This window comes from Enterobacter sp. PL_is379 (genome assembly GCF_055817355.1).
The window spans coordinates 1-55,280 of the sequence record NZ_JBVPGT010000020.1; the positions used below are offsets into that span (position 1 = coordinate 1).

Below are 55,280 nucleotides of genomic sequence, written 5' to 3' on the forward strand. Positions count from 1 at the left end.
ACGAGTCTGAGGCATTGGGCCGTCAGTCGCAGCAACAACCAGGATCGCGCCGTCCATCTGCGCAGCACCGGTGATCATGTTTTTAACATAGTCGGCGTGGCCTGGGCAGTCTACGTGTGCGTAGTGGCGAGTCGGGGTGTCATATTCAACGTGGGAAGTGTTGATGGTGATACCACGTGCTTTTTCTTCTGGTGCGTTATCGATCTGGTCGAATGCACGAGCAGAACCACCGTAGGTTTTAGCCAGAACGGTAGTGATTGCAGCAGTCAGGGTAGTTTTACCATGGTCAACGTGGCCGATAGTACCAACGTTGACGTGCGGTTTTGTACGTTCAAATTTTTCTTTAGACACGGCTATATTCCTTACTATAGTGCTCTCCCCTGTGGAGAGAGCACGGGACTTAGGTTTTAATCCTGTGGATTACTTACCACGGGCTTCAATAACGGCCTGAGCAACGTTGTTAGGCGCATCATCATACTTCAGGAATTCCATGGTGTATGATGCACGACCTTTGGTCAGAGAACGCAGCTGAGTTGCATATCCGAACATTTCAGACAGCGGAACTTCAGCGTGGATCTTAACGCCAGTTACTTCGGATTCCTGACCACGCAGCATACCGCGACGACGGCTCAAGTCACCGATAACGTCACCGGTGTTCTCTTCAGGAGTTTCTACTTCAACCTTCATGATTGGCTCAAGCAGAACTGGTTTTGCTTTCTTAAAGCCTTCTTTAAAGGCAATAGACGCAGCCAGTTTAAACGCCAGTTCAGAGGAGTCAACGTCGTGGTAAGAACCGAAGTGCAGACGAACACCCATGTCAACAACCGGATAGCCAGCCAGAGGGCCCGCTTTCAGCTGTTCCTGGATGCCTTTATCAACGGCTGGGATGTATTCGCCAGGAATTACACCACCTTTGATGTCGTTGATGAACTCGTAACCTTTCGGGTTAGAGCCCGGCTCCAGTGGGTACATGTCGATCACAACGTGACCGTACTGACCGCGACCACCAGACTGCTTAGCGTGTTTACCTTCAATGTCGGTAACTTTCGCGCGAATCGCTTCGCGGTAAGCAACCTGAGGTTTACCCACGTTCGCTTCAACGTTGAATTCACGCTTCATACGGTCAACGATGATGTCCAGGTGCAGTTCACCCATACCAGCGATGATGGTCTGGTTAGATTCTTCATCAGTCCATACGCGGAATGATGGGTCTTCTTTCGCCAGACGGCCCAGAGCCAGACCCATTTTTTCCTGGTCAGCTTTGGTTTTTGGTTCAACTGCGATGGAGATTACCGGCTCTGGGAATTCCATACGCTCCAGAATGATCGGGTGATCCGGGTCACACAGGGTGTCACCAGTGGTCACGTCTTTCAGACCGATAGCTGCAGCGATGTCGCCCGCACGAACTTCTTTGATCTCTTCACGTTTGTTAGCGTGCATCTGTACGATACGGCCAAAACGCTCACGCGCCGCTTTCACGGAGTTCAGGATGGTGTCACCGGAGTTAACCACACCAGAGTAAACGCGGAAGAAGGTCAGGTTACCCACGAATGGGTCGGTAGCAATTTTGAACGCCAGTGCAGAGAATGGCTCTTCGTCGCTTGCGTGACGCTCAGCCGGGGTATCTTTACCGTCGTCCAGGATGCCGTTGATCGCAGGAACGTCAACCGGGGATGGCAGGTAGTCAACTACCGCATCCAGCATCGCCTGAACACCTTTGTTCTTGAACGCAGAACCACAGGTTACCAGGATGATTTCGTTGTTCAGAACGCGCTGACGCAGAGCTTTTTTGATCTCTTCTTCAGTCAGTTCTTCACCACCCAGGTATTTCTCCATCAGCTCTTCAGAAGCTTCAGCAGCGGATTCGATCAGGTTCTGGTGCCATTCGTCAGCCAGGTCCTGCATTGCAGCTGGGATATCTTCGTATTCGAAGGTAACGCCCTGGTCTGCATCGTTCCAGTTGATGGCTTTCATTTTCACCAGGTCGATAACGCCGGTGAAGCCTTCTTCAGCACCAATTGCCAGCTGCAGCGGAACAGGGTTCGCGCCCAGACGGGTTTTGATCTGACCAACAACTTTCAGGAAGTTAGCACCCATACGGTCCATTTTGTTAACGAACGCGATGCGTGGAACTTTATATTTGTTCGCCTGACGCCATACGGTTTCAGACTGTGGCTGAACACCACCAACTGCGCAATAAACCATTACCGCGCCGTCAAGAACACGCATGGAACGTTCTACTTCGATGGTGAAGTCAACGTGCCCTGGGGTGTCGATGATGTTTACGCGATGCGGTTCGTACTGCTTAGCCATACCTGACCAGAATGCAGTAGTCGCTGCGGAGGTGATGGTGATACCACGCTCCTGCTCCTGTTCCATCCAGTCCATGGTGGCTGCGCCGTCATGAACTTCACCGATTTTGTGGTTTACACCGGTGTAGAACAGAATACGTTCGGTAGTAGTGGTTTTACCGGCGTCGATGTGCGCACTGATACCGATGTTACGGTAGCGTGCGATGGGTGTTGTACGAGCCATTTGATTCCTCGTTTATATCTTTAGGCGTTCAGTTAAGTTACCCAGAGCGGGCGGCTTCTCTGAAGCGCCCGCCTGGTGACTAAGACTCCGAAGGGATTACCAACGGTAGTGTGCGAACGCCTTGTTGGCTTCTGCCATACGGTGAACGTCTTCACGTTTCTTAACTGCAGTACCTTTGTTGTCTGCAGCATCAGAAAGTTCGTTCGCCAGACGCAGAGCCATGGATTTATCACCGCGTTTACGAGCAGCTTCAACGATCCAACGCATTGCCAGGGCATTACGACGAACCGGACGAACTTCAACTGGAACCTGATAAGTAGAACCACCAACGCGGCGGGACTTAACTTCTACAGTTGGGCGAACGTTGTCGAGAGCGACTTCGAAAGCTTCCAGTTCATTTTTACCAGAACGCTGAGCCAGGGTCTCAAGCGCGCTGTATACGATTGCTTCTGCAGTAGATTTTTTACCATCTACCATCAGGATATTTACAAATTTTGCCAGCAGTTCTGATCCGAATTTCGGATCTGGAAGAATTTTACGCTGACCAATGACGCGACGACGTGGCATGGGAATACTCCGTTGTTAATTCAGGATTGTCCAAAACTCAAAGAGTTTAGTGTGACATTAAGATAAATCAGTTTGGCCTTACTTAACGGAGAACCATTAAGCCTTAGGACGCTTCACGCCGTACTTGGAGCGAGCCTGCTTACGGTCTTTAACACCTGAGCAGTCCAGCGCACCACGAACGGTGTGGTAACGAACACCCGGAAGGTCTTTAACACGACCGCCACGGATCAGGATCACGGAGTGCTCCTGCAGGTTGTGACCTTCACCACCGATGTAGGAAGTCACTTCGAAACCGTTAGTCAAACGCACACGGCATACTTTACGCAGTGCGGAGTTTGGTTTTTTAGGAGTGGTGGTATATACACGAGTACATACGCCACGTTTCTGCGGGCAGGCTTCCAGCGCAGGCACGTTGCTTTTCGCAACTTTGCGTGCACGTGGTTTGCGTACCAGCTGGTTAACTGTTGCCATTAAATAGCTCCTGGTTTTAGCTTTTGCTTCGTAAACACGTAATAAATCGACCTCATACAATATGAGGACGCGAAATTTTAGGGCTACGTCGAAAAGGTGTCAAGAAATATACAGCGATCTCAGATCACCAGTTCATTTGACTGGCGTGCGTCACAGTAAGATTGACGAAATCAGTATAGCCAACCACGTCAATTTTGGCTGAAATTTGACCAGAAAGACCCCGCGCATCCAGATCGTCTTTCAGCGCAGAGACTGTTATGGGGGCGTTCGTGAGAATTTCAACGAAACGACTGCCTTCCAGTGCGGCAAGCACGCCATCCTGAATCAGCAGCAGATCGTCACCTTCGCGCAGCATACTCAGTAACGCGTCGATATCACATTGCCACGGTGAATGGCTCAGAGTATGGAGCATGGCGGCCTCAGAAAGTCAGAACGGTGTCGTAGTGGGAAAGGTGTTCGCGCAATGCAGCAGAAGACAGGACGGTCACATCCAGCACGAAAGGCGTCTTCTCATCCAAACCGCGAGCGGCCAGCGAGTCGGCGCAGACATAAAGGTTTTCAATGTCGTACAGCGGCAACACTTTGAAGGTAGCGATGTAATCCCGCGCCAGAATGGCCTGTGGCTGCTGACCCGCCAGAAGCTGAAACACCCCGTCCCCCAAAAAGAAGACGCCGATATCTTCGGTCAGCGCGGACGTCGCAAGTAACGCATCCAGCCCTTCGCGGCCGGAAGCGCTGCCGTGCGGCGCAGACGTAAAAACAAATGCCACGCGCTTCATCAGAATTGCACCACTCTGTCGCAGGTTAATGCCGCCTGTGCCAGTGCACCCAGACCACTTAACGAAAAACCGGGCTGCAGGTTAGAACCCGATAAACCAAGACGCGCGGCTTCGGTTGCATCTGTCACGCCGCGGCGCAGTGCCGCCGCGACGCAGATATGCAGTTCTACGCCCTGCTTTTCGTTTAGTGCCTGCCAGCCGCGCACCACGTCAAACTCATCGCTCGCCGGTGACGTAAACTGGTTCGCGTTATACACCCCTTCCCGATAGAAGAAGACGCTCGCCAGCTCATGTCCGGCTGCCAGCAGCGCATGCGCAAACTGCAGCGCGCTGCTGGCCTGCTGAGTCCCGTACGCCGGGCCTGTCACCATTAACGCAAAACGCATTACTTGTCTTGTCCCAGGAAATCACCGCTTTTGAACTGGCGAATATAGAGATAGACCGTGTGCTTGGAGATGTTCAGACGATCGGCCACCTGGTTGATGGCGTCTTTAATATCAAAAATCCCTTTTTCATAGAGATTGAGCACAATCTGACGATTCTTGGCGTTGTTCGAGACGTTGCGGTCGGCATTCACCTCTTCAATAGTGAACTCCAGCGTCTGCGTCACAAGATCTTCGACGGAAGAGGCAAAGTTAACAGAAGAGCCAACATCCGGCGTTTCGGGTGGAACAAAGGTGCTCATGATCTGCGAGAATGGCACATCAAGGTTCATGTTGATGCACAGCAGCCCAATCACGCGATGCTCGCGGTTTCGAATCGCGATGGTTTCTGACTTCATCAGCACGCCGCTTTTGGCGCGGGTGAAATAGCATTTGGAGACGCTGCTGTCCGCGCCGGTCATGTCATGCAACATACGCAATGCAAGGTCGGTAATTGGCGAACCAATTTTACGGCCAGTATGCTCACCATTCGCAATGCGGATGGCGGAACACTTCAGATCTTGCAGGGAGTGCAATACGATTTCGCAGTGGGAGCCAATGAGCATCGCTAACCCGTCCACTACCGCTTCATAGGATTTCAGAATATCGAAGTCGGTCTGATCGAAAGGACGTTGATCCAGTAAATCAAGTTCACTGGTTTCGTTGGTTAAAAGCGACCTGGACATGAAAAAAACACTCCTTTTCAGGAGCCTGTCGTTAGGTTTTCAGGGCAGGCTCATTATCTACACGGACAACTAAATTAATACAGCGTGCCTAACGCTTTCCAGTGTTAATTATATCTGCCCCACAATAAAAAACCGCCGCCTTAAAGGCGGCGGTTTTTTTTCAGCATTACTTCTTAGCAGCAGCGGCTTTATCGTCAGCCGGCGCGTCTGCCTTGGCATCCGCTTTCGGTGCCGGTTTGATGTCCAGCAGCTCTACGTCAAAGACCAGCGTAGAGTTGGCAGGGATACCTGGCACGCCGGTTTTGCCATAGGCCAGATCCGGTGGGATAACCATCTTGATCTTGCCGCCTTTCTTGATGTTTTTCAGGCCTTCAGTCCAGCCCGGGATCACACCATCAAGACGGAAGGAGAGCGGCTCACCGCGGGTGTAAGAGTTATCGAACTCTTTACCGTCGATCAGCGTACCTTTGTAGTTCACAACAACGGTGTCGCTGTCTTTAGGCGCATCGCCGGTGCCTTCTTTCTCAACTTTGTACACCAGGCCAGTCGAAGAGGTTTTCACACCCTTCTCTTTAGCAAAGGTGTCGCGGTAGGCTTTGCCTTTCGCTTCGTTGTCTTTAGCGTCCGCGTCCATCTTAGTCTGCGCGGCACCCTTCACGCGCGCTTCAAACGCCTGCAGAGTCTGTTCAATTTCCTGGTCAGACAGTTTGCTCTTATCTGCAAATGCGTCCTGAACGCCCGCGATCAGCTGAGCTTTATCCAGTTTGATGCCCAGTTTCTCTTGTTCTTTCAGAGAGTTTTCCATGTAACGGCCCAGAGATGCGCCCAGTGCGTAGGCAGATTTCTGGTCGTCATTTTTGAACGCCGCTTTGCTGTCTGCAGTGGCAGCAGGCTTCGCAGCAGTATCAGCAGCGAATGACAGCGGCGCGTTCAGCGCAACAGCCATCGTCGTCGCCAGCAGCGTTACTTTAAACAGTGATTTCATCCATATCTCCAGGGCCTGGGGACTCTCACCCCAGCGTTAAACGTAAATGAGTTACGTACTATAAAACGTTGCGGAAGAAATCTACAGACAGACACTTCCAATTCTCGCCACTTTTCAGACTATTTTTGTTTAAATAAGTTTCCTGCCAAGGGGATGCGGACTGTACTTAAGGATAAACTCGGTTAAACTGCGCCGCCGCAGGACCAATATGGCGAATCTGAAATAAACGAGGTGAATGATGAAGGATACAGCATTAGAAGCGAGAATGGCTGAGCTGGAAAGCCGCCTGGCTTTTCAGGACATCACCATCGAAGAGCTAAACCAGACCGTGACCGCACATGAGCTCGAAATGGCAAAACTGCGGGATCATATGCGCCTGCTGACGGAAAAGCTGAAGGCTACGCAGCCGTCGAACATTGCCTCTCAGTCGGAAGAGACGCCACCTCCTCATTATTGAGGCGTAAAAAAAGCGGGATTATCCCGCTTTTTTATTTTCCGCATGACGGAATTAGTGGCAACCGCAGCCGCCGTTACCGCAACCACCTTTACCGTGATCGTGGTCGTGACCATGGTCGTGGCCGTGACCACCGCAGCAGCCGTCGTGGCCGTGATCGTGGTCATGGTCGTGACCGTGCGCACCGTGAACGTGGCCATGAGCCAGCTCTTCTTCGGTCGCTTCACGGATCGCAACAACTTCTACGTTGAACTTCAGGTTCTGGCCAGCCAGCATGTGGTTACCGTCAACCACGACGTGGTCATCTTCCACTTCGGTGATTTCAACAGGAACCGGGCCCTGGTCGGTTTCAGCCAGGAAGCGCATGCCAACCTGCAGTTCGTCAACGCCCATGAACACGTCTTTAGGAACGCGCTGAACCAGGTTGTCATCATACTGACCGTAAGCGTCGTTCGCGCCTACAGCAACGTCAAATTTGTCGCCAACTTCATGACCTTCCAGCGCGTTTTCCAGGCCGGAAATCAGGGAACCGTGACCATGCAGGTAGTCAAGCGGCGCACTCACCGGAGACTCATCAACCAACACACCGTCTTCTGTACGTACCTGATAGGCCAGGCTGACCACCAGGTCTTTTGCTACTTTCATGATATCTCCTGAGCGTGGGAAAATTGCTGGCGCAGATTGTAGCGGAAATCTGCACCTGTGTACCCTTTAGCTTAAAAAAACTCAGGGCATATCGCTAGTCCGGATGAAAAATCCCGATAACTTGCTCTTCTTTGCGAACGTGATCGCGGGCCTCTTTGTCGGCCTCACGCATCTGGTGACCGCACTTAACACACTCAACAACATCAATATTATTTTCCCGCCACATCGCCAGGGTATCTTGCGCCTGGCAGGTCGGGCATTTTGCACCCGCGATAAAGCGTTTACGTACAGCCATCTTTCGTTACCCTTTATTCAAATTCATCCCAGCCATCGAGCTGGCGTCGTTCCTGCTGCATCTCGCGCTGAAAGATCTCCTCCAGCTCGCGACGTGCTTCCCGCACGCGGGAGATCTGCGCCGTATCGGTATGGACCGGCATTAGCTCGCGCAGCATCCGCATATCCAGCCGGCGGAAGTGCATTTGGGCGCGCTGCGCCTGATGCGGATGCATGCCGAGCGAGACCAGCGCCTTACGGCCCAGCTCCAGCGCGCTGGAGAATGTCTCACGGGAGAAGTGTTTCACACCCGCCTGCAACAATTCGTGAGCTTCAACACGTCCCCGCGCACGCGCCAGAATATGCAGATGCGGGAAATGCTGCTGGCACAGCTCCACCAGCTTCATCGTGTCTTCCGGATCGTTACAGGTAATCACGATGGACTCTGCCGCTTCCGCCCCCGCCGAGCGAAGCAGCTCGAGCTGGGTCGCGTCGCCGTAGTAAACCTTATAGCCATATTTACGCATCAGGTTAACCGCGCTGATATCCCGCTCCAGTACCGTAATGCGCATTTTGTTCGCCATCAGCAAACGCCCGATAACCTGTCCAAAACGACCAAAGCCCACCACAATCACCTGCGGCTTGTCGTCTTCCACCCACGGTGCTTCGTCTTCATCGTCAGTGGGATTCAGGCGGCGCGACAGCAGTTTATCCACCAGCTTCATCAGCAGCGGCGTGGTCATCATCGACAGCGTGACCGTTACCAGCAAAAGCGCCATCTGATCGTCTTTAAACAACTTCTGGGAGGAGGCGGTAGAGAACAGCACAAACGCGAACTCGCCCCCCTGGCTTAACACGCTGGCAAACTGCATGCGTTCCGAACTGCGCAAGCCATAAATGCGCGCCATGACGTACAGCACCAGCGTTTTCACCGCCACCAGGATGGCGACGCTCACCACAACCCACAGCAGATGGGTATAGAGCACGCCAAGGTTGAGCGCCATCCCCACCGAAATAAAGAACAGGCCTAACAGCAGCCCTTTGAAGGGATCGATGGCAATTTCCAGCTCGTGCCGATACTCGCTCTCCGCCAGCAGCACCCCGGCGATAAAGGTCCCGAGCGCCATCGACAGCCCCAGCGCGTCCATAAACAACGCCGACCCCAGCACCAGCAGCAGCGTCGCGGCGGTAAATACCTCGCGAACGCCCGACGCGGCAATAAAGCGGAATACGGGACGTAACAGGAAACGACCGCCAATCAGCATGCCCGCGAAGGCCAGCACCTTCATGGCGATTTTCGCCCAGTCGAAGTGATCGTCTCCGGACCCCGCCAGCAGCGGCACCAGCGCCAGAGCCGGGATGACTGCCAAATCCTGGAACAGCAGCACCGAAAAGCCGAGCTGGCCGGCTTCGTTGCGATTCATCCCTTTATCGCGCATCAGCTGCAGCGCCATCGCCGTCGACGACATCGCAAGGCCTATCCCGCCAATCACCGCCGCCTGCCATGAAAAGTTGGTCAGCATTAACAGGCCACCCAGGATCGCGGCGCTGAACATCACCTGCGCGGCGCCCACGCCAAAGATAGAGCGTCGGAGTTGCCACAATTTCGAAGGATTCAGTTCCAGCCCGATGATGAACATCAGGAACACCACGCCCAGTTCGGAGAAATGGAGAATCTCATCTACATCGCTGATAAATCCCAGTCCCCAAGGGCCAATCGCGATCCCCGCCAGCAGATACCCCAACACCGCACCGATACCAATGCGTGCCGCAAGCGGCACCGCGACGACGGCCGCAAATAAAAACAGCACCCCGGCGAGGAGCAAATTCGATCCTTCCATTAACGACCTCCTGCCGGAATCGGTGACGCCAGCCATTCACCATAGGCTCTGGCGTGGCTGGCCAGTTCTTTCGGATCCTGACGTCGGGCCCAGTAGACAATAATCGGGCTCATCCAGTGCATACGGCACATCGCCGCCGTCAGCTCGAAAGGCCGCAGAATATCGCTCATCGGATAGCGGTTCAGCCCGTCGTGGCGGTAAGCACTTTCCGGCTCTCCGGTGGTGATCACACTACGCCAGTACTTTCCCGCCAGCTGGTTGCCCCCCACCCCGCTGGAGAAGCCCCGGCTCAGCACGCGGTCCAGCCACTCTTTGAGCAGCGCCGGACAGCTGTAGGTGTAAAGCGGATGCTGGAACACAATGACGTCATGCTGACGCAGCAGTTCCTGCTCGTAAGGGATATCAATAAAGAAATCAGGATAGTGCGCGTAGAGATCGTGCACCGTCACGTTGCTGAGCTGTGTGGCCGGCTTAAGCAGCACCCGGTTTGCCACCGAGTCCTGAGATTCCGGATGGGCATACAGCAGCAGCACTTTTGCTGTCTGAGACATCATTCCCCTCCCGGTCTTGTTTCTGTTTTTGTGTATCGTCGTTGTTTTGGGCTACCATGGCGGCCCGGTGCGGAAAATGGCCCACACCTTACATTATCATAATGACAAATTAACATAGTCGGAACATACGGCGCTTCTATGATTGTTTTCTCCTCGTTACAAATTCGTCGCGGCGTGCGCGTCCTGCTGGATAACGCCACTGCTACCATCAACCCGGGCCAAAAAGTGGGCCTGGTCGGCAAAAACGGCTGTGGTAAATCCACCCTGCTGGCACTGCTGAAAAACGAGATTAGCGCGGATGGCGGTAACTTTACCTTCCCGGGGAACTGGCAGCTCGCCTGGGTAAACCAGGAGACGCCGGCGCTGAGCGAACCGGCACTCGACTATGTTATCGACGGCGACCGGGAATACCGTAAGCTCGAGGCGGAACTTAACGCCGCTAACGAGCGCAACGACGGCCACGCCATTGCCACCGTTCACGGCAAGCTGGACGCCATTGACGCGTGGACCATTCGCTCCCGCGCCTCCAGCCTGCTGCACGGCCTGGGCTTCAGCAATGAACAGCTGGAACGCCCGGTCAGCGACTTCTCCGGCGGCTGGCGTATGCGCCTCAACCTGGCGCAGGCGCTGATCTGCCGCTCTGACCTGCTGCTGCTCGATGAACCGACTAACCACCTCGATCTCGATGCGGTTATTTGGCTGGAGAAGTGGCTCAAGAGCTATCAGGGCACTCTGATTCTGATCTCCCACGACCGAGACTTCCTCGACCCGGTAGTGGATAAAATCATTCATATCGAACAGCAAACGATGTTCGAGTACACCGGCAACTACAGCTCGTTCGAGCGCCAGCGCGCGACGCGTCTTGCCCAGCAGCAGTCCATGTACGAAAGCCAGCAGCAGCGCGTGGCGCACCTGCAGAGCTTCGTGGATCGCTTTAAGGCCAAAGCCTCAAAAGCCAAGCAGGCCCAGAGCCGCATCAAGATGCTGGAACGCATGGAGATGATTGCCCCGGCGCACGTGGATAACCCGTTCCACTTCAGCTTCCGCGAGCCGGAAAGTCTGCCGAACCCGCTGCTGAAGATGGAGAAGGTCAGCGCGGGCTATGCCGACCGCATTATTCTCGACTCCATCAAGCTCAACCTGGTGCCGGGTTCGCGCATTGGCCTGCTGGGGCGTAACGGCGCCGGTAAATCAACGCTGATCAAGCTGCTGGCGGGCGAGCTTAACCCGGTCAGCGGTGAAATCGGCCTGGCGAAGGGCATCAAGCTTGGCTACTTCGCCCAGCATCAGCTGGAATTTTTACGCGCGGATGAATCGCCGATTCAGCACCTCGCGCGTCTGGCGCCGCAGGAGATGGAGCAGAAGCTGCGCGACTATCTCGGCGGCTTCGGCTTCCAGGGCGATAAGGTGACGGAAAACACCGAGCGCTTCTCCGGCGGAGAAAAGGCCCGTCTGGTGCTGGCGCTGATCGTCTGGCAGCGCCCGAACCTGCTGCTGCTCGATGAACCAACCAACCACCTGGATCTCGACATGCGCCAGGCGCTGACCGAAGCGCTGATTGAGTTCGAAGGCGCGCTGGTGGTGGTTTCGCACGACCGTCACCTGATCCGCTCCACCACGGACGATCTCTACTTAGTGCATGGCGGCAAAGTCGAACCGTTCGACGGCGATCTGGAAGACTACCAGCAGTGGCTGACGGACGTGCAGAAGCAGGAGAACCAGCCGGAGGAATCGGCAAAAGACAACGCCAACAGCGCGCAGGCGCGTAAAGACCAGAAGCGTCGTGAAGCGGAGCTGCGCACCCAGACGCAGCCGCTGCGTAAAGAGATTGCCCGTCTCGAAAAAGAGATGGAAAAACTCAACGCCACGCTTGCCGCTGTTGAAGAGAAGCTCGGCGACAGCGGGCTGTATGACCAGAGCCGCAAGGCTGAGCTGACGGACTGCCTGCAAACCCAGGCGAAAACCAAATCCAGCCTCGAAGAGTGCGAGATGGCGTGGCTGGACGCTCAGGAACAGCTGGAAGCGATGCTGCAGGCTGACTAATCCACCGGGAGGGTTATGAGTTTCGATAACACGAGCGAGATTACATTCCGCAAGCTCAGCATCTTCATGACGTTTATGGAGAAGGGGAATATCGCGCGTACCGCCGAAACTCTGGGCCTGAGCGGCGTCAGCGTGCACCGTGCGCTGCACACCCTGGAAGAGAACGTGCGCTGCCCGCTCTTCACCCACAAGGGGCGCAACCTGATTGCCCTGCCTTCCGCCTGGACGCTGCTGGAGTACTGCCAGGAGGTGATGCAGGTGATGGAGCGCGGGCTGGAAGAGTCGCGCAAAATTGCCGGGATCGGTCAGGGGCGGCTGCGAGTCGGGACGCTCTACTCGCTCACCCTGGAAACCGTGCCGCGTCTGATCATGGGCATGAAGCTGCGCCGTCCGGATCTGGAGATGGATCTGACGATGGGCTCCAACGACACCCTGCTGCACATGCTGGATGAAGGCTCGCTGGACGCGATTCTTATCTCCATCTCCGAAAGCGACATTGACCGTAACAGCCTCGAAGTGCTGCCCCTGTTTCATGACGACATCTTCCTTGCCGCACCGGCTTCCGCCACGCTGAATACCCGCGGACCCGCGGATCTGCGTGATTACAAAGACCAGAAATTTGTCGCTCTGGCAGAAGGGTTCGCCACCTATGCAGGGTTTCAGGAAGCCTTTCATATCGCCGGTTTCGAGCCGGAGATAGTTACTCGGGTGAATGACATTTTCTCGATGCTCAGCCTGGTGCAGGCAGGTGTTGGATTTACGCTAATGCCGGGCAGGATGAAGAAAGTGTATGAGAATTCCGTGCAGCTGTTGAAGCTGGCGGAGCCGTACCAGATGCAGCAGCTGATCGCGATCGTCTTTGCCCGCAACCGCGAGCAGGACCCGAGCCTGCGGGCATTAGCCGCCGAAGGGCGGATGTATGCGCGCAGCCTGCAGGAAAGTACGTGATACAAAACAAGGCAATCGAACCCGTAGGCCCGGTAAGGCGCAGCCGCTACCGGGCAAAATTCTCACCGCTGAAGCCGCTTCGCCAGATGCACCGCCACGTCCACCCCGCTGCGCTCCAGTGAAATCGTCTCTCCTTCCCACTGCGCCTGACGCGTCAGGCAGGTCAGTACGCCGCCAGGCGGCATTTCAATCGCCAGCCGGGCTTCGCGTTCATTCGCTGAAATCATCGCCTCCTGCCAGCGCACCGTACGCGCCATGTTCATCGCCAGATCGTCGGCGATCTTTTCCGGCTGCCACAGCACGCGCCCGGTGCTGCCGCTCAGATAGGCGCAGCGTGGGCGTGAAAGCGTAACCGATTCAAACGCCGCCGCCAGCTTTTGTGCCGGTTCCGCCAGCAGTTCGCAGTGGGACGGCACGCTGACCGCCAGCCGTTTGGCCTTGCTCGCCCCTTTCGCCAGCGCGCGTGCCGCCGCCTGCGCCATCCCGTCATCGCTTCCGGCAATCACGATCTGCGTTTCAGCGTTCAGGTTGGCAATGTAGGTTCCGGTGCCCTGGATAAGGTCCTCCACCTGCGGCAGGGTTAAGCCCATGATGGCCGTCAGGCCGTAGCCGTGCGGGTACGCCTGTTCCATCAAATCACCGCGTAGCGCCACCAGCTTCAGCGCGTCCGAAAAGTCCAGTGCGCCTGCGATAACCGCCGCCGGATAAGCGCCGATGGACAGCCCGCTGACGATATCCGCCGTCACGCCGCGCCGTTCCAGCTCGCGCGCCCAGGCCACGCCTGAAATCAGCAGGCAAAGCTGAACCGCGCGGGTGTGGGTTAATGCGTCTGCGCTATCCAGCGTATCCACTTCGGCGCCAAGCACCTCATGCGCTTGAGCCAGTTCCGTTCCCGGCAGGTTTTGCAGCATGCCTTCGTGCTGCGTGCCCTGTCCCGGAAAGGTAAACAGTATTTTCATCACTCCTCCCTGCGCCACGGATCCGCCACCAGGCGCGGTCCACGGCAGGTTTTCAGCAGCGTGTTGCCGTCGCGCAGCCACTCCGCCAGCGCAAAGCCACCCTCGGGGGTATCCACCTGCGTATCCGCACGGCACAGTGCGCGGCTAAGCTGAGACTGCCAGCCAGCAAACGCATCAGGGGAAACGGCGTGCGGGGCGCGGATCAGCAGATCAAGATCGCTGTCGGCATGAATAACCGGAATACCGGTCGCCAGCGCGTAGCCGGTGCTGCCGGTAATGCCCCACGTCCACGGCCACGCCTGCTGAGAAAGCTGCAGCGCCACCTGAACGGGTGGCTGGGTAACAAACGGCGAGCGCAGCAGATCGGCCGCAACGCTCAGGTCTTCCGGTGAAACCACGCGTAACACGTTTTCCGGCTTCACCCACCCGGCCGCCCGCTGGTCTCGGCGCAATCCGCGCACGCCAACGGGGATCCGGCCTTCACTGTCAACATCACGCCGCACCACCACCGGCAGGCCGGTATGCCAGGCCGCCTCCACCCAGGATTCGGTGATGCCTTCCAGCGCGTCGCGCGCGGTAAGCCAGATGAGGTCGTGCGGGCGTAATGTTGTGGTCATGATTACATTCCTGAAGTCAGCGAGATAAACAGCGGCAGCGACAGGATACACAGTACGGAGCTTAACAGCAGCACGGCTTCAGCATCCGGCGACTGCACGCCAAAGCGGTTACCGAACACCACGCCGAAGAAGCCCGCAGAAAGTGCAATCATCAGGATAGCGGTGATCGCCACGGAGCCATGCAGGCCGAAGATCAGCACAATACCCCAGGCAATCGCTGGCTGAATCAGCAGCTTGGCGATGGTTGACGTAATCACCATGGTGTTGATCTGCAGCTTACGGGCAGAGAGGATCACCCCGGTCAGGAACAGCGCGGCAGCGGTGGCGGACAGCCCCAGCGGTTTAATCGCTGCAAGAACCAGTTCCGGCATTTTGATCCCAATGGCGGAAAGAATCACGCCCAGCAGCGGGCCCATCACGATCGGTTTTTTAATGGAGCGCCACATCAGCACTGGCAGCATGGAGAGCGTCGAGCCCGAGTTATTCCCCTCGGCGCGTGCTTTCTCACGCTCCAGAATCAGCAGGCAGAACGGGGTCATCAGCACCGAACCGCAGGCAATAGAGACCGCAACGGAAAGCGACGTGGACGAACCTTCACCCAGCACGCTGCCCAGAATCGGCAGGCCAAGCGCTGCATAGTTCGGTAAAGCTACCGTCAGGGTCAGCACGGCCGCGTCCTGCGGGGATTTCTTAAAGACTTTCGTGGCGAGGAAGTAGATGGCCGCATAGGTGATCCACATCGCCAGAGTGAGAACCAGAATCAGCGGCGACTGCGCCACGATGCCGGTCCACGGCGTTTGCACGGTGGCGCTAAACAGCGCGGCAGGCAGTGCAAAATCCATGACGAATATATTGAGCAGGGAAACGTTTTTGTTATCGACCATCTTTGCCTTACCGGCCCAGAATCCCAGCAGCATGATGACGAAAATCGGTGCAAGAGCATGAACAATTACGTAAGTCATAAATCACCTGTAGTAAAAAAAGTTTTAGCACTGGTGCGATGTTTATTATTTTTCAGGATGCAGGCTCCCGCGCGGGCGCAGCGGGCGCGCCCACGGGGTTTGCATCTCTGGCAGGTCTTTTTTTTTACTTACCAGCTGGCTCGCATACGTTCGCGTACGAGCGCCGAGCTGCTGCGGTTGTCAGCACCCAGACGGTTTTTCAACGTGGTGTCCTGACGAGCGTCACTGATGGCCTGTTGCAGGGTGGTTTTCACCAGCGTCAGATCGTTATCGGAGGGGGCATCCGGGTTGCTGATATCCAGCAGGTTAGAGAGCAGCCCCAGCGTGGCGTAGTTGCCGATGTCGTACGCCATGGGCGGAATGGTCGCCGCCAGTTTTTCCAGCGCCTCGACGGTTCGCAGCGTGATGCGCGCCGCGGACTCTTTGCCCATCGCATGGATCAGCACGCCCTTGTCATTAAAGGCGATCAGACGGTTGGCCTGGTAGCCGTGCGCCAGGAACGCGCCGGACATTGCCTTGCCGACGATCAGCCCAATCACCGGGTGACCGGCCAGGCGCGCGTTAGCATAGGCTGCCGCCGCACCGGCCAGCGCCTGATGAATACCAAACGCCTCTTCGCGTCGGCCATAGGCCTGGCTTGGGACGTCGATCACCGCCACAATCGGGCGCTTCACGGCTTTATCGGCATCCGCCGCGACGGTTTCGCTGACCACTTTCGCAAGCCACCAGCCTTCCAGCAGACCGACTTCCCCTTTCGCCGCGCGCGGGAAGTGGTTGTGGGCATCCGGCACCACGGCGACAAAGCGCACCGCCTCGCCGTTAAGCTCACCGTCTGCCGCCTGGACGGACGGGCACAGCCCCGCGAGACGTTTGGCATTCGGGGCGAGGGTTTCCAGCCAGAGCTCGCCACGGCTTTTTGAATTACTCATCATTTCACCTCCCGGGCAAAAAGCGCGTTAATCTGTTCGGCATCGGCCTGTTTGCGGGTGTCGAAATTCGTTAAACGGTTCAGGTAATCGTCGTAGTTGTCGGTGCGGTGTTTCGCGGGAACGCCTTTAGCAATCGCGTCGTTCATCGCCTGTTTCACCGCGTTGATACCGTCGCCGACGAGCGCATCCACCAGCCCGCTTTGATAGCGCACTTCGCCGCCGGTCATGCTCCAGATAAACGGACGATCGCGGGAGTCGTACTCCTCAATGCCCGCCTCCTGCTCGATAACCTGCGGGCCGTTAAGACCAAGACGCGCTTCGCGGGTCACAATCAGGTAGCTGCACAGCGCTGCCGCGATGGACATCCCGCCGAAGCAGCCCACGGTCCCGGCCACAATTCCCACCACCGGGGTGTAGCGGCGCAGGTCAACAATCGCGGCGTGGATATCGGCAATCGCCGCCAGGCCGAGATTCGCTTCCTGCAGGCGCACGCCGCCGGTTTCGAGGCACAGCACCGCCTGAGTCGGAATGCCGTTGCGGTTATCTTCCGCCGCCAGCTCCAGCGCCGCCGCCATTTTGGCACCGGACACTTCGCCCATGCTGCCGCCCTGGAACGCGCCTTCAATCGCCACGACGACGGCAGGCTTGCCGTTGATGGTGCCTTTCGCTACCACCATGCCGTCGTCCGCCTGCGGCACAATGCCCTGTGGCCCAAGCCACGGAGAGATAATGCCTTCAAACGGATCCAGCAGTTCGCGGTAGCTGCCCTCGTCGAGCAGAGCCTGCGCGCGCTGGCGCGCTTTCAGTTCGATAAAGCTGCTGTCATCACGCATGGCTCACCCCCTCAAAAACCTGTTCGATGCGAATGCGGGCCACGCCCGGCGTCGCGCCGAAGTCGTGGATGGTCAACTTCCCTGCGGGCAGGCTGCTGACGGTTTGCAGACGGTTGAACAGCGCCTCCCAGCGACCCCGACTGTTGTCGACTGAGGTGGTGATATCAATGCTTAGCATCTGGCCCGGTTCGGCGGTGAAGAGCACCTCCATATCCCCGGAGCCAACTACCCCTGCCAGCGCCCTGCCGCTCAACGCGCGGCTGGCTGGCACGGTCAATGTGATTTTTTCCATAACATCCTCTTAATGCTTTGAATTTGGCGTTTCGATGCGGTCGAGAAACAGCGTGGCGGCAAGCAGGTCGGCAGCGCCGCCCGGTGAGGCGTTGAGCGCCAGCATCTGACGGTCTAACCTGGCCAGCGCCTGCTGGCCCGCAGGCGTTGCGCTGCCGCCGGCGTTCAGCACCGCACGGGCGCCGTCCTGCATGGCGTCAAGCCCTTCCATTCCGGCACGTGACAGCACGCAGGTGTCGGTGAGTGAGGTCATGATGGCCATCAGCGCGTCGAGCCTGGCGTGCGTTTCGCTGCTGCCGTTGAGGCGGCTCAGACGAAGCTGCGGCAGCGCACGCTGCATAACGTGCGGAAACGCCTGCTGCGCCTCTTCACGCGCGCCCGGCACGCGGTAACGGTGCGTGGCGCGCAGGCCTTTACTGAACACCTTCGGCGCCGCGTCGTCCGGCAGTCTCGCCAGCTGTGCGGCGGTGCGGGCGACGTCTTGCGCCCTGGCATCACCGCCGAGCATCGCCACCGCGCTGACCAGCAATCCCAGCGCCCAAATCGCGCCGCGATGGGTGTTTACGCCTCCGGTTGCGGACATCATTTGCTGCTCGCCTTCGCGACCGAGTCGCCCGACGGTTTGCCGAAGTGCGATATCTGCCGGACGCTGCCAGCTTTGCTGCGCCAGCGCCTGAAACGTGGAGGTCAGGCTGTGCGCGGAGCGCTCCATCAGCGCAAGGGATAAATCGTGGTGCGCGCCGTTCCCCCGACTGTCCACCAGACCGGGTTTCGGGCTTAAACGTGCTTCGTCAATCAGACACTGCGTGGCGGTTCGCGCCAGCCATTCGGCACCGCCTTCAACCTGAATCTGGGGGAGAAGTTTCATTACCAGCTCCGGAATTTCGCAGGTGGGTTATACAAACCGCCGGACCATTCCACCAGGTCAGACACGCTGCCCGCAGCCAGCAGAGAGCGGGCGGCGTCAGTGCGGCGAATCCCCATATCTTCCGGATACACAACCTTGCCGCTCTGGCGCAGTTCCGCCACGCGTTTGGCGTCCACGCCCAGGCCGATGTCGGTGATCCCCGCGACGGCGGCAACCATGGCCCGACGCTCTTCCAGATCTTTCGCCCGGTAGAGGTAGGCAATCCCCTCTTCCGTCAGCACGTGCGTCACGTCATCGCCGTAAATCATCACCGGTGCCAGCGGCATGCCGGAGGCTTTCGCCACGTCTACGGCATCGAGTTTTTCCACGAAGGTTGGCTTCACGCCTGCCTGGAAGGTTTCGACCATCTGCACGACCAGCTTTTTACCGCGCTGCATCGGGTCCGGCTCGGTGATCATGTTCAGCCAGGCCGGCGTGGCGTGGCGGCGACCGTGCGGGTCATGGCCCATGTTTGGCGCACCGCCGAAGCCGGAAAGACGACCGCGGGTCACGGTTGAGGAGTTGGCGTAGCCGTCTACCTGCAGCGTAGAGCCGATAAACATATCCACCGCGTACTGACCTGCCAGCTGACAGAAGGCACGGTTGGAACGCATAGAGCCGTCGGCACCGGTAAAGAAGACGTCCGGACGAGCACGGATGTACTCTTCCATCCCCAGCTCGCCGCCGAAGCAGTGCACGCTCTCCACCCAACCGCTTTCGATGGCGGGGATCAGCGTCGGATGGGGGTTCAGCGTCCAGTGTTTACAGATTTTGCCCTTAAGGCCGAGCTGTTCGCCGTAGGTAGGCAGCAGCAGCTCGATCGCTGCGGTGTTAAAGCCGATACCGTGGTTCAGGGACTGCACCTGGTGCTCCGCGTAGATGCCTTTGATGGCCATCATCGCCATCAGGATATGTTCCTGTTTAATGAGGCGTGGGTCGCGGGTGAACAGCGGTTCGATAAAGAACGGCTTGTCGGCAACCACGACGTAATCGATCCAGGAGCCCGGGATATCCACGCGCGGCAGCTCGCATTCGTCGTCCACCAGCTCGTTCACCTGCGCGATGACGATGCCGTCGTGGAACGCAGCGGCTTCCACCAGCGCCGGGGTATCTTCGGTGCTCGCCCCGGTGTAGAGGTTGCCTTTGCGGTCGGCTTTAAAGCCGGCAATCAGCGCCACGTTGGGCGACAGGTCGACGTAGAGACGTGAGTAAAGTTCGATGTAGGTGTGAATTGCGCCGATTTCGAGCTGACCGTCTTCCAGCAGCTGGGAGATTCGCAGGCTCTGCGTCCCGGAGAAGGAGAAATCCAGCTTGCGGGCGATGCCTTTCTCGAAGATATCCAGATGCTCGCTGCGGCCGACGCTCGGCATGATCATATGCAGGTCGTGGACAATTTGCGGATTCACTTCGGCCAGCGAGCGGGAAAGGAAATCCGCCTGCTTCTGGTTGTTACCTTCCAGAACGACCTTGTCGCCAGGCGCGATCAGTTTTTCCAGCATGGCGACAAGATCGCCGGTTGGCAGTACCTTGCCCTGCACCGGTACGGACGCCAGGCGACGCGCTTTTTCGCTGCGTCGCGTGTTCCATTGCCGGGTGGGTGTTTGCCCAGATAACATTATTAACCTCCTGATTCAGCTAATCATTTTGATTTGCTTAACGTTGAGTAAAGTGTGCGCTCTGGTGAGAAAGGCATCAATTAAGCGTAGAGTGGAATCATTAGCCTGAGAGTAATAATCAAGGTAAAGATTTGTGATCGGGATCAGTTCATGTTTCGGAAAACCAGGCTAAACGGGGTACAATTCGGAAAGTACCGTAAATTTCTGACAAGAATCAGCATCGCCCTTATGACCCAAATCATTCCATCAGACTTCGACATTGCGGCCGAAGACAGCACTGAGTTCGTGCCTATGCGCGGCGTGGCCAATCGCCATTTGCAGACCATGCTGCCGCGACTGATCCGCCGCAAGGTTCAGTTCACCCCACACTGGCAGCGGCTTGACCTGCCAGACGGTGATTTTCTGGATCTCGCCTGGAGCGAAGCGCCGGAGCAGGCCCGCCATAAGCCGCGTCTGGTGGTCTTTCACGGTCTGGAAGGCAGCCTGCACAGCCCGTATGCACACGGGTTAATTGAGGCGGCAAAAGCGCGCGGCTGGCTCGGCGTGGTGATGCATTTTCGCGGCTGCAGCGGCGAACCGAATCGTCAGAAACGCATTTATCACTCGGGTGAAACCGAAGACGGAACGTGGTTTTTACACTGGCTACGGGACAACTTTGGCACCGTGCCGACCGCCGCGGTGGGCTACTCGCTGGGCGGCAATATGCTGGCCTGCCTGCTGGCCAAAGAGGGTGAAAGCGTCCCGCTGGATGCCGCCGTCATTGTCTCCGCACCGTTTATGCTGGAGCAGTGCAGCTACCACATGGATAAAGGCTTTTCCCGCGTCTATCAGCGCTACCTGCTCAACCTGCTGAAGGCCAACGCGGCGCGTAAGCTGAAAGCCTACCCGGATACCCTGCCGGTCAGCCTGCGTCAGCTGAAAAAGGTGCGTCGTATTCGCGAGTTCGACGACCTGATCACCGCGAAAATCCACGGCTTCGCCGATGCGATTGACTATTATCGTCAGTGCAGCGCCATGCCGCTGCTCAGCAAGATCACGCAGCCGACGCTGATCATTCATGCCAAAGATGACCCGTTTATGGATCATCACTCGATCCCCGCTCAGGAATTCCTGCCCGACAACGTTCACTATCAGTTGACCGAGCACGGCGGCCACGTCGGGTTTATCGGCGGTACGCTGCGCCGCCCGAAAATGTGGCTTGAGACGCGTATTCCTGACTGGCTAACCCCTTATCTGGACGGTGCAAAATGATTATTCCCTGGCAGGATCTGGCTCCCGAAACGCTCGATAATCTGATTGAAAGCTTTGTATTACGCGAAGGCACCGATTATGGTGAACAGGAACGCTCGCTTGAGCAAAAGGTCAACGATGTAAAGCGCCAGCTGAAAAGCGGCGACGTGGTGCTGGTGTGGTCAGAACTGCATGAGACGGTCAATATCATGCCCCGCAACGCGTTTCACGGCTGATCTTCCACCCTTTTAAGTCAGGGAGTTGCTATGTCTGCCAGACATCCGGTTATTGCCGTTACGGGGTCGAGTGGTGCGGGAACCACCACCACCAGCCTCGCCTTTCGCAAGATTTTCGCCCAGCTGAATCTTCGTGCGGCTGAGGTCGAAGGCGACAGCTTTCACCGCTACACGCGTCCGGAGATGGACATGGCCATCCGTAAAGCGCGCGATCTGGGTAAACACATCAGCTATTTCGGCCCGGAAGCCAATGACTTCGGCCTGCTGGAACAAACCTTTATAGAGTACGGTCAGAGCGGCAAAGGGCAGTCCCGCAAGTATCTGCATACCTATGATGAAGCTGTTCCCTGGAATCAGGTGCCGGGGACGTTCACCCCGTGGCAACCGCTGCCGGAACCCACCGACGTGCTGTTTTACGAAGGATTGCACGGTGGCGTGGTCACCCCTCAACACGACGTGGCGCGCCACGTGGACCTGCTGGTCGGCGTGGTCCCTATCGTTAACCTGGAGTGGATCCAGAAGCTGACGCGCGACATGAGCGAGCGCGGCCATTCGCGAGAGGCGGTGATGGACTCGGTGGTGCGCTCCATGGAAGATTACATCAACTTCCTGACGCCGCAGTTCTCCCGTACCCATATCAACTTCCAGCGCGTGCCGACGGTGGACACCTCCAACCCGTTTGCCGCCAAAAGTATCCCGTCCCTTGATGAGAGCTTTGTGGTGATCCATTTCCGCAATCTCGAAGGCATTGATTACCCCTGGCTACTGGCCATGCTGCAGGGCTCGTTTATTTCGCACATGAATACGTTAGTCGTGCCGGGCGGAAAAATGGGGCTGGCGATGGAGCTCATCATGACGCCGCTGGTGGAGCGACTGATGGAAGGGAAGCAGATTGCGTGAACATGTTCCCTCTCCCTGTGGGAGAGGGTTAGGGTGAGGGCATCAACACGCACGATGCCCCAATAATTAAGCCTCGACCACTTCATACGAATGCGTGATTTTTACCGCTTTCTCCAGCATTAACGCCACAGAGCAGTACTTCTCCGCAGACAGGTCCACCGCACGCGAGACCGCTGCGTCCTTCAACTCTTTACCGGTGACCACAAAGTGCAGATTAATATGGGTGAACAGGCGTGGCGCCTCTTCGCGACGTTCTGACGTGAGTTTAACCTCACAATCCGTCACGTCATGACGACCTTTTTGCAGAATCGACACCACGTCAATAGCGCTGCATCCTCCTGCCGCCATCAGCACCATTTCCATTGGGCTGGGCGCTTTATCGCCGGAGTTACCGTCCATCAAAATCTGGTGCCCTGACGCGGATTCGCCCAGGAACGTTAAACCTTCAACCCACTTCACGCGCGCTTGCATATTCTTAAACTCCAACGTTGCATTTTTGGTGACAGATTACGCGTGCGTTACATTTCTCGCAATGGAAGGCGACCTGCATCATGCTGAAGCGAGACACCAGGAGACACGCGGCGAAAGCTATGCTAAAACACTCAGGATGCTACAGTAATACATTGACGTTACACATGTATGCAGAGGACATCAAACTTTACTGGCTGCGAAACGTTACGGTAGCCGACTTCCCAGGGTATGGGTAAGAATTCGATTGCAACCCCAGAGTCCGGATGCATCTGATGACTCTGGTGACAGCTTATAACAGAGGATAACAGCGCATGGTGCTTGGCAAACCGCAAACAGACCCGACTCTCGAATGGTTCTTGTCTCATTGCCACATTCATAAGTACCCATCGAAGAGCACGCTGATTCACCAGGGTGAAAAAGCGGAAACGTTGTATTACATCGTTAAAGGCTCGGTGGCAGTGCTGATCAAAGATGAAGAAGGGAAAGAGATGATCCTTTCTTATCTGAACCAGGGCGATTTCATCGGTGAACTGGGCCTGTTTGAAGAGGGCCAGGAACGTAGCGCCTGGGTTCGTGCAAAGACAGCATGTGAAGTGGCTGAAATTTCTTACAAGAAGTTCCGTCAGCTGATTCAGGTTAACCCTGACATCCTGATGCGTCTTTCTTCCCAGATGGCGCGCCGTCTGCAGGTCACCTCAGAGAAAGTGGGCAACCTCGCCTTCCTGGACGTTACCGGCCGTATCGCACAGACCCTGCTGAACCTCGCGAAACAGCCAGACGCCATGACCCACCCGGACGGCATGCAAATTAAAATTACCCGTCAGGAAATTGGTCAGATCGTCGGTTGCTCCCGTGAGACTGTGGGCCGTATCCTGAAAATGCTGGAAGATCAAAACCTGATCTCCGCCCACGGTAAAACCATCGTGGTCTACGGAACGCGTTAATTCCGCTTAAACGGCGTGCCATCGCAAGGTGTCACGCCGTTTTTGTCTCTATTCCCCATGTGGCGCAGGCTGATCTATCACCCGGAAGTTAACTACGCACTGCGACAAACGCTGGTGTTGTGTCTTCCTGTGGCCATAGGCCTGATCCTCGGGCATCTTCAGCAAGGCCTGCTGTTTTCCCTTGTACCCGCCTGCTGCAACATTGCTGGTCTGGACACGCCGCATAAGCGCTTTTTCAAACGCCTGATTATCGGCGGCTGCCTGTTTGCGGGCTGTAGCCTCGCCGTACAGCTTTTACTGGCTCGTGATATTCCGCTGCCGCTGATCCTGACCGTGCTGGCGATGACCCTCGGCGTCACGGCGGAAATCAGTTCGCTGCACGCCCGCCTGCTTCCCGCGTCGCTGATTGCGGCCATTTTCACGCTGAGCCTCGCCGGGAATATGCCGGTGTGGGAGCCGCTGCTGATCTACGCCCTGGGGACATTATGGTACGGCCTGTTTAACTGGTTCTGGTTCTGGCTGTGGCGGGAGCAGCCGCTGCGTGAATCCCTGAGCCTGCTCTATGTGCAGCTTGCGGATTACTGCGAAGCCAAATACACCCTGCTGACCCAGCATACCGATCCGGAAAAATCCTTACCGCCCCTGCTGACGCGCCAGCAGAAGGTGGTGGATCTGATAAGCCAGTGCTATCAGCAGCTTCATATGCTCGCCGCCAACAAGAACCACGAGTACAAACGGCTGCTGCGCACCTTCCAGGTCGGGCTGGATCTGCAGGAGCATATCTCCGTTAGCCTGCACCACCCGCAGGAGGTGCAAAAGCTGGTCGAGCGCAGCCACGCCGAAGCGGTGATCCGCTGGAACGCGCAGACGGTGTCCGCACGCCTGCGCGTGCTGGCCGATGATATTCTCTATCACCGCTACCCGACGCGCTTTAACATGGATAAGCAGCTGGGCGCGCTGGAGAAAATCGCTCGTCAGCATCCGGATAACCCCGTCGGCCAGTTTGCCGCCTGGCACTTCAGCCGTATCGCCCGCGTGTTGCGCACGCAGCGCCCGCTTTATCCCCGCGACCTGATGGCGGATAAGCAGAAACGGCTGCCGCTATTGCCCGCGCTCAAAAGCTATCTTTCTCTTAAATCGTCCGCCCTGCGCAACGCCGCACGAATTAGCGTGATGCTCAGTACCGCCAGCCTGATGGGCATGGCGCTGCATCTGCCGAAACCCTACTGGATCTTAATGACCGTGCTGTTTGTCACCCAGAACGGCTACGGCGCCACGCGGGTGCGTATTCTGCATCGGGCGGGCGGCACCATGGCCGGGCTGATCATCGCGGGCGTGACGCTGCACTTCCACGTGCCGGAAGGCTATACTCTGGCAGGCATGCTGGCGATCACGCTGGTGAGCTACCTGATTATCCGCAAAAACTACGGCTGGGCGATGGTGGGGTTTACGGTGACGGCGGTATACACCCTGCAGCTGCTCACGCTCAATGGCGAACAGTTTATTGTCGCCAGGCTGATTGATACCCTGATCGGCTGCCTGATTGCCTTTGGCGGCATGGTCTGGCTGTGGCCGCAGTGGCAAAGTGGACTGCTGCGCCAGAACGCCCACGACGCGCTGGAAGCCGACCAGCAGGCCATTCGCCTGATCCTGAGCGACGACCCGCAGCCCTCCCCGCTGGCGTATCAGCGCATGAAGGTCAACCAGGCGCACAACGCCCTGTTCAACTCGCTCAACCAGGCGATGCAGGAGCCGGGCTTTAACTCGCACTATCTGGCAGACATGAAGCTCTGGGTGACGCACAGCCAGTTTATCGTCGAGCACATTAACGCCATGACCACGCTTGCGCGCGAGCACACGATGCTCACGCCGGATCTGGCGCAGCGCTATTTGCAGTCGTGTGAAATTGCGTTGCAGCGGTGTCAGCAGCGTCTGGAGTATGACTCGCCGGGTGAGTCGGGAGATTCGAACATTCTGGAAGCGCCGGAAACGTTAACCCACGGGCCAATGAGCACCCTGGAACAGCATTTGCAGCGCGTACTGGGGCATCTGAACACCATGCACACCATTTCGTCGGTGGCATGGCGTCAGCGTCCGCATCACGGGATTTGGCTAACCCGCAGGTTGAAGCGGACGGCGTATTAACCTTTTACGATCTTCGCGACCGCGGCGGCAAAGCGGGTTAATCCTTCTTCGATGTCTTTGTCTTCCACCACCAGCGAAGGTGCGAAACGCATCACGTCCGGTCCGGCGTTCAGCACCATCACCCCTTCGCGAGCGGCGGCGTGCAGGAAGTCGCGCGCGCGGCCCTTATACTGCGGCTTCAGCTCGGCACCAATCAATAACCCCATCCCGCGGATCTCGCTGAACACATCGTACTGCTCGTCAATCTTTTGCAGGTGTTTTACGAACAGCTCGCGCTTCGCGCTGACGCCGTTCAACACCTCTGGCGTGTTGATGATGTCGAACGCGGCACCCGCCACGGCGCTCGCCAGCGGGTTACCGCCGTAGGTAGAGCCGTGAGAGCCAACGTGGAACGCGGAGGCGATCTCCTGCGTCGTCAGTACCGCACTCACCGGGAAACCGCCGCCGAGCGCTTTCGCGCTGGTCAGAATATCCGGCGTCACGCCGTAGTGCATATACGCGAACAGATCGCCGGTACGTCCCATTCCACACTGCACTTCATCAAAGACCAGCAGCGCCTGATGTTCGTCGCACAGTTCGCGCAGCCCTTTCAGGAATTCCGGGGTTGCCGCCGTCACGCCGCCTTCACCCTGGATCGGCTCAACGACTACCGCGCAGGTATGGTCGTCCATCACCGCTTTCACCGCGTGCAGATCGTTAAACGGCACGTGGACGATATCAGCCGGTTTCGGGCCAAACCCGTCGGAATACTTCGGCTGTCCGCCAACGGAAACGGTAAAGAAGGAGCGTCCGTGGAAGGCATTGTGGAAGGCGATGATTTTGGTTTTGTACGGGCTGTGGCGCGTTGTCGCGTAGTAGCGCGCCAGCTTAAAGGCGGTTTCGTTGGCTTCGGTGCCGGAGTTCATAAACAGCACGCGCTCGGCGAAGGTGGCATCGATGATCTTACGTCCCAGGCGCAGCGCCGGTTCGTTGGTGAACACGTTGCTGGTGTGCCACAGGGTTTCGCCCTGGGTTTTTAGCGCCTCAACCAGCGCGGGATGGCAATGACCCAGCGCCGTGACCGCAATACCGCCCGCGAAATCCACATACTCTTTACCCTGCTGATCCCAGACGCGGCTGCCCTTTCCCTTCACTGGGATAAACTCAGCCGGTGCATAAATCGGCAGGATCACTTCATCGAATGTCGCGCGGGTAATTGCTGGTTGTTCAGTTGCCATGTCATGACCATCCATTTTATGTCACAGTGATTGTGAAAATATAATCACAAAATATGCATAAAAAATCACAGCAAGGCAACAGTTATTCAGCGATGGAGGAAATTTGCCAGCAGCGCGTGCCCTTGTTCACTGAGGATGCTTTCCGGATGGAACTGCACGCCTTCGAGATCCCATTCGCGGTGGCGAATCCCCATGATCTCCTGCGTATCGCTCCAGGCGGTGACCTCAAAGCAGTCGGGCAACGTCGACGGGTCAATGACCAGGGAATGGTAGCGCGTCACGGTTAACGGATTATTGAGCCCCGTGAACACTCCGGTGCCCGTGTGGGTGACCGGCGAGGTTTTACCGTGCATCACTTTGGCGGCGCGCACGATGGTGGCGCCAAACGCCTGGGCAATCGCCTGATGGCCCAGACAGACGCCCAGGATCGGCAGCCTGCCGGCATAGTGCTGGATAACCTCCAGTGAAATACCCGACTCCGACGGGGTGCAGGGCCCCGGTGAAATAACGATTTTCTGAGGAGCCAGCGTCTCGATATCGGCGAGATCGATCTCGTCGTTGCGACGAACAACCACCTCTGCACCCAGTTCACAAAAATACTGGTAAAGGTTCCAGGTGAAGGAATCGTAGTTATCAATCAGCAGAATCATGGCGGCTCCCGAAAAAAATGCCGCCCTATTCTACTCAGATTCCCGCGCTTCGCTCACTACTTTGGCAAAGATAGCGTTTAGCGCGGTTAAATCACCCGTTGCGCCGCTGCGGTTAGCCGCCACCCACTGTTCGGGATCGATATCGCGCCAGTCCAGCGCGTAGCCCGCGTGGAGCGCCAGCTGCTCGAAGAAAACGCGCTGGGCAATACCGTTGCCGCGCATGAAGGGATGCAGCATGTTGATTTCGCAGTAATAGTGGCTAACCCGGTCAACAAACGCCGCTTTCTCAAGACCCACGAGATACTTTTCGCTTTCCAGCGCCGCCATCAGCTCATTACCCATTTTTTCGATGTATTCGAAATGGCAGAAGGGAATATCACCCTTGAATATATCATCGGTACGGAACTCGCCTGCCCGCTTCATCTCTCTGCGGTAGAGATGGCGGTGAATAAGGCACAGATGGGGTAACCCGGGCGCGGAAGGCCCAAGCTCAAGGGTCTCAATGTCGGGATCCGATGGACCATTACCTTTCTCAAGGAGACAACTGGCCTGAAAGTTGACGCTACGCTGCTGCTCCCAGAGACGGGATTTTTGCTTGTCGGTGAGTTTTTTCACTTAACGCCTCCCTGAATAGTCCGTTTGCCACAAGTATAAGCAGCAAAACGCGCTTTCGCAGGGAGGGCGACATAACGCGGGCATGAGAAGCCCGCGTTCAGAAGAATTACGGCAGAACTTTTGCGGAGAGGATCACGACAGGTTTTGACGGCACATTCTGATACGGACCGACGTCGTGAGTAGGCACCTGAGAAATCTTGTCGGCCACGTCCATCCCTTTCACGATTTTACCGAAGACCGCATAGCCGAAGTCACGCTGGCCGTGGTCGAGGAAGGCGTTATCCGCCACGTTGAGGAAGAACTGGCTGGTCGCGCTGTCTTTGTCTGCGGTACGCGCCATGGAGATGGTGCCGCGCTTGTTCAGCAGGCCGTTGTCCGCTTCGTTTTTAATAGGCGGGTTCGGCTGCTTCTGCTGCATCTGCTCGTTGAAGCCGCCGCCCTGCACCATAAAGCCAGGGATCACGCGGTGGAAGGTCGTGTTGTTATAGAAACCACTGTTCACGTAGTCGAGGAAGTTTTTCACAGAAACCGGAGCTTTCTGGCTATTCAGTTCCAGCTCAATGTTCCCGGCGGAGGTGGTCAGCAGAACGTGAGGGTCCCCTTTGGCTGCCAGCGCAGCAGGGGAAACGGCAGAAAGAGCAAACACAGCTGCGACAGCCGCCAGTGTTGATTTGAGCATGAGAATTCCTTAACAAAGCGCAGTATAAAAAGCGAATGGCTTGATTCTAAAGAGCAGTATGAACGGAGACCAGCCTTTTACCTAATTTTACGAAATTGAAACAGTTGTAACCACGCAAACGGTTGGCTTTAGGGTCTTTTTGTGTGATCAAGATCACACAAAAACATGCAATGAAGTTCTAATTTCTCTTAAAAGATATGAATAGATCACTTTAATGTCTAAAATCTGCCCGCTCTCAGCGCCCCCTGGGCGCTTTTCTTTTTCTGAACAGGCCAGACATGACTAACAGCAATCGCATCAAGCTCACATGGATCAGCTTCTTCTCCTACGCCCTGACCGGCGCGTTGGTGATCGTCACCGGGATGGTGATGGGAAATATCGCAGACTACTTCCAGCTGCCCGTTTCCAGCATGAGTAATACCTTCACCTTCCTCAACGCAGGGATCCTGATCTCTATTTTCCTGAATGCCTGGCTGATGGAAATCGTGCCGCTGAAAACCCAGCTGCGTTTTGGCTTTGTGCTGATGGTCGCCGCCGTGGCTGGCCTGATGCTAAGCCACAGCATCGCGCTGTTCTCAGCCGCGATGTTCGTGCTTGGTCTGGTCAGCGGGATCACCATGTCGATCGGTACGTTCCTGATTACCCATATGTATGAAGGCCGCCAGCGCGGCGCGCGCCTGCTGTTTACCGACTCCTTCTTCAGCATGGCCGGAATGATTTTCCCGATGGTCGCGGCCGTTCTGCTGGCGCGCAGCATCGAGTGGTACTGGGTCTATGCCTGCATTGGTCTGGTCTACGTGGCGATCTTTATTCTGACCTTCGGCTGCGAGTTCCCGGTGCTGGGCAAGAAAGCGCAAACCACCGCAGAACCCGTCGCGAAAGAGAAGTGGGGCATCGGCGTGCTATTCCTCTCCATCGCCGCCCTGTGCTATATCCTGGGCCAGCTGGGCTTTATCTCCTGGGTACCGGAATACGCCAAAGGTCTGGGCATGAGCCTGAACGATGCGGGTAAACTGGTGAGCGATTTCTGGATGTCTTACATGTTCGGCATGTGGGCGTTTAGCTTCATCCTGCGCTTCTTCGACCTGCAGCGCATTCTGACCGTACTGGCAGGTCTGGCGACCGTGCTGATGTACCTGTTTATCAACGGCTCCCCGGAACATATGCCGTGGTTCATTCTGACCCTGGGCTTCTTCTCCAGCGCGATCTACACCTCGATCATCACCCTGGGCTCCCTGCAGACCAAAGTGGCCTCGCCGAAGCTGGTTAACTTCGTTCTGACCTGTGGCACCATCGGCACCATGCTGACCTTCGTGGTGACGGGCCCGATCGTTGCCCACAGCGGCCCGCTGGCCGCGCTGCATACCGCGAACGGTCTGTACGCCGTGGTGTTCATCATGTGCTTCATCCTGGGCTTTGTGACCCGCCACCGCCAGCACAACGCGGCAGCGGCATCGCACTAAACCCTGCGCCCCTTTGCATTAGGCAGAGGGGCTGTTTCTGGCGAAACTTACCTCTTCTCCTCCGGTATCCATCTGGATCCAGGTCTGCGCCAGCTGCGTGGTGGTAATGATCCGTCCCTGACGAATCGACCAGCGCACCGGCACCTGGCAGCGCACCGCTTCAAACCCGCTCTCCGCAGGCAGAATAATCAGGTTTGCCGGGTTTCCCGTTTCAATGCCGTAATCGCTCAGGCCAAAGGTCCGGGCGCTGTTGTGGGTGATGAGATTCAGGCCGCTGTCGATTTGCGGATAGCCCATCATCTGACAGACGTGCAGCCCCATATGCAGCACCTGCAGCATGTTGCCGGTACCGAGCGGGTACCACGGGTCGAAGACGTCGTCGTGACCGAAGCAGACGTTAATGCCCGCCTCCTGCAGCTCTTTCACCCGGGTGATGCCGCGACGCTTCGGATAGTCATCAAAGCGCCCCTGCAGGTGGATGTTGACCAGCGGGTTCGCGACGAAGTTAATCCCCGACATTTTCAGCAGGCGGAAGAGCCGCGAGGTGTAAGCGCCGTTATAGGAGTGCATGGCGGTGGTGTGGCTGGCCGTCACGCGCGGGCCGATGCCGGCCTCATACGCCAGCGTGGCCACCGTCTCGACAAACCGCGACTGTTCGTCGTCAATTTCATCACAGTGGATATCCAGCGGTCGGTCATACTTCTTCGCCAGCTCAAACGCGATATGCAGCGACTGGACGCCATATTCCCGGGTAAATTCGAAGTGCGGGATCGCCCCCACCACGTCGGCCCCCAGTTTTAACGCCTCTTCCAGCAGCGCCGCGCCGTTCGGGTAAGAGAGAATACCTTCCTGCGGAAACGCGACGATTTGCAGCGTTACCCACGGCGCCACCTCCTGTTTCACCTCCAGCATCGCCTTTAGGGCGGTGAGCGTCGGGTCAGAGACATCCACATGGGTACGAACAAACTGGATGCCGTTAGCGATTTGCCACTTCAGCGTTTTCCAGGCGCGGGCTTTCACATCCTCATGGCTGAGCAGCGCCTTGCGCTCCGCCCAGCGTTCAATGCCTTCGAACAGCGTGCCGGACTGGTTCCAGTTCGGCTCCCCCGCCGTCTGGGTGGTATCAAGATGAATATGCGGCTCGATGAACGGCGGGAGAGCAAGCCCACCGCGCGCGTTCAGTACCTCATAACTTTCGGCGTGGGTATCGTCCATGGGGGTGATGTCACCAAATCGCCCGTTCTCGATGGCAAGTTGCCACAGCCCATCCCGACCCGGTAAACGTACATTCTGAACAAGCCATAACGGTGATGTAGACATACCTTTTCCCTCATAAACGCAGCTGATATTCAGGCGTATCGATTTTTGCAAAACCGCCCCTGAGTTGTACACAAATTCAACGAACACGAAAAGCCTGCGATTTCCGCAACTTATAAAAATCCTGACAAATCAGTCATATACCACCTAAGGAGTAGGCGAAGACGTATTTGATTTGCATCAATAAGCGCCCCTGCTGAATCGTTAAGGTAGGCAATAATAGAAAAGAAATCGAGGCAATAATGAGCAAAGTCAGACTCGCTATCATCGGTAACGGTATGGTCGGCCACCGCTTTATTGAGGATCTTCTCGATAAGGCCGATGCTGAGCAGTTCGATATTACCGTGTTCTGTGAAGAACCCCGCAAGGCGTACGATCGTGTGCACTTGTCTTCCTACTTCTCCCATCATACCGCCGAAGAGCTCTCTCTGGTGCGCGAAGGTTTCTACGAGAAGCATGGCGTAAAAGTGCTGGTGGGCGAACGCGCTATCACCATCAACCGTCAGGAAAAAGTGATCCACTCCAGTGCTGGCCGTACGGTTTTTTACGACAAGCTGATCATGGCGACAGGCTCGTACCCGTGGATCCCGCCAATTAAAGGCTCGGAAACGCAGGATTGCTTCGTCTACCGTACCATTGAAGATCTCAACGCTATCGAATCCTGTGCGCGTCGAAGCAAACGCGGCGCGGTTGTCGGCGGCGGCCTGCTGGGTCTGGAAGCGGCAGGCGCGCTGAAAAACCTCGGCGTGGAAACCCACGTCATCGAATTTGCCCCGATGCTGATGGCCGAACAGCTCGACCACATGGGTGGTGACCAGCTGCGTCGTAAAATCGAAAGCATGGGCGTGAAGGTTCACACCAGCAAGAACACCAAAGAGATCGTTCAGGAAGGGACTGAAGCGCGCAAAACCATGCGCTTTGCCGACGGCAGCGAGCTGGAGGTGGACTTCATCGTCTTCTCCACCGGTATTCGTCCGCGCGACAAGCTGGCGACCCAGTGCGGTCTGGCCGTCGCGCAGCGCGGCGGGATCATGATTAACGACACCTGCCAGACCTCCGATCCGGATATCTACGCCATCGGCGAATGCGCCAGCTGGAACAACCGCGTATACGGCCTGGTGGCGCCGGGCTACAAAATGGCGCAGGTCGCCGTGGATCATATCCTCGGCAGCGAAAACGCCTTCACCGGCGCAGACATGAGCGCCAAGCTGAAGCTGCTGGGCGTGGATGTAGGCGGTATTGGCGATGCGCACGGCCGCACCCCGAATTCCCGCAGCTACGTCTATCTGGACGAAAGCAAAGAGGTCTACAAACGACTCATCGTCAGCCAGGACAACAAAACCCTGCTCGGCGCGGTGCTGGTGGGCGACACCAGCGACTTCGGTAACCTGCTCCAGCTGGTGCTCAACGCCATCGAGCTGCCGGAAAACCCGGACGCGCTGATCCTCCCGGCGCACGCCTCCAGCGGCAAGCCGTCCATCGGCGTGGATAAACTGCCGGACAGCGCGCAGATTTGCTCCTGCTTCGACGTGACCAAAGGCATGCTGATCTCCGCGATCAACAAAGGGTGCCACACCGTTGCGGCGCTGAAAGCGGAAACCAAAGCCGGTACCGGCTGCGGCGGCTGTATTCCGCTGGTCACTCAGGTGCTGAACGCCGAACTGGCGAAACAGGGCATCGAAGTGAACAACAACCTGTGCGAGCACTTCGCGTATTCTCGCCAGGAGCTGTACCACCTGATCCGCGTGGAAGGCATTAAGTCCTTCGACGAACTGCTGGCGAAGCACGGCCACGGCTACGGCTGTGAAGTGTGTAAACCGACCGTCGGCTCCCTGCTGGCCTCCTGCTGGAACGAGTACGTGCTCAAGCCCGAGCATACGCCGCTGCAGGACACCAACGACAACTTCCTGGCCAACATCCAGAAAGACGGCACCTACTCCGTGATTCCACGCTCGGCCGGTGGTGAAATTACGCCGGAAGGGCTGGTTGCGGTGGGCCGTATCGCACGTGAATTTAACCTTTACACCAAAATTACCGGCTCCCAGCGTATCGGCCTGTTCGGCGCGCAGAAGGACGATCTGCCGGAAATCTGGCGTCAGCTGATTGAAGCGGGCTTCGAAACCGGCCACGCGTACGCCAAAGCGCTGCGCATGGCGAAAACCTGCGTGGGCAGCACCTGGTGTCGCTACGGCGTCGGCGACAGCGTGGGCTTCGGCGTGGAGCTGGAAAACCGCTACAAAGGCATCCGTACCCCGCACAAAATGAAGTTTGGTGTCTCCGGCTGCACCCGCGAATGTGCGGAAGCGCAGGGTAAAGACGTGGGTATTATTGCCACCGAGAAAGGCTGGAACCTGTATGTGTGCGGCAACGGCGGGATGAAACCGCGCCATGCGGACCTGCTGGCGGCGGATCTCGATCGCGACACGCTGATTCAGTATCTCGACCGCTTCATGATGTTCTACATCCGTACCGCCGATAAGCTGACCCGTACCGCCTCCTGGCTCGATAACCTCGAGGGCGGCATCGACTACCTGAAATCGGTCATCATCGACGACAAGCTGGGCCTGAACGAGCATCTGGAAGCGGAAATGGCGCGCCTGCGCGAGGCGGTGATCTGCGAGTGGACGGAAACCGTCAACACCCCGGCGGCGCAGACGCGCTTCAAACACTTTATCAACAGCACCCAGCGCGACCCGAACGTACAGGTTGTGCCGGAGCGCGAACAGCATCGTCCGGCGACGCCGTATGAACGTATTCCGGTCACGCTGGTGGAGGAAAACGCATGAGCCAGTGGGTAAACATCTGCAATATTAACGACATTCTCCCCGCAACCGGCGTCTGTGCGCTGCTGGGCAACGAGCAGGTGGCGATTTTCCGCCCTCGTCACGATGAACAGGTTTTTGCCATCAGCAATATCGACCCGTTCTTCGAGGCCAGCGTGCTCTCCCGCGGACTGATTGCCGAGCACCAGGGTGAACTGTGGGTCGCCAGCCCGTTGAAAAAGCAGCGTTTCCGCTTAACCGACGGACTCTGCATGGAAGATGAAAGCTTCTCGGTCAAACACTACGACGTCCGCGTGAAGGACGGCGAGGTGCAGCTGAAAGCGTAACCCCTCGCCTTTTCAATAGGAAAGGCTTATGACCCCTTATGGGTAACGGCAGGAAAAACCGTATGTTCTGTACGATTCCTGCTGTTATCCTGACGTCAATTCTTCCCCCGCCATGAATGCTGTGAGGTAACGTCGTGGATCACCTGCCGATTTTTTGTCAATTACGCAACCGCGACTGCCTGCTCGTGGGCGGCGGCGACGTGGCCGAGCGCAAAGCGCGCCTGCTGTTAGAGGCTGGCGCCCGCCTGACCGTGAATGCCCTGTCCTTCGCCCCCCAGTTTGAGGTTTGGGCGCAGGAAGGGATGCTCACGCTGGAACAGGGTGCGTTTAATGAATCCCTGCTGGATACCTGCTGGCTGACCATTGCCGCGACGGATGACGATGAAGTGAACCAGCGCGTGAGCGATGCCTGCGAAGCGCGCCGTATCTTCTGCAACGTGGTGGATGCGCCGAAAGAGGCCAGCTTTATCATGCCGTCGATTATCGACCGCTCGCCGCTGATGATTGCGGTATCGTCCGGGGGACGTTCACCGGTTCTCGCGCGTCTGCTGCGGGAAAAACTGGAAGCCCTGTTGCCCCAGCATCTTGGTCAGATTGCGCATTATGCCGGGCAACTCCGCTCCCGCGTGAAGCAAACCTTCTCGACAGTGGGCGAGCGCCGCCGCTTCTGGGAAAAATTCTTTGTGAACGACAGGCTGGCGCAGTCGCTGGCGAATCAGGATACCAAAGCCGTTGAAGAGACGACCGAACAGCTGCTGAGTGAACCGCTGGACCATCGCGGTGAAGTGGTGCTGGTGGGCGCAGGTCCCGGCGATGCGGGTCTGCTGACGCTGAAAGGACTACAGCAGATCCAGCAGGCGGATATCGTGGTGTACGACCGTCTGGTTTCTGATGACATCATGAACCTGGTACGCCGCGATGCCGACCGCGTCTTCGTGGGCAAACGGGCGGGCTACCACTGCGTGCCGCAGGAGGAGATTAACCAGATCCTGCTGCGCGAGGCGCAGAAAGGTAAGCGCGTAGTGCGCCTTAAGGGCGGCGATCCGTTTATCTTTGGTCGCGGCGGCGAGGAGCTGGAAACCCTGTGCGACGCGGGCATTCCGTTCTCCGTCGTGCCGGGCATTACGGCAGCATCCGGCTGCTCAGCGTACTCTGGCATTCCGCTGACCCACCGGGATTACGCCCAGAGCGTGCGTCTGGTGACGGGCCACCTGAAGACCGGCAGCGGGCTGGACTGGCATAACCTGGCCGCCGAAAAGCAGACGCTGGTGTTCTACATGGGGCTCAATCAGGCCGCCACGATTCAGGCGAAGCTGCTGGAGCACGGTATGAATGCGGATATGCCCGTCGCGCTAGTCGAAAACGGCACCGCCATTACGCAGCGCGTGGTGGATGGTGTACTGACGCAGCTCGGTGAGCTGGCGCAGCAGGTTGAAAGCCCGGCGCTGATTGTGGTGGGCCGTGTGGTTGAACTGCGCGACAGGCTGAACTGGTTCTCGAATCACTAACGCATACTCTTCCTTCCCGGAGTAGTCCTTAAGCGGACTACTCCCCTCTTACCGCTGTCGATAACATACCGCCCCGAAGTGGAACTTTTCCCTTTATTCCATTGAGTTACATCCAATTTTCGTTTTTAAGACAAGGAATGCGTATGTTCAAACTGGCAAAAGCCGCCATTCTGGTTGGCCTGTTATCGACGCTGACTGCCTGCACCGGTCACGTACAGAACACCAAAAATAACTGCAGCTACGATTATCTGCTGCACCCGGCGATCTCCATTTCGAAGATCATCGGTGGTTGCGGCCCGGCGGCGCAGCAGTAAACGTTTTACAGGCGTAAAAAAACCGGGATGTCCCGGTTTTTTTGTTTAGGGAAGTGCGGCCTGATGCCCTCACCCTGACCCTCTCCCACAGGGAGAGGGAACAAACCCTAAAAACGGTAACGTGGTTACCGTTTTGCTTTTACTTAAGGTTTACCCACAAACCCAATCGCGTTGTATACCGCTTTCAGGGTTTCGGACGCGCGCGCGCTGGCTTTTTCCGCGCCCTCTTTCATCACCTTCTGCAGGAAGGCTTCGTCATTGCGATAGCGGTTATAGCGCTCCTGCAGCTCAGTCAGCATCCCGGAAACGGCGTCTGCCACTTCACCTTTCAGGTGGCCGTACATCTTGCCTTCGAAGTGCTGTTCCAGCTCAGGAATGCTCTGGCCGGTCACGCCGGAGAGGATATCCAGCAGGTTGGAGACGCCCGCTTTGTTCTGCACGTCGTAGCGCACAACAGGCGGCTCGTCGGAGTCGGTGACCGCGCGCTTGAGCTTTTTGACGACGGATTTCGGATCTTCCAGCAGGCCGATAACGTTGTTGCGGTTATCGTCAGACTTGGACATCTTTTTGGTCGGCTCCAGCAGCGACATCACGCGCGCACCGGATTTTGGAATAAACGGCTCTGGCACTTTGAACACATCACCGTAGATCGCGTTAAAGCGCTGGGCGATATCGCGGCTCAGCTCAAGATGCTGCTTCTGGTCTTCACCCACCGGCACCTGGTTGGTTTGATACAGCAGGATGTCTGCCGCCATCAGCACCGGATAGTCAAACAGACCGGCGTTGATGTTTTCAGAGTAGCGCGCGGATTTATCCTTGAACTGGGTCATGCGGCTCAGCTCGCCGAAATAGGTGTAGCAGTTCAGCGCCCAGCCCAGCTGCGCGTGCTCCGGCACGTGAGACTGAACGAAGATGGTGCTTTTCTCAGGATCGATGCCGCAGGCAAGGTACAGCGCCAGCGTATCGAGAGTGGCTTTGCGCAGCTTCTCAGGATCCTGACGCGCGGTAATCGCATGGAGATCGACGATGCAGTAGATGCAATGGTAGTCATCCTGCATGCTGACCCACTGACGTAACGCACCCATGTAGTTACCAATGGTCAATTCACCTGAAGGCTGTGCGCCACTAAAAACGATGGGCTTAGTCATTATTCAATTCCTGATGTTCACTGTGCGAAAGCCCGAGTGCGGGCAACAAATCTTTGAAGTGGTCAAAGACCACATCCGGCTCACTTAGCGTGATGGCCTCACCGTAGTTGTAGCCATAGGTTAATCCGACGGAAGGACACCCTGCCGCTCGGGCAGCCAGAATATCATTGCGCGAATCCCCGACAAAGAGCAGCTCCGCAGGCGTTAAGGATAATTTTCCTGCCACCAGCAAAAGCGGTTCCGGATGCGGCTTTTTGTTCTGCACGTCATCGCCGCCCACAATCACGGAGAAATACTTCGCGATATCGAGCGCTTCCAGCAGAGGTGCAACGAACGGGGTTGGCTTGTTGGTCACCAGCCCCAGCGGGATGCCCTTCGCGTGCAGCGCGCTCAGCGTTTCCTGAACGTCCGGGAACAGGAAACTGCCCTCCTCGACGGTCTCTTCGTAGAAACGATCGAACAGTTTGCGCAGAATACGCAGCTGCTCATCCTTAGGAATGTCAGCGTGATCGACGCTCGGTTTACCCTGGGCGGAACGCTGCGACGCACGCTCCTGGCGAGCCCACGTCAGCGCACGCTCCATCAGAACATCGGCGCCGTTGCCAATCCACGTTACCACGCGTTCTTCACCTGCAACGGGCAGCTCAAGTGCGTACAGCGCCTGATCTACGGCGCTCGTTAAGCCCGGCGCGCTGTCGACCAGCGTACCGTCGAGGTCGAATGCCACACCCCGAATAGCCTGTAATTTATCCATGACTTACCTTCGCCAGCTCGCGGCGCATTTCATCAATGACTTTTTTGTAATCCGGTTGGTCGAAAATGGCTGAACCGGCAACAAACATATCCGCGCCCGCTGCCGCAATTTCACCAATGTTATTCACTTTCACACCGCCGTCCACTTCCAGACGAATATCGTAGCCTGACTCGTCAATACGACGGCGAACTTCACGCAGCTTATCCAGCGTGTGGGGGATAAACGACTGGCCGCCAAAGCCCGGGTTAACGGACATCAGCAGGATCACGTCCAGCTTGTCCATGACATAGTCGAGATAGCTCAGCGGCGTGGCCGGGTTAAACACCAGACCCGCTTTACAGCCGTTCTCTTTGATCAGCTGCAGCGTGCGGTCGACGTGTTCAGAGGCTTCCGGATGGAAAGTGATGATGCTGGCACCCGCCGCGGCGAAGTCAGGCACGATGCGGTCAACAGGCTTCACCATCAGGTGAACGTCGATCGGCGCGGTAATGCCATAGTTACGCAATGCCTTGAGCACCATTGGACCAATGGTCAGATTCGGAACGTAGTGGTTATCCATCACGTCGAAATGGACGACATCTGCGCCAGCCGCGAGAGCTTTGGCGGTATCTTCACCCAGACGGGCAAAATCGGCCGACAGAATTGAGGGAGCAATCAAAAACTGTTTCATCCGCTTCTCCTTGAAATGTGTTTACCGGCGGGCAAAACGGCTCAGGGGCGATAAAGAGCCAGAAGTTCGTCCACCTTTTTACGTGTGCCGCCGTTGCTGCTAATGCTACGCCGCACTTTGACCTGAAAATGCTTCGCGGCTTTGTACCATTCGCGCGTATCAGGGGTATCGTGATTCGAAATTAACACCGGAATTCTTTTGCTGACCAGCTTTTCCGCCATCTCAGCCAGACGAGCCTGTTCGGCCGGGCTGAAGCTGTTGGTGTGATAGGCGGTGAAGTTCGCCGTCGCAGACAGCGGCGCGTAAGGCGGGTCACAGTAAACCACCGAGTTTACGCCTGCCAGTTCCATACACTCTTCATAGGAGAGGCAATGAAACTCTGCGTTCTGCGCTTTTTCGGCAAAGTGATACAGCTCGTCCTGCGGAAAATACGGGCGCTTATAGCGGCCAAAAGGCACGTTAAATTCCCCGCGCAGGTTATACCGGCACAGGCCGTTGTAACCATGTCGGTTGAGGTAGAGGAACAGCAGGGCTCTGCGGAACGGGTCCTGGCTCTGGTTAAACTCCGCGCGGTACTGGTAGTAAACGTCCGGGTTATTGTTCTCGGGCGTAAACAGTTTGCGCGCCTCGGCGACATACTCATCGGTACGCAGCTTAACGATGTTATAGAGGCTGATAAGGTCGCTGTTGATATCCGCCAGGATATAACGAGAAAAATCGGTGTTGAGGAACACCGATCCTGCACCCACGAAAGGTTCGATAAGACACTCGCCTTTAGGCAGGTGCTTTTTAATATCATCGAGCAGGGGGTATTTCCCCCCTGCCCATTTCAGAAAAGCGCGATTTTTTTTCATGCTGACTAACTGATTACACCTTCTCCAGCTGTGGAGAAAGCTCCGACAGCATCCTGCGCTTTAAACATTACTTCAGATCGGCCTGAACCTGATGAATCGGCTTCGCCCATGGGTTTTTCGCCTGAACATCAGCTGGCAGCGCCGCTACGGCACGTTTTGCTTCATCTTTGGACGAATAAACACCGCTCACCAGCACATACCACGGCTGACCGTTACGGGTCGTCTGATAAACAACGTAGTTTTTCAGATTTGATTTCTTCGCCCAGCTGTTGAGGTTGTCATAGTTAGACGAACTGCTCAGCTGCAGCGTGTAGTTGCTGGATGGCGCAGACTTCAGCGAGCCAACGTTACCTGCAGTTTTACCTGCTGCGCTGCTGGAGGCTGTTGCCGTGGCTGCTGGAGCCGTTGCTGCAGGCGCAGCTGTGGCAGCCGGTGCCGTGGTGGTCGCCGTGGCTTTCGGCGCAGTCTGCGTGACGGGCGCTTTAGCTGGCTCGCTCACCGCGGCCGTTTCGGTGTGTTTCGGCTGTGCCGGTACGGCTTTCACTTCAGGCGCTTTAACGACTGCCTGAGGTTTGGTTTCACGCTTAGGCTCAATCACCGCCTGCTTGCGTTCAGGACGTGTCGCAGTCTGCGTCTGGCGCGGCTTGGTTTCCGTCGCGGCCGCTTGCGGCTGAGCGTTACCACCGCGAACCGGGGCAACGGTTGCAGGTTCAGTTGGCAACGTAGAGTTAACCACGACGTTATCAACCTGCTGCTGGTTCTGCGGCTGCGTCAACGCATTGTTCAGGTCTCCCTGAACTTCTACGCGCTGCTGGCCTTCAGGCGTAGCAGGTGCCTGACCCTGAGCAGGGGTTGAAGAAACAGGCGGCAGAGAAACATCCTGCGGCGCTGCGGTGTTCCCTGCGGTCTGCTCTGCGGAAGTGGTACCCGGAGCAGGCTGCGCACCATTCGCCTGATTGGACGCATCGTTACCGGACAGGTTGATGCTCTTCTCAGCGGAAGCCGTTTGCTCGGTTGAGTTCGTTGACGGTGCTTTAAGCGCGGAGCCAATGCCGACAATCAGCAGCACAAGCACCAGAACGCCAAGGCCCATCATGATGTACTGGCGGGACGCCGGTTTAGGCGCAGCGGCTTTTTTACGTTTACGCGGGCGACGCTCTACAGGCTGTTCGTCCATTGAATCTTCTTCGGACTCATAATCCTCTTCTGCTCGCTCTTCGTGCGCGTTGCGGCTGCGCGAAGGGCGACGATCGTCTGCATCCAGATCAACATCGTCAAAGTTGATCTGCGGCTCGTTATCACGTTCTGAAGATTGACGAGAACGACCAGTACGACGATCGCTGGGATCGGGTTTCAGCTCGTCTTCTGGTTTGAATTCATCCATTTAACACCCCACTCAAAGGCTTATGCCAACGACTTTGCATTTCACCTGAAGCTAAACGACCACCTGCGACAGTGGCCTGACCTTTCTAGTTGTTACGCCTGCTGACAGTCAGCGATAGCGCCAAGAACGACATCGTGCGGCACTCCGCCGCGTACTTCACTCTTCCCTATTGCAAGCGGGAGTACAAGACGCATCTCACCTGCCAATACTTTTTTATCGCGCATCATGTGGGGTAAATACGCTTGCGCCGACATCTCCTGCGGCCCGGTCACCGGCAAACCTGCACGCTCAAGCAGCGCAATAATGCGTGCCGTCTCTTCCGGCTTGAACTGCCCGAGACGTTCGGAGGTGCGAGCCGCCATCACCATGCCGGCCGCAACGGCTTCACCGTGCAGCCAGTTACCGTAGCCCATTTCGGCTTCAATCGCGTGACCAAACGTATGCCCAAGATTCAGTAAAGCACGTAAGCCCGTTTCACGCTCGTCTGCGGCAACAACTTCTGCTTTCAGCTCACAGCAACGACGAATGCAGTATGCCAGTTTAGCCTCATCCAGGCCCAGCAGCGCATCCATATTCTCTTCAAGCCAGCTAAAGAACTCGCCATCCAGAATAATGCCGTATTTGATCACTTCCGCCAGACCAGAAGCCAGCTCGCGCTTCGGCAGCGTTTTCAGACAGTCGAGATCCACCACCACCGATGCGGGCTGGTAGAAGGCGCCAATCATGTTTTTACCGAGCGGATGGTTGACTGCCGTTTTGCCACCGACAGAGGAGTCGACCTGGGACAGCAACGTGGTCGGGATTTGAATAAAACGGACGCCACGTTGATAGCTTGCGGCCGCAAAACCGGTCAGATCGCCCACAACACCGCCGCCCAGGGCAAGCAGTGTTGTATCGCGACCGTGTGGTTTTTGCAGCAATGCGGTAAAGACGGTATCCAGTACCGTCAGGCTTTTATACTGCTCGCCATCGGGGAGAATCACACTGTCGACTTTTACGCCCGCCTGCTCAAGCAGGTGGCGTACGCGGTCGAGATAAAGCGGAGCCAGCGTCTCATTGGTGACCAGCATCGCCTGATCACCCGCTTTCAGTGGTAAAAAGGAAGCTGGGTCGTTAAACAAACCAGCCGCGATGGTGATAGGGTAACTACGTTCCCCGAGAGTAACTGTAATCCTCTCCATGACGCGACATCCACCTTTAATGCTTTTACCCGCAGGCGAGTGTATATAAAGCCAGAATCAGTTGCTTTCCAGCATATGAATAATCTGGTTTGCAACCACTTTAGCGCTCTGGTCGTCAGTACGAATGGTCACATCGGCAATCTCTTCATACAGCGGATTGCGTTCATCGGCCAACGCTTCCAGAACTTCGCGTGGTGGCGTTTCAACCTGCAGCAGCGGGCGCTTTTTATCGCGCTGCGTACGTGCCAGCTGTTTCTCGATAGTCGTCTCAAGATAGACCACTACGCCACGGGCGGAGAGACGGTTGCGGGTTTCGCGAGATTTCACAGAGCCGCCGCCTGTTGCCAGAACGATGCCCTGTTTTTCCGTGAGTTCGTTGATCACTTTTTCTTCTCGGTCACGGAAACCTTCTTCGCCTTCTACGTCGAAAACCCAGCCCACATCAGCTCCGGTTCGTTTCTCAATCTCTTGATCAGAATCGTAAAATTCCATATTGAGTTGTTGAGCTAACTGACGCCCAATAGTGCTTTTGCCGGCACCCATAGGCCCAACCAGAAAGATATTGCGTTTCTCTGCCATTTTATCGGTACTACTAAGACTATTCGTTAATGGTAATCCCCGCTGCGCAGACACCCGGCGTAGCAGGACATGAACTGAAACCTCATATGCAATAGAGCGAGAGTCAGACTAAAAATTATCTCAATACTCCGGCTTGTTTGGCAACTGATTAAATCACCGCGCCGGGCGCATAAGGTAATAAGACGTAAGTCCAACTCAAATCGGTACTCCTTGTATGCTAATTCATGCCCCACGTCAAACATCTGCAACAAACTGAATGCAAATTCATTGCGGGGATCGTTACCCGTCAGCGAATACCGACCAGACGTGGTGTAATAAACACCACTAACTCCCGCCGTTCGTTGTCTTTCCCGTCATGGCGAAAAAGCTGACCAAGCCAGGGGATTTTTCCCAGCCCCGGTACGCTGTCACTGCCGGTTTTGTTCTTCTGCGAAAAAATTCCGCCCAACGCCAGCGTTTCTCCACTTTTTACCTCCACCTGGGTTTCTATCTCCTGTTTGTCGATCGCCAGCGTTTCGCCGTCCGCCTGCTGTAGAACCTGTCCCGGCATATTTTCGCTGATGTGTAGTTTCAGGCGCACGCGTCCCCCCGGTAAGACCACCGGTGTGACCTCCATTCCGAGTACCGCCTCTTTAAACTCAACGGAGGTGGCGCCGCTTTCCCCGCTTGAGACCTGATACGGAATTTCGCTGCCCTGCTTGATACTGGCCGGTTGCCCGTGCGAGGCCAGCAGCCGCGGGCTGGCGATGATATCGACCTGCTGTTTTTGCTCCAGCGCTGAGAGCTCCAGATCCAGCAGCCGACCATTGATCCGTCCGATGTTAAAACCCACGTGGCTGGTGGCGCTGGAGACGGAAAGATCGCTGCCAAGCGTGGTGAGCTGGCCAACCTTGCCCGCGTCGGTGGCGTCGGCGAGATTCCACTTCACTCCCAGCTCACGCAGGCTTTTTTCATTAATGGTCACAATGTGCGCCGCCAGCTCGACCTGTTCGACGGCAATATCCATCTGAGCGGCCCAGCGCTGCAGCGTCTCCACCACCGTCTGGTTATCCCGGATCAGCAGGCGGTTGGTGCGTTTGTCGACGGATAAACTCCCCTTCGGGCTCAGGAGTTTTTCCGCGGCTTTTTGCAGCTCTCCGGCATCGGCATAGGAAAAAGGGATAGTGTGAGACACCAGCGGCGCATCAAGCTGTCGACGCGCCCGATCTTGTTCTGAACGTTCCTGCTGTTCACGCTGCCAGGCGGCGGTATGCACGTAAAAAATGCCCGCGTCCTCGCGCAGGACAAGTCCGGCACTGGAGACTACCGTCCGTAACGCCTGCCGCCAGGGGACGCGCGTCAGGTTGAGCGAAATCGTGCCGTTGACATCAGGCGAGACCACCAGATTACGGTTCTCCTGTGCGACCAGGGCCTGTAACACCTGGACCACAGGAACGTCATCCACCACCAGCGTGACCGGTTTTGGCGCGGCGGCCCACAGCGGATGGCTGAACGCCAGCAGCCACAGCATTATCCGTAAATTCATTCTTATCCGTTCCTTCTCGTTGCCACGTCCATTTTTCTGGTTCACATGTGTCACCCACATCAACAACCAGTTCCGTTGCATTGATGGCTGTTATCGTCCAGCCTGCCGGGAAGCGCTCATGCGTTTTCAGCCGGTACCAGCGCTTTTGCCCATCCTGTAAAATGCCGATAGCCTGCTGTCCTCCCACCATGCCGCGATAGTGCCACTGCGCCAGCTCGCCAATGGCGCAGGGATCGTCCGGCGGGTGAAACGGATCGCGCATGCCGGTCAATAGCAGCGCTGAGCAAACCAGCAAATATCGCGCGCTATTTCGCATGTGCCAGCTCCAGCCGCAGGCGCAACGCTGTACCTTGTGGCACAATCGCAAAAGCGGCGATCTGCACATCCCGCTGCGCCAGCCGGGAGAAAAGCGCCGGAAGCGCCTGCCACTCAACCTCCAGCATCAGTTCCCCTCCGTTCTGCAGCGGCTTCCAGTGAATCAGCGTCGTGTTATCACCCTGAAAATCGAGCGGGGAAAAAGATATCAATTCCCGTGATTCCGGTGTTTCCGGACGAAACGGCACCTTTCTGACGGCAGGCCATAACGCTGCGTTAGCTCTCGTGTCCTGAGTCAGCTGGCGCTGTCGTTCAGCACACTGCCTGTCTACCGGTCTGAGCAAGGTGCCCCACGCGGCCAGTCCTGCCAGGAGACTCCCCAGACACCAGAAGAGCACCCGATACCTGGGACGGCTTTCGCACCAGCGTTCTAACAGGGTATCCACGCGTTACCCCTCGCTTTTAAGCTGAAGGGTGAACATCCAGCGCCCCTGGCTGTCCCGCCGAAGCTCACCCGCCGTCCCGGGCGTAAAACCCGCTATTTGGCCAAGTGCATCGCGCAGAGCAGACAGGGCCGGCAGGGTTATGGCATACCCGCTCAGCATCAGAGCAGGAGGCTGATAGCGCAGCTCTGTCAGCCAGACCTGTGCCGGAATGGTGCGGGAAAGGGCTTCCAGCACCGGTTGCCATGCACGTCGTTGAAGTTCCTGCGCTGACAGCTGCGCCTGTGAGGCGAGTCTCTGCCGGGAGAGAAGCACATGCTGCACGGCCTGCATGCCCGTCAGATCCGTTTGCAGAGCGTGCAGCCTCATAAGAGGGTTCATCCGCAGACAGAAAATGGCCATGAAGATTAACAGTACGGTGCCGACACACATTGCGCCCCAGAAACGCAGGCATCGCGCGCGCCGCTGCTGCCGCCAGGGCAGAAAGTTCATGATGCTCATCCGGGCACCTCGCTCATGGCCAGCGCCAGCGCAACGGTATAATCAGCGCCGCAGTCCGGCAGCGGGGCATGGCAGCGCTCAAGGATTTCCCACGGGTCACGTCGGCTATCAAACAGCGCGATGTCATCCGGACCAAGCGCCAGCAGCGCCGACAGCTCAGCCACATTGTCTGCTTCTGTGGTAAAGCGGCGTCCCCACTGGTGGCGCATCGCCCAGAGCCACTGCCGCTCGTCCCGCCAGGCGATGCACTTCGCTGGTGTCACCGCAGGAAGAAGATTCGCCAGAGCGCTGGCATCCGGCGTAATGGTCATCAGCCGCAAACGCAGCGCCTTCGCCAGCGCCAGAAGGGTGTCAACCTCGTTGTTTTGTGCGGCTGTCACCTGAAAGGTATTGCTGAGCGTATCCTGCACGTAATCGAAACAGAGCGTATCGGCAGACATCTCCAGTTCGCGGGCGAGCGCGGCGCCAAGCCATGAGAGCTGCTCGCTGTCGCGCAGCGCAACGGTCGGACGGGCAAGCGACCGCTGCAGGGTGCGTGCTGCCGGGAAAGAGAGGAACGCCCGGTGGTAGTGCGGCAGCGTTTTTCGCCAGTCGCGTAACGCATCAACCAGCTGTTCTGACTGATAAATTTTGCCGTCACGAATGATGCCTTCAGCCAGCGGGATTGCCCACCAGCGCCGCAAACACCAGCCGGACTTCTCCCGGGCCAGTGCGACGATCAGCACCCTATCCTGTTGAATATGAATGCCCGTTTGCCAAGTTTTGAAAGCCATGCTTCACGATCTCCTTATCGCCCGTCACCCTGACGGCTATATCAATGAATCAGGCTTGCCTTTATACTACCGCGCGATTGTTTAGAAACTGCCCAAGTGAAACCAAATGGGAAATCTCCGGTGAAGTTCGTAAAGTATTTATTCATCCTTGCAGTCTGTTGCATTCTGCTGGGAGCAGGCTCGATTTACGGTTTGTACAAATATATTGAGCCACAGCTACCTGATGTCGCCACGCTTCGCGATGTGCGACTCCAGATCCCGATGCAAGTCTATAGCGCCGATGGCGAGCTCATGGCGCAGTATGGCGAGAAGCGTCGTATTCCGCTGACCTTAAACCAAATTCCCCCCGTGATGGTGAAAGCCTTTATCGCCACGGAGGACAGCCGTTTTTACGAGCACCACGGTGTCGATCCGGTGGGGATTTTCCGCGCCGCGAGCATTGCGCTGTTCTCTGGTCACGCCTCTCAGGGAGCGAGTACCATTACGCAGCAGCTGGCGCGTAACTTCTTCCTCAGCCCTGAAAAGACGCTGATACGTAAGATCAAAGAGGTGTTCCTTGCGATCCGTATTGAACAGCTGCTGAGCAAAGACGAAATCCTTGAGCTGTACCTCAACAAAATCTACCTGGGCTACCGCGCTTATGGCGTGGGGGCTGCCGCACAGGTGTACTTCGGTAAGCCTGTTGAGCAACTCACCTTAAGCGAAATGGCAACCATTGCCGGTCTGCCGAAAGCGCCGTCCACGTTTAACCCGCTCTACTCGCTCGATCGCGCCACCGCGCGTCGGAACGTCGTCCTGTCACGTATGCTGAGCGAAGGCTACATCAGCCAGAGCGAGTACGAGCAGGCGCGTAACGATGTCATTGACGCTAACTACCACGCCCCTGAGATCGCCTTCGCCTCCCCTTACCTGACCGAAATGGTTCGCCAGGAGATGGTGAATCGTTATGGTGATAAGGCCTATGAAGATGGCTATCGCGTGTACACCACCGTCACCCGCAAAGTTCAGCAGGCGGCGCAGGAAGCGGTACGCAACAACGTGATGGACTACGATATGCGTCACGGCTATCGCGGCCCGTCAAACGTGCTGTGGAAAGTGGGCGAAAGCGCGTGGGACAGCAAAAAAATCACCAGTACGCTGAAGGCGTTGCCAACCTATGGCCCGCTCCTTCCTGCCGTGGTGACGCAGGCCGATCCCCAGGAAGCCATTGCAACGCTCGCGGACGGAACCTCCGTCTCCCTGCGTATGGACGGTATCCGCTGGGCGCGTCCGTACCGCTCGGATACGCTGCAGGGCGCAACGCCGCGTAAAGTGACCGATGCGGTACAAACCGGGCAGCAAATCTGGGTGCGCAAGGTAGGTGAATCCTGGTGGCTGGCGCAGGTGCCGGACGTCAACTCGGCCCTGGTCTCTATCAACCCGCAGAACGGCGCCATCCTGGCCCTGGTCGGCGGGTTTGATTTCAACCAGAGCAAATTTAACCGCGCCACCCAGGCGCTGCGTCAGGTCGGTTCCAATATCAAACCGTTCCTCTACACGGCAGCGATGGATAAGGGTCTGACCCTCGCCAGCATCCTGAACGACGTGCCAATTTCCCGCTGGGATGCCGGTGCCGGTTCCGACTGGCAGCCGAAGAACTCCCCTGCAGAGTATGCCGGTCCTATTCGTCTTCGTCAGGGCCTGGGACAGTCGAAAAACGTGGTGATGGTGCGTGCCATGCGCGCGATGGGCGTCGACTATGCCGCAGAGTATCTGCAGCGCTTCGGCTTCCCGGCGCAGAATATCGTTCGCACCGAGTCGCTGGCGTTGGGCTCAGCCTCCTTTACGCCGCTTCAGGTTGCACGCGGGTACTCGGTGATGGCCAACGGCGGCTTCCTGATTGATCCGTACTTCATCAGCAAGATCGAGAACGACCAGGGCGGCGTGCTGTTTGAAGCGAAGCCGAAAATTGCCTGCCCTGACTGCGATATTCCAGTCATTTATGGCAATACGCCGAAATCCGACGTGCTTGAAAACAAGGACATGGAAGACCCGGCCGTGTCGCAGGAGCAGCAGAACGGCGTTGTGCCGCAGCCGCAGCTGGAACAGGCGAACCAGGCGCTGGTGGCGCAGACCGGTGCGCAGCAGTATGCCCCGCATGTGATCAACACGCCGCTGTCGTTCCTGATCAAGAGCGCGCTGAACACCAACATCTTCGGTGAACCGGGCTGGCAGGGTACCGGCTGGCGTGCAGGACGTGATTTGCAGCGCCATGATATCGGCGGTAAAACGGGGACAACCAACAGCTCGAAAGACGCGTGGTTCTCCGGTTACGGGCCGGGCGTGGTGACATCGGTCTGGATCGGCTTCGACGATCACCGCCGCGATTTAGGGCGTACAACGGCCTCCGGCGCGATTAAGGATCAGATTTCCGGCTACGAAGGCGGAGCGAAGAGCGCGCAGCCGGCCTGGGACGCCTACATGAAGTCCGTTCTCGAAGGCGTGCCGGAGCAGCCGCTGACGCCACCGCCAGGCGTGGTGACGGTCAATATCGACCGCAGTACGGGTCAGCTCGCCAACGGCGGTAACAGTCGCGAAGAGTATTTCATTGAGGGCACCCAGCCAACCACACAGGCGGTGCACGAGGTGGGTACAGAGATCATTGACAACGGCGAAACGCACGAGCTGTTCTAAACATAAAAATGCCCGGTAAAAACCGGGCAAAGCATCGTAGGCCGGGTAAGGCGAAGCCGCCACCCGGCTTTTTTTATGGCCTACAGCCGCCCCTGCCCCTTCAGCCACTCCCGAACCAGGAACAGCGCGCTCACGTTACGAGCCTCATTAAAGTCAGGGTCTTCCAGCAGGTCCATCAGATGCGCCAGCGGCCAGCGAACCTGCGGCAGCGGCTCCGGCTCATCCCCTTCGAGCGATTCAGGATAGAGATCTTCAGCGACCACAATATTCATTTTGCTGGAAAAATAGGACGGCGCCATGCTCAGTTTTTTCAGGAATGAAAGCTCATTCGCCCCGAAACCGACCTCTTCTTTCAGCTCGCGGTTGGCCGCTTCAAAGACGGTTTCACCCGGATCGATAAGCCCTTTCGAGAACCCAAGCTCGTAAGATTCCGTTCCCACAGCGTATTCGCGGATCAAAATCAGATGATCGTCGATAATGGGAATAATCATCACCGCTTCGCGCGACGAGGGGCGCATACGTTCATAAACGCGACGCACACCGTTGCTGAACTCCAGGTCCACACTTTCAACATTAAACAGCCGCGATTTGGCGACAGTTTCAACATTCAGAATGGTGGGTTTTTGTAGTGGTTTGCTCATCGTGATGGGTCTTAGCAGTGAGAACTGGGGTTATTGTGCGATACGCCGCACGGTTTCGGCAATGTCAATTGTTCTGTATTTACATTTGTGCAACCTAGCAGGAATCAATCCTCAATTCAAAACAAATGTCAAGAGGTTGAAATGTTTCCAGGAATTTGCTGATATCGCGCCATAACAGGCTTTGCTATCATCACCGGTCACTGGGATGCGCTTCAGAATGCTCAAGTTCGACTCCATACTTGCCGATAGCCAACCACAGACACTCATTCAATGTAAAGGTGCTACTGACTACACCTGTAAGAAGATAAGTAAGATGGGGAAAGCATGAGCACCATTTTGATTGTTCTCGCTGCTATGCTGGCCGGCGCATTGGTTGCAGGGTGGTTGTACAGGCGTCGCGTACAGCGACGTTATCGTCTGCCCTTTTTAAATGCATTTACGGGCGCGACCACGCGTAAACTCACGCAAGAAGAGCGCGATGCAGTTGAAAACTATCTCGAAATCCTGAACCGTTCTCAGCTCACGCCTGGGCCAACGGGAGCCACCACTGCGCCCGTCGCGCTAAAGCTCAATGCGCAAAGTGATACCGTGCTCTGCGTGACGCGCTCCATCACGCGCTATGGCATCACCACTGATGACCCCAACAAATGGCGCTATTACCTGGATTCCGTCGAAGTACATCTCCCTCCGTCCTGGGAGCAATACATTAATGACGAAAACAGCGTTGAGCTGATTCACACCGATTCGTTGCCCCTGGTTATCTCGCTTAACGGCCACACGCTGAATGAATACCTTCAGGAAGCCCCGCGTTTTGCGCTGGAGCGTGCGAGTTCAACGCAGGCTTCCATTCGTGGCGAAGAGACTGAGCAGATCGAACTGCTGAATATTCGCCAGGAGACGCATGAAGAGTACGCCCTGAGCCGCCCGGACGGCATTCGTGAAGCGCTTCTGATCGTCTCCGCCTTCCTGCTCTTTTTTGTCTGCCTGCTGACGCCGGATGTGTTTGTCCCCTGGCTGGCGGGAGGCGCGGTGCTGCTGCTGGCGGCCGGGCTTTGGGGTCTCTTTGCCCCACCGGCCAAAACCTCGTTGCGCGAGATCCACTGCCTGCGCGGTACGCCAAAGCGCTGGGGCCTGTTCGGTGAAAACGATCAGGAACATCTCAATAATATTTCGCTCGGTATTATCGATCTGATCTACCCGCGCCACTGGCAACCGTGGATTGCGCAGGACCTGGGTCAGAAAACGGATATTGATATCTACCTTGACCGCCACGTTGTGCGTCAGGGGCGCTTCTTGTCCCTGCATGATGAAGTGAAAAATTTCCCGCTTCAGCACTGGCTTCGCAGCACGGTCATTGCCGGAGGCGCGGCGCTGGTCTTAGTCATGCTTCTGCTTTTCGTGCCGCTGGATATGCCCATCAAATTCACCCTGTCGTGGATCAAAGGGGCGCAAACCATCGAAGCGACCAGCGTCAACAAGCTGGATGAAGCCGGTGTGCGCGTGGGGGACACGTTGCGCCTGAAGGGTACCGGGATGTGTAATATTCACACCCCGGGGGCGTGGAACACCCGCCAGAATTCGCCGTTTATGCCGTTCGACTGCTCGCAAATTATCTGGAACGACGCACCGCCGCTGCCGCTGCCGGAATCCGAAGTGGTGAATAAAGCCACGGCCCTTACCCAGACGGTGAACCGCCAGCTGCACCCGAAAACGGACGATGACTCGCGCGTCAGTCCCGCGCTGCGCTCGGCCATTCAAAAATCAGGCATGGTTCTGCTGGATGATTTTGGTGACATCGTCCTGAAAACGCAGGATTTATGCTCCTCTCAGGATGAGTGCATACGTCTTAAAAACGCCCTGGTAAACCTGGGTAACAGTAAAGACTGGGACTCGCTGGTGAAACGCGCCGAAGCGGGACGACTGGACGGTGTTAACGTGCTGCTGCGTCCGGTGAGCGCTGAATCGCTGGATAACCTGGTCGCCACCTCCACCTCGCCGTTCATGATGCGCGAGACCACCCGTGCGGCTCAGGCGCTGAACAGCCCGGCACCGGGTGGGTTTGTGATCGTCAGCGATGAAGGCAGCGACCTGGTCGATCAGCCTTACCCGCAGGTTGCGCTTTATGACTACCCGGCGCAGGAGCAGTGGAGCCAATTCCAGCGCCTGGCACAGATGCTGATGCAAACGCCGTTCAGCGCCGAAGGGATTGTCACAAGCCTCTACACCGATGCCAACGGCACTCGCCATATCGGCCTGCACCGGATGCCGGATAGCGCAGGTTTATGGCGTTACGTTGGCACCTCTTTGCTGATGACCGCGATGCTGATTGCCATTTTCTGGAACGGTTTTATGGCCCTGCGCCGCTACCAGCGCTCGCGCACCCGGCTTGCCGACATCCAGCAGTATTATGAAAACTGCCTCAATCCTAAGCTGATCCCCTCGTCTGAGAGCCTGATCTGATAACGTTGTTGCGCGGCAAGATGTGCTACCCTGTCGCGCACGTTTCTTCTGGCTGGAGTTCCCCCTTATGCACCTTGATATCGCCTGGCAGGAGGTTGATACCGTTCTGCTGGATATGGACGGCACGCTGCTCGATCTCGCCTTTGATAACTATTTCTGGCAAACGCTGGTTCCTGAAACCTATGGCGAGCAGCAGGGGATCTCCCCGGCAGAAGCGCAGGCATTCATTCGTTCGCAATATAGCGCGGTCCAACATACGCTAAACTGGTACTGTCTTGACTACTGGAGCGATCGCCTCGGTCTGGATATTTGTGCCATGACCACCGCCCAGGGTCCACGCGCCGTATTGCGCGAGGATACGGTTCCGTTCCTGGATGCGCTGAAAGCAAGCGGCAAGCGCCGTATTTTACTGACCAACGCGCATCCACATAATCTGGCGGTGAAGCTGGAGCATACGGGTCTGGCGTCGCACCTTGATTTATTACTTTCCACCCACACATTTGGTTATCCGAAAGAGGATCAGCGGTTGTGGCATGCGGTGAAGGAAGAGACGGGTTTGCAGCCAGAACGTACGCTGTTCATTGATGACAGCGAGCCCATTCTGGATTCCGCGGCAAAGTTTGGCATCCGCTACTGTTTGGGCGTTACCAATCCTGACTCTGGCCTGGCTGAAAAAAGCTATCTGCGCCACCCTGGACTGAACGACTATCGCCAGATGATCCCCTCACTGACCGTGAAGGAGACGCCATGAAAGAAAAACCCTCTGACGGGGTAAGACTGGATAAATGGCTGTGGGCGGCGCGTTTTTATAAAACGCGCGCCCTTGCCCGCGAGATGGTTGACGGCGGAAAAGTGCATTACAACGGCCAGCGCAGCAAACCGAGCAAGCTGGTTGAGCTGAATGCCACCTTAACGCTGCGTCAGGGCAACGATGAACGTACGGTAGTGATTAAAGCCATTACCGAACAACGTCGACCCGCAACGGAAGCCGTACTGCTTTATGAAGAGACGGCGGAGAGCATTGAAAAGCGCGAGAAGACCGCTCTGGCGCGCAAAATGAACGCGCTGACGATGCCTCACCCGGACCGGCGACCGGATAAAAAAGAGCGCCGCGACCTGATGAAATTTAAACACGGTGAGACTGAATAACCTCACCCGCACGAGAGATGAAAATGGCCCAACACGACCAATTACACCGCTATCTGTTTGAACAATTCGCCGTGCGCGGCGAGCTGGTCACCGTATCTGAAACCTGGAAACAGATTCTGGAAAACCACAACTACCCGCTGCCGGTGAAGACCCTGTTGGGCGAACTGCTGGTTGCCACCAGCCTGCTGACGGCGACGCTTAAGTTTGCCGGTGATATCACCGTGCAGCTGCAGGGTGACGGCCCGATGACGCTGGCGGTCATTAACGGCAATAACCAGCAGCAGATGCGCGGCGTCGCGCGCGTTCAGGGCGACGTGCCTGAAAATGCAGACCTCAAAACGCTGGTGGGTAATGGCTACCTGGTGATCACCATCTCCCCTGAGGAAGGTGAGCGCTATCAGGGCGTGGTGGGTCTGGAAGGCGATACCCTGGCGGCCTGCCTGGAAGATTACTTCATGCGTTCTGAACAACTGCCGACGCGTCTGTTCATCCGCACCGGTGAAGTGGACGGTCAGCCTGCTGCGGGCGGTATGCTGCTGCAGGTTCTGCCTGCGCAGGACGCACAGACCAATGACTTTGAGCACCTGGCGACGCTGACAGAAACCATCAAAGCGGAAGAGTTGTTCAACCTGTCAGCGACTGACGTGCTGTGGCGTCTGTACCACGAAGAAGAAGTGACCGTTTACGACCCGCAGTCCGTGGAATTTAAGTGCACCTGCTCCCGCGAACGCTGCGCTGGCGCACTGAAAACCCTGCCGGACGAAGAGATCGACAGCATCATGGCGGAAGACGGTGAAATTGATATGCACTGTGACTACTGCGGTACGCACTATGTGTTCAATTCAATGGATATCGCTGAGATCCGCAATAACGCCTCCCCGGCAGATCCACAGGTTCACTAAACCTCTTTCCCCTCACCCTATAACCCTCTCCCCTTTGAGGAGAGGGCTGGGGTGAGGGGTAAAAACTCCGCCCAAGCTGAATCGTTTTCCCTATGTAACTCTTACGTAATTTTCTTACGTGTATGCGATTACATTCACATTCCTTCCGATAAAATCACCAGTCTTTAACCTTTTCGGAACATTTTCCCCACCCAAAAAGCGATTCCTGCGATAATC

58 protein-coding genes are annotated in these 55,280 nt (G+C 56.8%); 18 read left to right on the forward strand and 40 right to left on the reverse strand.

Annotated elements, in window-relative coordinates; translation table 11 throughout:
* The 9 genes from AC0TOY_RS02640 to fkpA all read right to left on the reverse strand — a co-directional run.
* Positions 1–351 (reverse strand): GTP-binding protein (locus tag AC0TOY_RS02640; protein ID WP_171048787.1); only part of this gene is annotated, 351 nt, incomplete at its 3' end.
* Positions 352–420: 69 nt separating this feature from the next.
* Positions 421–2,535, reverse strand: a complete 2,115-nt coding sequence (gene fusA / locus AC0TOY_RS02645) for an elongation factor G (protein ID WP_008503004.1) — start codon at positions 2,533–2,535, stop codon at positions 421–423.
* 96 nt (positions 2,536–2,631) lie between these two features.
* Positions 2,632–3,102, reverse strand: a complete 471-nt coding sequence (gene rpsG, locus AC0TOY_RS02650; RefSeq protein ID WP_004106370.1) for a 30S ribosomal protein S7 — start codon at positions 3,100–3,102, stop codon at positions 2,632–2,634.
* A 96-nt stretch (positions 3,103–3,198) separates the two neighbouring features.
* Positions 3,199–3,573 carry a 30S ribosomal protein S12 gene (rpsL, locus tag AC0TOY_RS02655; RefSeq protein WP_000246815.1) on the reverse strand — a complete coding sequence of 125 codons (375 nt, stop codon included), beginning with the start codon at positions 3,571–3,573 and terminating at the stop codon, positions 3,199–3,201.
* A gap of 124 nt (positions 3,574–3,697) precedes the next feature.
* Positions 3,698–3,985, reverse strand: a complete 288-nt coding sequence (gene tusB, locus AC0TOY_RS02660; RefSeq protein WP_024907951.1) for a sulfurtransferase complex subunit TusB — start codon at positions 3,983–3,985, stop codon at positions 3,698–3,700.
* A 7-nt stretch (positions 3,986–3,992) separates the two neighbouring features.
* Positions 3,993–4,352: a sulfurtransferase complex subunit TusC gene (tusC, locus tag AC0TOY_RS02665; RefSeq protein WP_024907950.1), complete on the reverse strand. Its 360-nt coding sequence runs from the start codon at positions 4,350–4,352 to the stop codon at positions 3,993–3,995.
* Complete coding sequence (gene tusD, locus AC0TOY_RS02670) at positions 4,352–4,738, reverse strand: sulfurtransferase complex subunit TusD (protein WP_023294706.1); 387 nt, start codon at positions 4,736–4,738, stop codon at positions 4,352–4,354. The genes tusC and tusD overlap by 1 nt, the downstream gene beginning before the upstream one ends.
* Complete coding sequence (locus tag AC0TOY_RS02675) at positions 4,738–5,460, reverse strand: helix-turn-helix transcriptional regulator (protein ID WP_045330517.1); 723 nt, start codon at positions 5,458–5,460, stop codon at positions 4,738–4,740. The genes tusD and AC0TOY_RS02675 overlap by 1 nt, the downstream gene beginning before the upstream one ends.
* 166 nt (positions 5,461–5,626) lie before the next feature.
* On the reverse strand, positions 5,627–6,445 hold the full coding sequence (gene fkpA, locus AC0TOY_RS02680) for an FKBP-type peptidyl-prolyl cis-trans isomerase (RefSeq protein ID WP_023309460.1): 819 nt from the start codon (positions 6,443–6,445) through the stop codon (positions 5,627–5,629).
* A 238-nt stretch (positions 6,446–6,683) separates the two neighbouring features.
* Here fkpA and AC0TOY_RS02685 point away from each other — a divergent pair, with 238 nt between their 5' ends.
* Positions 6,684–6,902 carry a protein SlyX gene (locus AC0TOY_RS02685; RefSeq protein ID WP_024907948.1) on the forward strand — a complete coding sequence of 73 codons (219 nt, stop codon included), beginning with the start codon at positions 6,684–6,686 and terminating at the stop codon, positions 6,900–6,902.
* Between the two features lie 51 nt (positions 6,903–6,953).
* Here AC0TOY_RS02685 and slyD read toward each other — a convergent pair whose 3' ends face one another.
* The 4 genes from slyD to kefG all read right to left on the reverse strand — a co-directional run bounded on the left by slyD (position 6,954) and on the right by kefG (position 10,209).
* Positions 6,954–7,544: a peptidylprolyl isomerase gene (gene slyD, locus AC0TOY_RS02690; RefSeq protein WP_024907947.1), complete on the reverse strand. Its 591-nt coding sequence runs from the start codon at positions 7,542–7,544 to the stop codon at positions 6,954–6,956.
* A 94-nt stretch (positions 7,545–7,638) separates the two neighbouring features.
* Positions 7,639–7,839: a YheV family putative zinc ribbon protein gene (locus tag AC0TOY_RS02695; RefSeq protein ID WP_010436300.1), complete on the reverse strand. Its 201-nt coding sequence runs from the start codon at positions 7,837–7,839 to the stop codon at positions 7,639–7,641.
* A gap of 13 nt (positions 7,840–7,852) precedes the next feature.
* Positions 7,853–9,658, reverse strand: coding sequence for a glutathione-regulated potassium-efflux system protein KefB (gene kefB, locus AC0TOY_RS02700; protein WP_208763306.1), 1,806 nt, complete (start codon positions 9,656–9,658; stop codon positions 7,853–7,855).
* Positions 9,658–10,209, reverse strand: a complete 552-nt coding sequence (gene kefG / locus AC0TOY_RS02705; RefSeq protein ID WP_014885493.1) for a glutathione-regulated potassium-efflux system ancillary protein KefG — start codon at positions 10,207–10,209, stop codon at positions 9,658–9,660. Before kefG ends, kefB begins: the two co-directional genes overlap by 1 nt.
* 138 nt (positions 10,210–10,347) lie before the next feature.
* Here kefG and AC0TOY_RS02710 point away from each other — a divergent pair, with 138 nt between their 5' ends.
* Positions 10,348–12,252 carry an ABC transporter ATP-binding protein gene (locus AC0TOY_RS02710; protein WP_473721460.1) on the forward strand — a complete coding sequence of 635 codons (1,905 nt, stop codon included), beginning with the start codon at positions 10,348–10,350 and terminating at the stop codon, positions 12,250–12,252.
* A gap of 15 nt (positions 12,253–12,267) precedes the next feature.
* Positions 12,268–13,200: a LysR family transcriptional regulator gene (locus AC0TOY_RS02715; protein ID WP_473721461.1), complete on the forward strand. Its 933-nt coding sequence runs from the start codon at positions 12,268–12,270 to the stop codon at positions 13,198–13,200.
* Between the two features lie 62 nt (positions 13,201–13,262).
* Here the strand turns inward: AC0TOY_RS02715 and mdcH are convergent, their stop codons facing one another.
* The 8 genes from mdcH to mdcA all read right to left on the reverse strand — a co-directional run bounded on the left by mdcH (position 13,263) and on the right by mdcA (position 20,314).
* Positions 13,263–14,159 carry a malonate decarboxylase subunit epsilon gene (mdcH, locus tag AC0TOY_RS02720; protein WP_473721462.1) on the reverse strand — a complete coding sequence of 299 codons (897 nt, stop codon included), beginning with the start codon at positions 14,157–14,159 and terminating at the stop codon, positions 13,263–13,265.
* Positions 14,159–14,776, reverse strand: a complete 618-nt coding sequence (locus tag AC0TOY_RS02725) for a malonate decarboxylase holo-ACP synthase (RefSeq protein WP_267217667.1) — start codon at positions 14,774–14,776, stop codon at positions 14,159–14,161. Before AC0TOY_RS02725 ends, mdcH begins: the two co-directional genes overlap by 1 nt.
* Positions 14,777–14,778: 2 nt before the next feature.
* On the reverse strand, positions 14,779–15,738 hold the full coding sequence (locus tag AC0TOY_RS02730; protein WP_024907941.1) for an AEC family transporter: 960 nt from the start codon (positions 15,736–15,738) through the stop codon (positions 14,779–14,781).
* Between the two features lie 128 nt (positions 15,739–15,866).
* Entirely contained in the window at positions 15,867–16,667 is an 801-nt protein-coding gene (mdcE, locus tag AC0TOY_RS02735; RefSeq protein ID WP_417928055.1) for a biotin-independent malonate decarboxylase subunit gamma, read from the reverse strand.
* Positions 16,667–17,500 carry a biotin-independent malonate decarboxylase subunit beta gene (locus AC0TOY_RS02740; protein WP_267217666.1) on the reverse strand — a complete coding sequence of 278 codons (834 nt, stop codon included), beginning with the start codon at positions 17,498–17,500 and terminating at the stop codon, positions 16,667–16,669. Before AC0TOY_RS02740 ends, mdcE begins: the two co-directional genes overlap by 1 nt.
* On the reverse strand, positions 17,493–17,792 hold the full coding sequence (gene mdcC, locus AC0TOY_RS02745) for a malonate decarboxylase acyl carrier protein (RefSeq protein ID WP_473721463.1): 300 nt from the start codon (positions 17,790–17,792) through the stop codon (positions 17,493–17,495). Before mdcC ends, AC0TOY_RS02740 begins: the two co-directional genes overlap by 8 nt.
* Before the next feature lie 9 nt (positions 17,793–17,801).
* Positions 17,802–18,659 (reverse strand): triphosphoribosyl-dephospho-CoA synthase, encoded by an 858-nt coding sequence (locus AC0TOY_RS02750; RefSeq protein WP_473721464.1) that lies wholly within the window; start codon positions 18,657–18,659, stop codon positions 17,802–17,804.
* The gene (mdcA, locus tag AC0TOY_RS02755; RefSeq protein WP_061716378.1) at positions 18,659–20,314 is read right to left on the reverse strand and encodes a malonate decarboxylase subunit alpha; all 1,656 of its coding nucleotides are present in this window, start codon (positions 20,312–20,314) and stop codon (positions 18,659–18,661) included. The genes AC0TOY_RS02750 and mdcA overlap by 1 nt, the downstream gene beginning before the upstream one ends.
* Before the next feature lie 228 nt (positions 20,315–20,542).
* Between mdcA and AC0TOY_RS02760 the strand changes: the two genes are divergently transcribed.
* Genes AC0TOY_RS02760 through AC0TOY_RS02770 form a run of 3 tightly spaced genes read left to right on the forward strand, consistent with a single transcriptional unit; the run spans position 20,543 to position 22,680 of the window.
* Entirely contained in the window at positions 20,543–21,565 is a 1,023-nt protein-coding gene (locus tag AC0TOY_RS02760; protein WP_032648359.1) for a hydrolase, read from the forward strand.
* Positions 21,562–21,780 (forward strand): YheU family protein, encoded by a 219-nt coding sequence (locus AC0TOY_RS02765; protein WP_008503016.1) that lies wholly within the window; start codon positions 21,562–21,564, stop codon positions 21,778–21,780. The genes AC0TOY_RS02760 and AC0TOY_RS02765 overlap by 4 nt, the downstream gene beginning before the upstream one ends.
* Before the next feature lie 30 nt (positions 21,781–21,810).
* Positions 21,811–22,680 carry a phosphoribulokinase gene (locus AC0TOY_RS02770; protein WP_008503017.1) on the forward strand — a complete coding sequence of 290 codons (870 nt, stop codon included), beginning with the start codon at positions 21,811–21,813 and terminating at the stop codon, positions 22,678–22,680.
* 66 nt (positions 22,681–22,746) lie between these two features.
* Here the strand turns inward: AC0TOY_RS02770 and AC0TOY_RS02775 are convergent, their stop codons facing one another.
* Entirely contained in the window at positions 22,747–23,151 is a 405-nt protein-coding gene (locus AC0TOY_RS02775) for an OsmC family protein (RefSeq protein ID WP_473721465.1), read from the reverse strand.
* A gap of 311 nt (positions 23,152–23,462) precedes the next feature.
* On the opposite strand from AC0TOY_RS02775, the gene crp reads away from it, so the two are divergent.
* Positions 23,463–24,095 (forward strand): cAMP-activated global transcriptional regulator CRP, encoded by a 633-nt coding sequence (gene crp / locus AC0TOY_RS02780; RefSeq protein WP_000242758.1) that lies wholly within the window; start codon positions 23,463–23,465, stop codon positions 24,093–24,095.
* Between the two features lie 57 nt (positions 24,096–24,152).
* Positions 24,153–26,240 (forward strand): YccS/YhfK family putative transporter, encoded by a 2,088-nt coding sequence (locus AC0TOY_RS02785; RefSeq protein WP_032648358.1) that lies wholly within the window; start codon positions 24,153–24,155, stop codon positions 26,238–26,240.
* On the opposite strand, the gene argD is transcribed toward AC0TOY_RS02785, so the two are convergent.
* The 4 genes from argD to ppiA all read right to left on the reverse strand — a co-directional run bounded on the left by argD (position 26,237) and on the right by ppiA (position 29,401).
* On the reverse strand, positions 26,237–27,457 hold the full coding sequence (argD, locus tag AC0TOY_RS02790) for a bifunctional acetylornithine/succinyldiaminopimelate transaminase (protein ID WP_193745676.1): 1,221 nt from the start codon (positions 27,455–27,457) through the stop codon (positions 26,237–26,239). The genes AC0TOY_RS02785 and argD overlap by 4 nt on opposite strands.
* An 86-nt stretch (positions 27,458–27,543) precedes the next feature.
* Positions 27,544–28,107: an aminodeoxychorismate synthase component 2 gene (pabA, locus tag AC0TOY_RS02795; RefSeq protein WP_048989691.1), complete on the reverse strand. Its 564-nt coding sequence runs from the start codon at positions 28,105–28,107 to the stop codon at positions 27,544–27,546.
* Positions 28,108–28,137: 30 nt separating this feature from the next.
* Entirely contained in the window at positions 28,138–28,722 is a 585-nt protein-coding gene (locus AC0TOY_RS02800; RefSeq protein ID WP_048989692.1) for a putative adenosine monophosphate-protein transferase Fic, read from the reverse strand.
* Between the two features lie 106 nt (positions 28,723–28,828).
* Positions 28,829–29,401 carry a peptidylprolyl isomerase A gene (ppiA, locus tag AC0TOY_RS02805; RefSeq protein ID WP_023309471.1) on the reverse strand — a complete coding sequence of 191 codons (573 nt, stop codon included), beginning with the start codon at positions 29,399–29,401 and terminating at the stop codon, positions 28,829–28,831.
* A 278-nt stretch (positions 29,402–29,679) separates the two neighbouring features.
* Between ppiA and tsgA the strand changes: the two genes are divergently transcribed.
* The gene (gene tsgA, locus AC0TOY_RS02810; RefSeq protein WP_021242206.1) at positions 29,680–30,864 is read left to right on the forward strand and encodes an MFS transporter TsgA; all 1,185 of its coding nucleotides are present in this window, start codon (positions 29,680–29,682) and stop codon (positions 30,862–30,864) included.
* An 18-nt stretch (positions 30,865–30,882) separates the two neighbouring features.
* Here tsgA and AC0TOY_RS02815 read toward each other — a convergent pair whose 3' ends face one another.
* Positions 30,883–32,184, reverse strand: coding sequence for a cytosine deaminase (locus AC0TOY_RS02815; RefSeq protein WP_473721466.1), 1,302 nt, complete (start codon positions 32,182–32,184; stop codon positions 30,883–30,885).
* A gap of 239 nt (positions 32,185–32,423) precedes the next feature.
* On the opposite strand from AC0TOY_RS02815, the gene nirB reads away from it, so the two are divergent.
* The 4 genes from nirB to AC0TOY_RS02835 all read left to right on the forward strand — a co-directional run bounded on the left by nirB (position 32,424) and on the right by AC0TOY_RS02835 (position 37,112).
* Complete coding sequence (gene nirB / locus AC0TOY_RS02820) at positions 32,424–34,967, forward strand: nitrite reductase large subunit NirB (RefSeq protein ID WP_024907927.1); 2,544 nt, start codon at positions 32,424–32,426, stop codon at positions 34,965–34,967.
* Complete coding sequence (nirD, locus tag AC0TOY_RS02825) at positions 34,964–35,290, forward strand: nitrite reductase small subunit NirD (protein ID WP_008503027.1); 327 nt, start codon at positions 34,964–34,966, stop codon at positions 35,288–35,290. Before nirB ends, nirD begins: the two co-directional genes overlap by 4 nt.
* Positions 35,291–35,424: 134 nt before the next feature.
* On the forward strand, positions 35,425–36,798 hold the full coding sequence (cysG, locus tag AC0TOY_RS02830; RefSeq protein ID WP_473721467.1) for a siroheme synthase CysG: 1,374 nt from the start codon (positions 35,425–35,427) through the stop codon (positions 36,796–36,798).
* Between the two features lie 143 nt (positions 36,799–36,941).
* Positions 36,942–37,112 (forward strand): YhfL family protein, encoded by a 171-nt coding sequence (locus AC0TOY_RS02835; RefSeq protein ID WP_090420636.1) that lies wholly within the window; start codon positions 36,942–36,944, stop codon positions 37,110–37,112.
* 143 nt (positions 37,113–37,255) lie between these two features.
* Here the strand turns inward: AC0TOY_RS02835 and trpS are convergent, their stop codons facing one another.
* The 12 genes from trpS to AC0TOY_RS02895 form a co-directional block, all read right to left on the reverse strand.
* On the reverse strand, positions 37,256–38,260 hold the full coding sequence (gene trpS, locus AC0TOY_RS02840) for a tryptophan--tRNA ligase (protein WP_148769869.1): 1,005 nt from the start codon (positions 38,258–38,260) through the stop codon (positions 37,256–37,258).
* Positions 38,253–39,014 carry a phosphoglycolate phosphatase gene (gene gph / locus AC0TOY_RS02845; RefSeq protein ID WP_024907924.1) on the reverse strand — a complete coding sequence of 254 codons (762 nt, stop codon included), beginning with the start codon at positions 39,012–39,014 and terminating at the stop codon, positions 38,253–38,255. Before gph ends, trpS begins: the two co-directional genes overlap by 8 nt.
* Complete coding sequence (gene rpe / locus AC0TOY_RS02850) at positions 39,007–39,684, reverse strand: ribulose-phosphate 3-epimerase (RefSeq protein WP_024907923.1); 678 nt, start codon at positions 39,682–39,684, stop codon at positions 39,007–39,009. The genes gph and rpe overlap by 8 nt, the downstream gene beginning before the upstream one ends.
* 41 nt (positions 39,685–39,725) lie before the next feature.
* Positions 39,726–40,538 carry an adenine-specific DNA-methyltransferase gene (dam, locus tag AC0TOY_RS02855; protein ID WP_024907922.1) on the reverse strand — a complete coding sequence of 271 codons (813 nt, stop codon included), beginning with the start codon at positions 40,536–40,538 and terminating at the stop codon, positions 39,726–39,728.
* Positions 40,539–40,605: 67 nt separating this feature from the next.
* The gene (damX, locus tag AC0TOY_RS02860; RefSeq protein ID WP_024907921.1) at positions 40,606–41,922 is read right to left on the reverse strand and encodes a cell division protein DamX; all 1,317 of its coding nucleotides are present in this window, start codon (positions 41,920–41,922) and stop codon (positions 40,606–40,608) included.
* 92 nt (positions 41,923–42,014) lie between these two features.
* A complete protein-coding gene (aroB, locus tag AC0TOY_RS02865; RefSeq protein WP_024907920.1) occupies positions 42,015–43,103 on the reverse strand; it encodes a 3-dehydroquinate synthase in 1,089 nt (362 codons plus the stop codon).
* 57 nt (positions 43,104–43,160) lie between these two features.
* Positions 43,161–43,682, reverse strand: coding sequence for a shikimate kinase AroK (gene aroK, locus AC0TOY_RS02870; protein WP_003861630.1), 522 nt, complete (start codon positions 43,680–43,682; stop codon positions 43,161–43,163).
* Between the two features lie 286 nt (positions 43,683–43,968).
* A complete protein-coding gene (gene hofQ, locus AC0TOY_RS02875) occupies positions 43,969–45,207 on the reverse strand; it encodes a DNA uptake porin HofQ (RefSeq protein WP_473721468.1) in 1,239 nt (412 codons plus the stop codon).
* Complete coding sequence (locus tag AC0TOY_RS02880) at positions 45,119–45,523, reverse strand: HofP DNA utilization family protein (RefSeq protein ID WP_032645261.1); 405 nt, start codon at positions 45,521–45,523, stop codon at positions 45,119–45,121. Before AC0TOY_RS02880 ends, hofQ begins: the two co-directional genes overlap by 89 nt.
* Positions 45,513–45,968, reverse strand: a complete 456-nt coding sequence (locus tag AC0TOY_RS02885) for a HofO family protein (RefSeq protein ID WP_473721469.1) — start codon at positions 45,966–45,968, stop codon at positions 45,513–45,515. The genes AC0TOY_RS02880 and AC0TOY_RS02885 overlap by 11 nt, the downstream gene beginning before the upstream one ends.
* Before the next feature lie 3 nt (positions 45,969–45,971).
* Positions 45,972–46,466 carry a PilN domain-containing protein gene (locus tag AC0TOY_RS02890; RefSeq protein ID WP_473721470.1) on the reverse strand — a complete coding sequence of 165 codons (495 nt, stop codon included), beginning with the start codon at positions 46,464–46,466 and terminating at the stop codon, positions 45,972–45,974.
* The gene (locus AC0TOY_RS02895; RefSeq protein WP_024907916.1) at positions 46,463–47,239 is read right to left on the reverse strand and encodes a type IV pilus biogenesis protein PilM; all 777 of its coding nucleotides are present in this window, start codon (positions 47,237–47,239) and stop codon (positions 46,463–46,465) included. Before AC0TOY_RS02895 ends, AC0TOY_RS02890 begins: the two co-directional genes overlap by 4 nt.
* 120 nt (positions 47,240–47,359) lie before the next feature.
* Here AC0TOY_RS02895 and mrcA point away from each other — a divergent pair, with 120 nt between their 5' ends.
* A complete protein-coding gene (gene mrcA / locus AC0TOY_RS02900) occupies positions 47,360–49,912 on the forward strand; it encodes a peptidoglycan glycosyltransferase/peptidoglycan DD-transpeptidase MrcA (protein ID WP_473721471.1) in 2,553 nt (850 codons plus the stop codon).
* An 80-nt stretch (positions 49,913–49,992) separates the two neighbouring features.
* Here the strand turns inward: mrcA and nudE are convergent, their stop codons facing one another.
* Positions 49,993–50,553 carry an ADP compounds hydrolase NudE gene (gene nudE / locus AC0TOY_RS02905; protein ID WP_023333707.1) on the reverse strand — a complete coding sequence of 187 codons (561 nt, stop codon included), beginning with the start codon at positions 50,551–50,553 and terminating at the stop codon, positions 49,993–49,995.
* Positions 50,554–50,877: 324 nt separating this feature from the next.
* Here nudE and AC0TOY_RS02910 point away from each other — a divergent pair, with 324 nt between their 5' ends.
* From AC0TOY_RS02910 to hslO, 4 genes are all read left to right on the forward strand, one after another.
* Positions 50,878–53,013, forward strand: coding sequence for an intracellular growth attenuator family protein (locus AC0TOY_RS02910; protein WP_463727366.1), 2,136 nt, complete (start codon positions 50,878–50,880; stop codon positions 53,011–53,013).
* Between the two features lie 67 nt (positions 53,014–53,080).
* Positions 53,081–53,764, forward strand: coding sequence for a GMP/IMP nucleotidase (gene yrfG, locus AC0TOY_RS02915; protein ID WP_024907913.1), 684 nt, complete (start codon positions 53,081–53,083; stop codon positions 53,762–53,764).
* Positions 53,761–54,162 carry a ribosome-associated heat shock protein Hsp15 gene (gene hslR, locus AC0TOY_RS02920; RefSeq protein ID WP_023333710.1) on the forward strand — a complete coding sequence of 134 codons (402 nt, stop codon included), beginning with the start codon at positions 53,761–53,763 and terminating at the stop codon, positions 54,160–54,162. Before yrfG ends, hslR begins: the two co-directional genes overlap by 4 nt.
* Positions 54,163–54,179: 17 nt before the next feature.
* Positions 54,180–55,064, forward strand: coding sequence for an Hsp33 family molecular chaperone HslO (hslO, locus tag AC0TOY_RS02925; protein ID WP_161495995.1), 885 nt, complete (start codon positions 54,180–54,182; stop codon positions 55,062–55,064).
* The last annotated feature ends 216 nt before the right edge of the window (positions 55,065–55,280 follow it).

Excerpts from the sequence above, each read along its gene's own strand:
- slyD (WP_024907947.1), bottom strand. The coding sequence starts at position 7,544 with ATGAAAGTAGCAAAAGACCTGGTGGTCAGCCTGGCCTATCAGGTACGT.
- AC0TOY_RS02695 (WP_010436300.1), bottom strand. The coding sequence starts at position 7,839 with ATGGCTGTACGTAAACGCTTTATCGCGGGTGCAAAATGCCCGACCTGC.
- yrfG (WP_024907913.1), top strand. The coding sequence starts at position 53,081 with ATGCACCTTGATATCGCCTGGCAGGAGGTTGATACCGTTCTGCTGGAT.
- hofQ (WP_473721468.1), bottom strand. The coding sequence starts at position 45,207 with ATGAATTTACGGATAATGCTGTGGCTGCTGGCGTTCAGCCATCCGCTG.
- gph (WP_024907924.1), bottom strand. The coding sequence starts at position 39,014 with ATGGATAAATTACAGGCTATTCGGGGTGTGGCATTCGACCTCGACGGT.
- argD (WP_193745676.1), bottom strand. The coding sequence starts at position 27,457 with ATGGCAACTGAACAACCAGCAATTACCCGCGCGACATTCGATGAAGTG.
- rpe (WP_024907923.1), bottom strand. The coding sequence starts at position 39,684 with ATGAAACAGTTTTTGATTGCTCCCTCAATTCTGTCGGCCGATTTTGCC.
- fkpA (WP_023309460.1), bottom strand. The coding sequence starts at position 6,445 with ATGAAATCACTGTTTAAAGTAACGCTGCTGGCGACGACGATGGCTGTT.
- ppiA (WP_023309471.1), bottom strand. The coding sequence starts at position 29,401 with ATGCTCAAATCAACACTGGCGGCTGTCGCAGCTGTGTTTGCTCTTTCT.
- kefG (WP_014885493.1), bottom strand. The coding sequence starts at position 10,209 with ATGTCTCAGACAGCAAAAGTGCTGCTGCTGTATGCCCATCCGGAATCT.
- aroB (WP_024907920.1), bottom strand. The coding sequence starts at position 43,103 with ATGGAGAGGATTACAGTTACTCTCGGGGAACGTAGTTACCCTATCACC.
- AC0TOY_RS02710 (WP_473721460.1), top strand. The coding sequence starts at position 10,348 with ATGATTGTTTTCTCCTCGTTACAAATTCGTCGCGGCGTGCGCGTCCTG.
- trpS (WP_148769869.1), bottom strand. The coding sequence starts at position 38,260 with ATGACTAAGCCCATCGTTTTTAGTGGCGCACAGCCTTCAGGTGAATTG.
- AC0TOY_RS02715 (WP_473721461.1), top strand. The coding sequence starts at position 12,268 with ATGAGTTTCGATAACACGAGCGAGATTACATTCCGCAAGCTCAGCATC.
- tusD (WP_023294706.1), bottom strand. The coding sequence starts at position 4,738 with ATGCGTTTTGCGTTAATGGTGACAGGCCCGGCGTACGGGACTCAGCAG.
- AC0TOY_RS02765 (WP_008503016.1), top strand. The coding sequence starts at position 21,562 with ATGATTATTCCCTGGCAGGATCTGGCTCCCGAAACGCTCGATAATCTG.
- AC0TOY_RS02785 (WP_032648358.1), top strand. The coding sequence starts at position 24,153 with ATGTGGCGCAGGCTGATCTATCACCCGGAAGTTAACTACGCACTGCGA.
- rpsL (WP_000246815.1), bottom strand. The coding sequence starts at position 3,573 with ATGGCAACAGTTAACCAGCTGGTACGCAAACCACGTGCACGCAAAGTT.
- hslR (WP_023333710.1), top strand. The coding sequence starts at position 53,761 with ATGAAAGAAAAACCCTCTGACGGGGTAAGACTGGATAAATGGCTGTGG.
- aroK (WP_003861630.1), bottom strand. The coding sequence starts at position 43,682 with ATGGCAGAGAAACGCAATATCTTTCTGGTTGGGCCTATGGGTGCCGGC.
- dam (WP_024907922.1), bottom strand. The coding sequence starts at position 40,538 with ATGAAAAAAAATCGCGCTTTTCTGAAATGGGCAGGGGGGAAATACCCC.
- hslO (WP_161495995.1), top strand. The coding sequence starts at position 54,180 with ATGAAAATGGCCCAACACGACCAATTACACCGCTATCTGTTTGAACAA.
- mdcA (WP_061716378.1), bottom strand. The coding sequence starts at position 20,314 with ATGTTATCTGGGCAAACACCCACCCGGCAATGGAACACGCGACGCAGC.
- kefB (WP_208763306.1), bottom strand. The coding sequence starts at position 9,658 with ATGGAAGGATCGAATTTGCTCCTCGCCGGGGTGCTGTTTTTATTTGCG.
- AC0TOY_RS02685 (WP_024907948.1), top strand. The coding sequence starts at position 6,684 with ATGAAGGATACAGCATTAGAAGCGAGAATGGCTGAGCTGGAAAGCCGC.
- AC0TOY_RS02835 (WP_090420636.1), top strand. The coding sequence starts at position 36,942 with ATGTTCAAACTGGCAAAAGCCGCCATTCTGGTTGGCCTGTTATCGACG.
- crp (WP_000242758.1), top strand. The coding sequence starts at position 23,463 with ATGGTGCTTGGCAAACCGCAAACAGACCCGACTCTCGAATGGTTCTTG.
- AC0TOY_RS02910 (WP_463727366.1), top strand. The coding sequence starts at position 50,878 with ATGAGCACCATTTTGATTGTTCTCGCTGCTATGCTGGCCGGCGCATTG.
- AC0TOY_RS02750 (WP_473721464.1), bottom strand. The coding sequence starts at position 18,659 with ATGAAACTTCTCCCCCAGATTCAGGTTGAAGGCGGTGCCGAATGGCTG.
- AC0TOY_RS02675 (WP_045330517.1), bottom strand. The coding sequence starts at position 5,460 with ATGTCCAGGTCGCTTTTAACCAACGAAACCAGTGAACTTGATTTACTG.
- nudE (WP_023333707.1), bottom strand. The coding sequence starts at position 50,553 with ATGAGCAAACCACTACAAAAACCCACCATTCTGAATGTTGAAACTGTC.
- fusA (WP_008503004.1), bottom strand. The coding sequence starts at position 2,535 with ATGGCTCGTACAACACCCATCGCACGCTACCGTAACATCGGTATCAGT.
- mdcC (WP_473721463.1), bottom strand. The coding sequence starts at position 17,792 with ATGGAAAAAATCACATTGACCGTGCCAGCCAGCCGCGCGTTGAGCGGC.
- AC0TOY_RS02725 (WP_267217667.1), bottom strand. The coding sequence starts at position 14,776 with ATGACCACAACATTACGCCCGCACGACCTCATCTGGCTTACCGCGCGC.
- tusB (WP_024907951.1), bottom strand. The coding sequence starts at position 3,985 with ATGCTCCATACTCTGAGCCATTCACCGTGGCAATGTGATATCGACGCG.
- tusC (WP_024907950.1), bottom strand. The coding sequence starts at position 4,352 with ATGAAGCGCGTGGCATTTGTTTTTACGTCTGCGCCGCACGGCAGCGCT.
- nirD (WP_008503027.1), top strand. The coding sequence starts at position 34,964 with ATGAGCCAGTGGGTAAACATCTGCAATATTAACGACATTCTCCCCGCA.
- AC0TOY_RS02895 (WP_024907916.1), bottom strand. The coding sequence starts at position 47,239 with ATGGCTTTCAAAACTTGGCAAACGGGCATTCATATTCAACAGGATAGG.
- pabA (WP_048989691.1), bottom strand. The coding sequence starts at position 28,107 with ATGATTCTGCTGATTGATAACTACGATTCCTTCACCTGGAACCTTTAC.
- AC0TOY_RS02880 (WP_032645261.1), bottom strand. The coding sequence starts at position 45,523 with ATGCGAAATAGCGCGCGATATTTGCTGGTTTGCTCAGCGCTGCTATTG.
- AC0TOY_RS02815 (WP_473721466.1), bottom strand. The coding sequence starts at position 32,184 with ATGTCTACATCACCGTTATGGCTTGTTCAGAATGTACGTTTACCGGGT.
- AC0TOY_RS02770 (WP_008503017.1), top strand. The coding sequence starts at position 21,811 with ATGTCTGCCAGACATCCGGTTATTGCCGTTACGGGGTCGAGTGGTGCG.
- AC0TOY_RS02760 (WP_032648359.1), top strand. The coding sequence starts at position 20,543 with ATGACCCAAATCATTCCATCAGACTTCGACATTGCGGCCGAAGACAGC.
- AC0TOY_RS02730 (WP_024907941.1), bottom strand. The coding sequence starts at position 15,738 with ATGACTTACGTAATTGTTCATGCTCTTGCACCGATTTTCGTCATCATG.
- damX (WP_024907921.1), bottom strand. The coding sequence starts at position 41,922 with ATGGATGAATTCAAACCAGAAGACGAGCTGAAACCCGATCCCAGCGAT.
- tsgA (WP_021242206.1), top strand. The coding sequence starts at position 29,680 with ATGACTAACAGCAATCGCATCAAGCTCACATGGATCAGCTTCTTCTCC.
- AC0TOY_RS02890 (WP_473721470.1), bottom strand. The coding sequence starts at position 46,466 with ATGAGCATCATGAACTTTCTGCCCTGGCGGCAGCAGCGGCGCGCGCGA.
- nirB (WP_024907927.1), top strand. The coding sequence starts at position 32,424 with ATGAGCAAAGTCAGACTCGCTATCATCGGTAACGGTATGGTCGGCCAC.
- rpsG (WP_004106370.1), bottom strand. The coding sequence starts at position 3,102 with ATGCCACGTCGTCGCGTCATTGGTCAGCGTAAAATTCTTCCAGATCCG.
- AC0TOY_RS02740 (WP_267217666.1), bottom strand. The coding sequence starts at position 17,500 with ATGCGTGATGACAGCAGCTTTATCGAACTGAAAGCGCGCCAGCGCGCG.
- AC0TOY_RS02775 (WP_473721465.1), bottom strand. The coding sequence starts at position 23,151 with ATGCAAGCGCGCGTGAAGTGGGTTGAAGGTTTAACGTTCCTGGGCGAA.
- mdcE (WP_417928055.1), bottom strand. The coding sequence starts at position 16,667 with ATGAGTAATTCAAAAAGCCGTGGCGAGCTCTGGCTGGAAACCCTCGCC.
- mdcH (WP_473721462.1), bottom strand. The coding sequence starts at position 14,159 with ATGAAAATACTGTTTACCTTTCCGGGACAGGGCACGCAGCACGAAGGC.